The organism is Pseudanabaena sp. PCC 9330 (assembly GCF_055795045.1).
On sequence record NZ_JAYFES010000066.1, the window covers coordinates 1 to 55,897 of the forward strand.

The following is a 55,897-nucleotide window of genomic DNA, read 5'->3' on the forward strand; positions in this document are numbered from 1 at the left end:
CTATTCCTACCACCCCGATAAGCCCTCGTTAGGCATCCCTGACTATGAGCTTAAAGCCCTGCCACAAGCCGCTTTTTAGCTGTCGAACTCAGGTTAATCTAAACAGCCTTCATCCAAGTCGGCTGCGGTTATCGGTAGAAACGGAGCGGGTTGAATAGGGCGGCCCAAAATCATTCGCTGCGGCTGGATATCTGGGGACAATGGCTCTTCACAGACCGCTTCTACCTCAATTTCGACCAGCATATCGGGATTGATCAGGGCTGGAATTTCGACGGTGGTATTGCAGGGCGGATGGTCGGCAAATAGCTCACGGTGGGCGCGGGCTACCTCTTCCCAGCGGCCCATGTCGGTGAGGTAAACGCGGGTTCTCACCACCTCGCTGAGGTTGGATCCTAGATCTTCTAAAGCTTGCTGAATAATCTCAAAGCACCGCTGGGTCTGGGCGTAGGCATCTCCTGGGGCAAAGGTGCCCCCCTGGCCATCGCTGGGGGCGGTGCCCGAGACATATACCTGCTGCCCTACCCGCAGGGCGCGGCAGTAGCCCACCGTTGCTTCCCAATGACTGCCCGAAAACGCCCGCTGCCGTGCCATAGCTTACTCAATGCTAAATCAGCCCCAGCATAGCGTCTTTGCCCAGGCGTAGACACTGGGGCCGGTGGGAGGGGCTGGCGCGATCGCCCGGTTTAGCCCTCCCGCTGGGGAATAGGCAGGGTTAAAATGCTAGAGATCTGCATCCTAGCCTGGAGGCAACAGGTTACTGTTGTTTTGCCTTGGGTTTGGCCCCTTTTTCTGTTTACGCTATGACCGAAACGCCCCGCGATCGCGCCAAAACCCAGTACATCCAGGGCCAAGCTGCCTTTGAACGCGGCAGCTACCGAGAGGCAGTCGGCTATTTCGAGGCTGCCGCTAGTTTGGTACCGGCCACTACCCCCCTGGGCGGTGAAATTCAAACCTGGCTGGTGAATGCCTACAGCGCCGTAGGACGCCAGACTGAAGCCATTGCCCTGTGTCAGGTGTTGTCTCGTCACCCCGACCTAGAAACGCGCAAGCAGGCCAAAAACCTGCTCTACATTCTGCAAGCGCCACAGCTCAATCGCCCTACCAACTGGATGACCGAGATCCCCGATCTAGAGGCCATTTCGGCTGATGGGGCTGAAAGTATTGGCCGGTCTACCTATTCGGTGGCGGCTAAGCCCTCCTACCGCCCCAGAGTAGAACCCACCCCCCTTGACCCGAGCCAAATCAACACCAAAGACAACGGCTTTTTGTGGGTTGCCCTGGCCGGGATGGCCCTGGTTCTCGGCGGGTTGCTTTGGCTGAGTTAAGCATTGATGCCAGACGCGCTATGGCCTTCGAGGTAGTGGGTGTTAAAAGCAGTGAGAGAAGACGGTGCGATCGCCCCAGGAAATCAAGCCCATTCTGGGTAACGGTGCCCACCCTGCCCCAGCCGTGGAAAGCCATACTTAAGATTGGGTCACCCAGACAAAATAGTATTGTTGAATACAAAACTGACTTTGCTTTGCATTTACTATCCCGGGATGTAATGTTTCAGGATCGCAGCTCCGTTTCTGCCTCGTTCTGGAGCTTTGCTAGGCAACAGTTTCGGCCTCACGCCGCCAACCCATAGCTGCCTGTTCTGCACCTGTTACTTGTGGGAGATTTTGAGATTCTGTACCGTCTAGGCTTTTTTAATGTTCAGGGGCCTTAGTTTTGCCGCTTTGTGGTTGGCTTTGCGTCAATAACTTTGACCGATAGGATGCCGCCTCTCCACCAAAATCGCAGCTCGATTCAAGGATGCACTGCCAGTCTTAAACCCTTCAAGGGTTGGTTCAGTTCAAAGTTAAAACTCTGCCAGCCCCTCTTGCGGACGATCAATGGTTGAAAGAAGTGCAATTTTTTTTAACCTAATCCAACTTTTTACCGATTGAGTTGTCACACAGCTGAGCTACTGGTTTCTACTTTAGCCAGCTTTTCTTCACGCCCTTAGTTACTAGGAGATTGCTATGAGTGGAAACGAATTGCGCGCCCAGGCCATTGCCAGCATTGCCTGTCGGCCTAAGGTGCCCGTCAGCACTCCAGGGCGGCTCGAAGACCTGTGGGCCAAAGACGTCTTTAGCCTCAACAAAATGCAGGAATGCCTGCCCAAGTCGGTGTTTAAGTCGCTGCAAAAAACCATCACCACGGGTGCCACCCTCGACATGTCGGTGGCTGATGTAGTGGCCGTGGCGATGAAAGACTGGGCTATCTCTAAGGGGGCGCTCTACTACTCCCACATGTTCTACCCGCTGACCAACGCCACCGCCGAAAAGCACGACGGCTTTATCTCGGTGCAGAGCGACGGGTCGGTAATTTCAGAATTTTCGGGCAAGGTGCTGGTGCAGGGCGAGCCCGATGGCTCCAGCTTCCCCAACGGTGGCATTCGCTCTACCTTTGAGGCGCGCGGCTACACCGCCTGGGATGTGACCAGCCCCGCCTTTGTCATGGAGACCGAGAACGGTGTCACCCTCTGCATTCCCACCGTGTTTGTGTCGTGGACGGGGGAAGCACTGGATAAGAAAACCCCGCTGCTGCGCTCCAACGCTGCCATGAGCAAGGCCGCTACCCGCGTGCTTAAACTGCTGGGCCACAGCGAAGTGGCCCCGGTCAATTCCAGCTGCGGCGCTGAGCAAGAATATTTCTTGGTCGATGCCAACTTCGCCACCGTGCGCCCCGACCTGCTGCTGGCAGGCCGCACCCTGTTTGGCAAGGCTCCGGCCAAGGGTCAGCAGTTTGACGACCACTACTTCGGTGCGATTCCTGAGCGCGTCCAGATCTTCATGCAGGATGTGGAGGAAAAGCTCTACCGTCTCGGTATTCCGGCCAAAACTCGCCACAACGAGGTGGCCCCTGGCCAGTTTGAGATAGCTCCCTTCTTTGAAGCGGCTAACGTGGCCAGCGACCACCAGCAGCTGATTATGACCGTGCTGCGCAACACGGCCAAGAAGCATGGCTTTCTCTGCCTGCTGCACGAGAAGCCCTTTGCGGGCATCAACGGCTCGGGCAAGCACGTCAACTGGTCGGTGGGCAACCCCACCCAGGGCAACCTGCTAGATCCGGGCGACACCCCCCACTCCAATGCGCAGTTTCTGGTGTTTTGCGGCGCGGTGATTCGCGGCGTGCATAAGTACGGGCCGCTGCTGCGGGCGGTGATCGCCAGCGCCAGCAACGACCATAGACTGGGGGCCAACGAAGCGCCGCCCGCGATCATCTCTATTTACCTGGGCAGCCAGCTGCAAGATGTGTTTGACCAGATTGCCTCGGGTGAGGTCACCGGCTCCCAGAGCAAGGGCGATATGGATCTGGGCGTGCCCACCCTGCCGATCTTCCCGAAGGATGCGGGCGATCGCAACCGCACCTCTCCCTTTGCCTTTACCGGCAACCGGTTTGAGTTTCGCGCCGTGGGGTCGGGTCAGTCGGTGGCCGGGCCGCTGGTGGCGATGAACACCATCCTGGCCGACTCCCTCGACTGGATTGCCGATCAGCTTGAAGCCAAGCTCAACGGCGGCCTAGAGCTAAATGTGGCTATCCACGACATTCTGCGCGACATCATTCGCGACCACGGGGCTGTGGTGTTTAACGGCAACGGCTACTCGAGCGAGTGGCACGAAATGGCGGTCAACGAGCGGGGGCTGCTCAATCTGCGCACCACCGCCGACGCCTTGCCTGTGCTGCGCGAGCAGTACATCGAAGACCTGTTTGCCAAAGAAAAGGTGCTCTCCCCAGTGGAACTGGGCAGCCGCTTTGAGGCCTACTCCGAGCAGTACATTCAGCACATTGAGGTTGAAGCTAAGCTGGTGATCAGCATGGCCAAGACCATCATTTACCCCGCTGCCGTGCGCTACCTGGGCGAGCTGGCCAAGACCATCGACAGCCTCGATGAAATCGGCATTGAGTTTGGCAAAGATAGCGTCGTTAAGGTGGCTGAGCTGACCAAGTCGATGATGGCCTCGGTGGACGAACTGAGTGACCTGCTAACCAAGCACTTTATGTCGGTAGAAGAGCACATGCAGTTCTGCGCCCAAACGATTCGCCCGCTGATGGATCAGGTGCGCGAGTACGCCGACGCCCTCGAAGGCGAAGTGGCTGATGACCTCTGGCCCCTACCCACCTACCAGGAGATGCTGTTTATCAAGTAGATAACATTAAGTCTAAGTTCGGGCGGTAGACCGCCTATCTCCAAGGCCAGACCCTAGGCAAAAACTGCCGGGGTCTGGCTTTTTTGTTGATACACTACGGGGGTGTTTTGGATGGGTTCACCCATGGATGCTGGGGAAATTTTAGGGTGCTATGGGCGGGGCGATCGCACTTTCTCTAACCTTAAGCTGGTTGAGATCGAGCTGCTGCAAGCTGACCTCAGCGGTACCGACTTTAGCCACAGCGACCTGCGCCAGGCCCGGCTGGGGCGCACCCACTTTAACCAAAGCAATTTCACCCAGGCCGACCTCAGCGAAGCCCTGCTGTGGGGGGCCGACTTTACCGCAGTCCAGGGCAGTCAGGCGCAGTTTCGAGATGCCGATCTCAGCGGAGCGGTGTTTGTGCGCGCCCAGCTCAGCCAGGCCAACCTGATCAAAGCCATTCTCTGCGGCGTCAACTTTCAAGATGCCAATCTATCTGAGGCGCTGCTGATCGATGCCGATCTGCGCCCCACCTCTGATCAGCAAACCAACTTGATGGCAGCCAACTTAGAGGGGGCCAACCTCAGCTACGCCCACCTCAGCGGCGCGCAGCTGGCCCAGGCAAATTTGAGTGGGGCCAAGCTCTGTCGCGCCCAGCTGGGCCAGGGCTTTCGCCCCGAGTCGCCCAAGACCGACCTGAGTGGTGCCAACCTGCAGGGGGCCGATCTGAGCTACGCCGACCTCACCGGAGTCATTTTGCGCGAGGCAAATCTAGCCGAGGCCGACCTGACCGGGGCAACCTTGGCTCAGGCTGACTTAACCGGGGCCGTTTTGCCAGCTTAAAAGGTGTCTGGTTATCTCACCGTACCGCGTAGCGCTTCGGCGTTTAGGGGCTTAATCAGATAGAGACGCAGTAGGTCACCGACGATGCCGAGCACCTGGGGCAGTTTTCGAGCCTGCTTTAGCCATTGGGGGGTCGGGCTTTCCATAATTTGCTTGATTTTGAGGTTGCGGGCGGCGGCCCGTTCCAGGCGGGGGAAAAATTCGGGGTGATCGACATTGAGGTAGACGGGGAAAGCGCGGGCGGCGGTGTCGTTGGTTTTGCGGACGACTTCTTTGTCAAACTCGGCGGCGTCTAGACCGAGCATTTCGTAGAATTTGGCCCGCTCATGCACCGTCAAGCTGTGGGTGGCAAAGACCGAGAGCAAGAAGAAGCGACTCCAGAGGCGGCCTTGCCAGGTTTGCCACATTGAGGGCTGCGATCGCACCAAAGCCTTAAAAATATCCCCATGGCGGTTTTCATCTTGGCACCAGCTCTCGAAGTAGTTGAACAGCGGGTAAAAGCTGTGCTCAGGGTGCTGCTCTAGGTGGCGATAGATGAGAATGTAGCGCCAGTAGCCAATTTTCTCGGAGAGATACACGGCGTAGACGATCCACTCCACTGGGAAGAAGGTGTATTCGCGGGTTTTGGTCAGCTTGGCTAGGTCAAGGGAAATGTGAAAATCCTGCATGCACTTGTTGAGAAAACCGGCATGGCGGGCCTCGTCACGGGCCATGAGGCTAAAGATTTCGGCCAGCACCGGGCTGCGGTCTTTGATGCGGCGCGACAGTTCCTTAAACAGCAAAAAGCCCGAAAACTCTGAGACGCACGATCGCTCTAGATAATCTACAAATGCCCGGCGCTCGTCACCCTGGATGTGATCCCAGTTTTGGGCAAAAGAGTCGTCGCGGGAGAAGTGGTGGCGGTTGTAGTCGGCCCGCATTTCCTCCAGCATGGTCTGGAGCCCTTCGGCTTCCAGGGATAGATCCATGGTGGCGGCTTTGTCGAAGTCGGTGATGTAGAACCGGGGCGAGAGCAGGTTTTCTTCAATGGCAGCTTTGACCTGGCTATCGCTGGGCTGGGGGAGAGCAGTCACCATAGGAGCAATTTGGGGATAGACGGCAAGGGAGTGCAGCGACAAAACAGCTTCATCGCTTAATAGCTATAGACCATAGCACGATGATTTCAGGCTTTTACCTGGGTTAAGAAATTTAGACCCAGCAGCCATCCGGGCTCAGCCTGGGGACGTTCTTGCCGCAGGCTTGAGAGACTGTTTCGCAGGAAATTCAACAATCTTGCCCTCCGCAGGCCACGGGGCTGACGCCTCATCCCCAGGCCCACCCCAAGACATAAAACTTTATGCCTTAGCCTTGCTTAAGCATTTAATAGCTGTATAGTGATTAAAAGATTTTTGTTCGCGAGGTACACCCATGACCGATTTGGCCCAGCGTCTGCGGGAGGGCACCCAGATCTCCCACACCCTGTCTGAAAATACGGCATTCATGAAGTGCTTTTTGAAGGGCATTGTGGAGCTAGAGCCCTTTAAAAAGCTCACTGCGGATCTCTATTTTCTCTACAGCACCCTAGAGGCCGAAATGGTCGGCCACCAGGCGCACCCCGTGGTGGGGTCGATGGTGTTTGCTGAACTGCTGCGCACCCAGAAGCTAGAGGAAGATTTGGCCTTTTACTACGGCGATCGCTGGCCGCATGAGATCATCGCTACCCCTGCGGGTCTGCGCTACGTGAACCGCATTCTTGAAGTTTCATCGACCAACCCGGCGCTGTTGGTCGCCCATGCCTACGTGCGCTACATGGGCGATCTCTCTGGCGGGCAGGGGCTGCGGCACATCGTGCGATCGGCCCTGAGCCTGCCGCCAGATCAGGGCACCGCGCTCCATGAGTTTGACCAGCTGCCCACAGTCGAGGCCAAGCGCGACTTTAAGCTCAAATACCGCGACGCACTGAATGCGCTGCCGGTGGGTGAAGCGCTGATTCAGCAATTGGTGGATGAGGCGAATTTGGCCTTTGCGCTGAACAGAGATGTGTTCCACGAGCTGGAGCCGGATGTGCGATCGGCGGTGGGCGACCATGTGTTTGACCTGATTACCCGGCAAGATCGCCCCGGCAGCACCGAGCAGCACCCCCACCACGGCATGGTCGCCCTGGTGGCAGCAGAGTAAGCCCACCGTAGGGTGCATTCGCGAAGCAATGCACCATTTCCACGGCATTCGAGCGGTGCATTACGGCTCAAAAGCTCAGACTCGGACAATTGGCTCCGGTTGGCAAGCCGCGAATGCACCCTACGACTCCACATATCCATCTTTATGACTCGCTAAAATACTATGCTCTCTGTTGCCAAGCCCGTTGTGTTTGACCCAGCGCTGCTGCACAAGTACAACCAGCCGCTGCCCCGCTATACCAGTTTTCCTCCGGCGACGGAGATGAAAGAAAGCTTTAAGCCAAGGGATTTTGAGGCCGCGATCGCCGTCGGCAACTATAAGCAGACGCCCCTGTCGCTCTACTGCCACATTCCCTTTTGCGAGTCGGCCTGCTATTTTTGCGGCTGCAACACGGTGATCACTCGTCACAAAAAAGTGGCCGACCCCTATCTGGATTACCTGGAGCGCAACATTGCCCAGGTGGCCGATCGCGTCTCTAACCGCCGGGTCAACCAGCTGCACTGGGGCGGCGGCACCCCCAGCTATCTCACCAAGGCGCAAGTAGAACGGCTGTGGAATGCTCTGCACCAGCACTTTGAGTTTGACCCCAACGCCGAGATCTCCATTGAGGTGAACCCCCGCGATCTCGATCGCGACTACGTGCAATTTCTCAAAGACCTGGGCTTTAAGCGGGTGAGCTTTGGTCTGCAAGACTTTAACCGGGCGGTGCAGACGGCGGTCAACCGCATTCAGCCCGAGGCCATGCTGGTAGATGCCATGGGCTGGCTGCGAGAAGCAGGTTTTGAAAGCGTGAATGTGGACCTGATCTACGGGCTGCCCTACCAAACCCTGGCTACGTTTTCAGACACGATTGAGAAAACCCTGGGCCTCGACCCCGATCGCATCGCCGTCTTCAATTTTGCCTACGTGCCCTGGCTCAAACCCGTGCAGAAAAAGCACATCGACCCCGCCACCCTGCCCGGCCCCGAGGAAAAACTCGAAATTTTTCACCTGACCATCGATCGCCTGACGGCGGCGGGCTACCAGTTCATCGGCATGGATCACTTTGCTAAGGCCACCGATGAGCTGGCGATCGCTCAATCCCAGGGCAAACTCCACCGCAACTTCCAGGGCTACACCACCCTGCCCGAGTCTGATCTGCTGGGCTTTGGCATGACCTCGATCAGCATGCTCCACGATGTCTACGCCCAAAACCACAAGGGCCTGCGCGACTTTTATAGAGCCGTGGATGCCAACGAACTGCCCCTGGAGCGGGGCGTAGTACTGAGCCAAGACGACATCTTGCGCCGGGCGGTGATCATGGAGCTGATGTGCCAGTTTGAGCTGTCGAAATCGGCCATTGAAGAAAAATATCACCTCTGCTTTGACCAAGACTTCGACGACTACTTTGCCCGCGAGCGCCAAGATCTCAAGGTGCTCGAAGCGGATGGGTTAGTGCGGCTGCCCCCTCATCACATCGAGGTGTTGCCCGCTGGACGGCTGCTAATTCGCAACATCGCGGCGGTGTTTGACCCTTACCTGAGGAATCGCACCATCCGACAGTTTTCGCAGTCGGTTTAAGGGCAAACAACCCCGGATGGGCAAACAACCGTTTGCCCCTACATCAATCATTCGGGCAGACACCCAGGTCTCCTCCTACCCATCTACCCCCTCACCCCCTACCCCCTATCCCCATCCACCCATGCAAACTCTTTCATCTCTCACCATCGGTCAACACACTGTCCCCAACCCCATCATCCAGGGCGGCATGGGCATTCGCGTTTCGGGCGCTGGCCTGGCGGCGGCGGTGGCCAATGCTGGCGGCATCGGCATTGTCTCGGCGGTTGGTCTGGGCATGCGATCGCCCCACTTTGACATTGACGAAAAAAATCCCAAACTTCGCCAGACTCGCTTTTTTGAAGCCAACCGCCTGGCCCTGATCGATGAACTGCAAAAGGCCCGTGCCCTCAGCCCCAACGGCGTGATCGGTGTCAATATCATGGTTGCCGCCCGCGACTACGAAGCCCTGGTACAAACCGCCGTCGACCACGGCGCAAACCTGATTTTTTCTGGCGCGGGGCTGCCCTTGACCCTGCCCGCCCTCACCGCCCACCAACCCCAGGTGGCCCTGGTGCCGATTATTTCCAGCCTGCGCGCGGCCCAGGTGATCTGCAAAAAGTGGCAGCGGCAGTACCACCGCCTGCCCGATGCCTTCGTGGTCGAAAATCCCCAGTCGGCGGGCGGGCACCTGGGGGCCAAGGCCGAGGAACTGGGCGACCCGGCGATTAGCGCTGAGGCAGTGATTCCAGCCCTGGTGAGCTACCTGGCGGAGAATTTTGAGCAGCCGATTCCGGTGATTGCAGCGGGGGGCGTGTGCGATCGCACCTCCCTGCTCCACGCCCTATCCCTCGGGGCCAGCGGCGTCCAGATTGGCACCCGCTTTATCCCCACCGACGAGTGCGACGCTGACCGGCGGTACAAAGAATTTCACCTCAACGCTGGCCCCGCCGATATTGTCTTGGTGCCCAGCCCCGTTGGCCTGCCCGGTCGCGCCCTGCGCAACGCCTTTGTGGATCGCGTCAATGCGGGCGAAGCCCCTGGGAAACAAGACAACTGTTTTGCCAATTGCTTGCAGGTGTGCAAATTTCGCGATCGCCGCGAGACCTACTGCATTCTGCGCGCCCTCGATCGCGCCTGCCGAGGCGATGTGGAGAATGGCCTAGTGTTTGCGGGCAGCAGCGTGGGAGGGGTCGGTCACATTCAGCCCGTAGCCGCAGTGATGGCGGAGTTGGTCGCCGTTTAGCCAAACGATCAGGGCAGACACATTGGTCTGCCCCTACCCCCTACCCATCCACCCCCATGACCAACTCCCCTCTTGCCAACCAACTCAACCTGATGGGCTACGTCAACCGTTCAGAGGTCAACGGGCCGGGCAAGCGCGCCGTGGTCTGGCTGCAGGGCTGCCTGCGAGAATGTCCGGGCTGTTTCAACCCGGCTTCCTGGCCCTTTGCACCCAACCAAATCATGTCGGTCGATGAGGTGGTAGAACGCATTTTGGCCGACCCAGAAAATGAAGGGGTGACCTTCTCAGGAGGCGAGCCTTTCTGGCAGGCTCCGGCCCTGGCGGCGGTGGCGCGGCGGGTGCAGGCGGCAGGGCTGAACGCCATGTCGTTTTCAGGGTTTACCCTGGAAGAACTACGAGGGCTAAATGCCCCGCCTGGCGCTCAAGCGTTGCTCGGTCAGCTCGACATTCTGGTAGATGGCCCCTTTGTGGAAACCCTCGCCATCCACGACCCGACCTCGCCAGTATCGTCGCGCAATCAGCGGGTGCGGGTGTTTAACCCAGCCCTACGAGACCACATTAACTGGGCCAGCGACCAGATTGAGGTACACATTTTCAAAGACGGCAGCCGCCTAGTGACAGGCTATCACGGCCAGTTTGGCCTCGGAGCTTAGCTCAGTTTGCCCCATAGAAAGCTGGCACGTTCAACCCTTCAAACGTGCCTACCTTTCACAGCGCGATTCACAAAATTTACTGTTGACCCAAACTGATGCTACTTAGCCAAGACAGCGTTAGCCAAAATTTGGGGCAGACCAATTTCGCTGCACACTTCGTAGAACGAGGTCACAGGCGGCGTCTCAAACAGGTGGGCAATTTTGCCCAGGGTCTGCTGATAAACCTCGCTCTGGTTGTCGTCCATATCTTCAATGCTGTCCCAGAGAATGATGGCGATGCCGCGATCGCTGCCTGGTTCTTGTAGCAGATAGGCTCCCTGAAAGCCTTTGGTGTAAGTAGAAACCGCCTTTTCGTAGAGCTGGCGGGCTTCGCTAAAGCAGCCGGGTTTAAACTCGCCAATGGCCACATAGGCGTACTTGTGGCGCAAAAAATCGTCGAAGTCGGTCATAAACAGGGTCAATCCTTGGTCTTGAAGTAAACCAAATTTCAGCCTAGAGGTGGAGTTTTACCCATAGGACAACCCCAAATCTCGCTCTACACTTGGCATACATCCAGTGTCGATCAGATAGTGGCATTGGATACGATTTCTTACCTAGGCTTTAGATTCTGTTACCGATCTTCTAACAGGCGTTGGCCCCAGGCTTTGAGGGTTTGCCCCAGCCAGACTCTGGTGCGTTGCCAGCCTAGCCTGAGCCGCTGCGCCCAGCCCTGTTCTTTGGGCAGCGTCACGACGATCGCCCCGGCTCTGTAGGCCACCTGCATTTGGCGATCGCACACCCGCGCCGGTAGCGGCACCGTCTGCTGAAAATAGTTGAGACCCAGCCCCTGCATGAGAGGGCTGCGGTAACCCGACTGCCGCTGACCCGAAAAGGTGAGCGATTTGCGAGAGGCCCGCACCTGCACCGCCTGAGGCTCTACCCCCGGCAAAAATGCCGTGATGACTAAAGCCGCAGCCGTGTCTTCGATTTCGATCGAGGGTACCTGCATGCGGCCTGAGGGAGAGATACCCAGGGGCATGAGAGCGGCGGCGATCGCATCCATCTGGGCCTGGGCCGCGCCCAAGTTCCACATCGATTGCTGAAACGGCGATTGCTGAGATGATTGCCACTCGGCCATAGCCCTAACCCCTTGTCTTTCTATACTTAAGATCATCGCCCTAAGTCTTTAGTTTCATAGGTGGGCAAATCCCCCAGACCCGATGGGGTATAACCGCCATGCCTCACTCTGATTCCACTGGTGCCCAATCCAACGGGGGCAAAATCGCGCCCATGAGAAAGATCCTGCATATCGATATGGATGCGTTCTTCGCCTCTGTAGAACAGCGAGACTTTCCGCAGTACCGGGGCAAGCCGTTGGTGGTTGGTGGTCGCCCCGAGCAGCGGGGCGCTGTCGCCGCCGCTAGCTACGAAGCGCGCCAGTACGGCATTCACTCAGCCATGCCTGCCCGCATTGCTCAGCAGCGGTGCCCCGATCTCATCTTTGCCCGGCCCCGGTTTGAGGTTTACAAAGAAGTTTCTGGGCAAATCCGAGCGATCTTTTGCCGCTACACCGACCTGGTGGAGCCGCTTTCGCTGGATGAGGCTTACCTGGATGTCACGGCGAATGCGCTGGAGGAACCCTCTGCTCTGGCGATCGCCCGTCGCATCAAAGCCGACATTCTCGCCACCACTCAGCTCACGGCTTCGGCGGGGGTGTCGGTCAACAAGTTTCTTGCCAAAATGGCCAGTGGGCAAAACAAACCCGACGGTTTGACCTTGATTTTGCCCGACCAGGCACAGGCCTTTGTCGCCGCCCTGCCCATCGAGAAATTTCACGGTATTGGCCAGGTCACGGCCCGCAAAATGCACGCCCTGGGCATCGCCACTGGGGCCGACCTGCAACCCTGGGCCGAGGCTGACCTGGTGCGGCACTTCGGCAAAGCGGGCCGCTTTTACTACGGCGTCGCCAGAGGGCAAGACGATCGCCCCGTCAACCCCAACCGCATTCGCAAATCGATCGGAGCCGAGCGATCGTTCTCGCCCGATCTCACCACCCTGGCGGAGATGACCGCCGCCCTCGATCGCGTCGCGGCCGAGGTGGTGCGTCGCCTGGGCGAACAAAACCGCCGGGGCCACACCCTCACCCTCAAAATTAAATACGCCAACTACCGACAGATTACCCGTAGCCGCACATTTGGGGTCGCCGTTGGGGCTGAGTCGCCGCTACAGGCCTGGGCTGAGGAAATGCTGGTGATGCATTGCGATCGCCAACAGCCTGTGCGCCTGCTCGGTCTCACCTTGTCTAACCTAGAGCCCGCTGGAGAGTCTACCTACGTGCAGCTTTCCCTAGAAATTTAGAGCTACGCCGAGTCCAGTCTAGAGTCGATTGTTGGCTCTCAGTCCAACCTGCACGTCTCTACTTGGATGGGGTTGAATGCTCATGAGGCCTAGGGGAAAGGCTGTCCATCAACCCCGATTCCTTCATCAGACGCGGCCAGAGCAGCAAAAAAAAGCCCATCCAGACCCCGATGGGTAGGGCAACAACGCTAGTTAGCCAGATGCGGTGAAACAGCAACCAACTAGAGCCTACGATCGCACAGCCAGTCAACACAATCGACCAGGGCTGGCACCACCAGGGCTTTAGCTGCCAGGCACTGGTGATGGGCTTTGGCTCAGTCATAGGTTAATGTCATTTTTTGGAATTAGATAACCTTGGCACTCTAGGCCTGAGCTAGAAGCAATTGATCGCCAGTTGACTTACTCAGCCTGACAGCGATCGCACAAGCCCCGCACCGTCACTTCATAGTCTTCAATCTGCCAGCGAGGGCTCAGGGTTTGCAGGTTGAGGCTGGCCAGAGTTTCCCAGGGAATATCTGCGATCGCTCCACAGCTCTGGCAGCGAAAATGGTGGTGCGGCCCCACATTTGCATCATAGCGGCAGACCCCTGCTTCTAACAGCACCTCGCGCACCAGATTCACTTCGCGCAGGGCTTGCAGCGAACTGTAGACGGTCGCTTGAGAAGAGGTCGGCCCATCCTGGTTGAGGTCGTTGAGAATATCGTCGGCGGTGGGGTGGTCGTAGCGGCCCAGCAGATTGCTGTACACGGCAAATCGCTGGGGTGTCACTCGCAACCCCTTTGACTTGAGCATGGCAACGATTTGATCGGCTTGGGGCAGCATTTTCCCTGGCTCCGCGCTTGATTTCAGCTCCATACCGCCGAGCACCCGCTTGAGCAAGGCTGAACTTACACCAAACTGCTCTGAACAGGACACGGGGGAGATGGACGTACTACGATATCCTAATCTCTAAACAATAACATTCTCTCTAGAGAATTGACCTTACCTTGGAATAATTCCAGACTTTGAGTTACTATACTTATTGAAGATTTCTTAACTCAGAACTATTCTGAGTTAAGCAGCAATGGCTGGAAACGCAGTTAATCTGTTCCTAAACTACGAAAGAGGTAATTATGGTTGCTACTGGACGTGTACCTGAAGTCACTTTTAAGACCCGCGTGCGCGATGAGTCTGTAGGTGGGTCTAACCCCTACCGCTGGCAAGACCTGACCACCAGCGATATCTTTGCCGGTAAGAAGGTAGTGGTTTTCTCTCTGCCTGGCGCTTTCACCCCCACCTGCTCGTCTAACCACCTGCCCCGCTACGAAGAACTCTACGAAGAGTTTAAGGCCCAGGGTGTTGACACCATCATCTGTGTCTCTGTAAATGACGCCTTCGTCATGTTCCAGTGGGGCCAAAAGGTTGGCGCTAAGAATGTCTTCCTGCTACCCGACGGCAACGGCGAATTTACCCGCAAGATGGGTATGCTGGTCGACAAGTCTAACTTGGGCTTCGGCATGCGCTCTTGGCGCTACTCCATGCTCGTCAACGACGGTGCGATCGAGAAAATCTTCACCGAGCCCGACTTTGGCGACAACTGCCCCATTGACCCCTTTGAGGTCTCTGATGCCGACACCATGCTGGCCTACCTGAAGGGTACTGCTCCCGCTGGCGTGTCTGAGCCCCGTCTGGCTTTCGTGGGCTAATTGCCCGTTAGCTCACCCTCGGTGAGCAGTCGGCAAAGGGGGTTCTAGCAATCCCCTTTGCTTTTTTCGAGAGTGTATACCAGTCAGGCAAGTTCGCCCCCATCCTCAGGCATAACTCGTCAGTACTTGCTGCCTGACCCTGTACATCCCCCGCGCTAGCCTTGAGCAAATAAGGTGACGAATCACCTCGTTGGGCCAGTCGCGCTTAAATTCTCAGTAAAAATTGTTTAGAACGACCTAGCCTTATTTTTTAGAAAAGCCTTTTAGCTTAGAGGTACGTCTCAGCGCCTCTCTGCGGCTCAGGCTTTATCGCTGTTCTCTCCAACCCCATCACCGTTATGAAACTCTCCCGCAAAAACCTTCACGAGCGCACTGACCAAGTCTACGATGCCATCGTTGTAGGCGGCGGCATGGGTGGATTGTCAGCGGCTATCTATTTGGCTCGCTACGGCCTCAAGTGCCTAGTGGTTGAAAAAGGCAAGGGGCGATCGCTGTGGATGCAGGAAGTGCGCAACGTGGTTGGCTTCGACCCCCATACGCCCGGTCGTGCCATTCTCAACCACGGTATGCAGCAGTCGGTTGACTGGGGGGCTGACTATCTACGGGGCTTCGTCGAAGACGTGGTCGATGAGGGCGATCAACTGGCTGTACAAGTCAAAGTGGGCAAAACCGACAGCGTCTACCCCGTGTTTCGGGCCAAATATTTGATTGCTGCCTCGGGCGTGATCGACGTGCTGCCCCAGCTCGACAACATGCAAAACGTCTACGACTATGCGGGCTACACCCTTCACGTCTGCATGATCTGCGACGGCTTTGACATGTGGAACCAAAAGGCTGTGCTGATTGCGGGCAAAGAGTCTCAAATCAATGCTGCCTTTGTGCTCGACTGGTTTACCCCCTACATTTCGGTGCTCACCCACGGCCTTTGCACCGTCGGCGAAGACATGCGGGCCAAGCTGGCCGATTACGGCTACCCTCTCTACGAAGCGCCGATCGCCAAAATTTTGGGCGAAAACCATAAAATGAGCGGCATCGAGCTGACTGATGGCACCGTAGTCGAAGCCACCACCGGCTTGATCAACATGGGCTCGATCTACCACAACCAATATCTCAAGGGCATCGTCGGTCTCGAATGGGATGGCGAAAACTTGATCACTGACGAAATGTGTAAGACTAGCCACGATCGCATCTTTGCTATTGGCGACCTCAAAAAAGGCATCAACCAGGTGTCGGTCGCAGTAGCCGACGGCACTCTGGCTGCTACCCAGATCTGGCGCACCATTCGCCGCGCCAGCCCGCCCCGCAAGTGGGAAGAAAATCTGAGTAAAGCCAAGGCGATCGCCTCTTAAGAGCGGTAATAGGTTCAAACTCTCTCAGTCGCCGCTGGTTATTTCAGCGGCGACTTTGCCTATGGCGCTCGTGATCTGCCGCAGCTGGGCTGGCTCAACCAGGTATGGCGGCATCGTGTAAATTAACCGGCCAAAGGGGCGCAGCCACACCCCCTGGGCCACAAACTGGGGCTGTACCACCGCCATATCCACCGGCTCGTGCAGTTCAACCACGCCGATCGCCCCTAAAACCCGCACATCTTTCACCGCTGGCAGGTGGCGGCAGGGGGCCAGTTCCTGCTTAAGCTGGGCTTCTAGGGCCACTATTCTGGCGGCCCAGTCGTAGCTCTCTAGCAGGGTCAAATTTTCTAGCGCTACGGCGCAGGCCAATGGATTGCCCATAAACGTGGGGCCGTGCATAAATACCCCCGCTTCCCCCTGGGCAAAAGTTTCGCTAATGTGGGTCGTAGTCAGCGTCGCTGCTAGAGACATAAATCCTCCGGTCAGCGCCTTGCCAACACAGAGAATGTCAGGATCAATGCCCGCATATTCGCAGGCAAAGAGCTTGCCCGTGCGGCCAAAGCCTGTGGCAATCTCATCGAGAATGAGCAGTACGCCGTACTGGTCGCACAGCTCTCGCGCCCGCCGCACGTACTGGGGGCTGTAGATGCGCATGCCCCCCGCCCCCTGCACCACCGGCTCAAAAATAGCGGCGGCAATCTCACCATGGTGGCGTTCTAGAATCGCTTCAAAGCTGGCGATATCCCCCTCGTCCCACAATCCTGCAAAGGAAATCTGAGGCGCATCGGCAAAATACTGCTCCACCAAACTTTTGCGAAACAGATGGTGCATACCATTCACCGGGTCGCACACCGCCATCGCGGCAAAGGTGTCGCCGTGATAACCGTTGCGAACAGTGAGAAAATGCTGCTTCTGCGGCTTGCCCCGGTTGTGCCAGTACTGAATCGCCAGCTTCATCGCCACTTCCACCGATACCGAGCCGGAGTCGCAGAAAAAGACGTGCTGCAAGGGTGCTGGCGTGATCTGCACTAGCTTGGCGGCGAGTTGCACCGCAGGCTGGTGAGTCAGCCCGCCAAACATGACGTGGCTCATGTGTCCCATCTGATCCTGAGCCGCCTGGTTGAGCCGAGGATGGTTGTAGCCGTGAATGCAGGTCCACCACGACGACATGCCGTCGACTAGGCGTTCTCCCGTCTCCAACTCCAGGTAAACGCCCTGGGCTGACTTCACCGGAAAAATTGGCCCTGAGCTGGGCATTGCCGCGTAGGGATGCCAAACATGACGGCGATCGAGCGCCAACAGTTGGTCAATGGGGAGTTTATCCATCGCAAAGAAACCCAGTAAAGCCGTCCCCTCCTGGGAGGGGTGCCCGGAGGGCGGGGTGGGTTTGGGGGCTAGGCTGACCCACCCCTGCCCATCCCAGGAGGGGATAGTTTTTTACTCAAGAAACTGATTTACGTATCCCAAATAGGTCTCAGGATCTTCCAGCATCGGGAAGTGCCCGGTGTTTTTGACCAGAGCGTACTCAATTTTGGGGTTCAATTCTGCTGCTGTGCGGCCTAGCTCTGCTGGGGTAATTTTGTCAAACTCTCCCGACACTAGCAGCGTCGGCACCGCAATTTTCGCGAACTCGATCGGCATCACTTCAGTCGCCTTCTTGCTCACTGAGGTGAAAATAGTGCCCAGGGCTGTGGCGTAGTCAGCGTTTAAGAAATCTTCCAGAAACGCGATCTTCTCAGCGGCGGGGATGGGGCGGCTGAGGAAACGGGCCATAAAAAAGCGCGGGGCTAGGGGAATTTGCCCCAGCCACTTGGGCCGAAAGGCCACCACGTAGCCACCAAACTTATAGAACGCCTCAAAGGCGGCTTTATCGTACTCAAAAATGCCGTTACAGGTGAGGATGGCCTTCTCCACCCGGGCCCCATACTGGTTCAAAAAGTACACTGCCACCGATGCCCCCATGGAGTGGGCATTGATGGAAACCTTGTCTAAACCCAGCGCATCCAGCAGAGCAGCCAGGTCATCGGCGTAGGTATCGAGCTCATAGCCCCGCGCCGCCGCCGCATCCTGCTGATCAGCGGCAATGATTGATCGCCCAAAGCCGCGCATGTCGTAGAGCAGGCAGTCGTAGCGATCGCACAACGCTGCCGCCGTACTCTGCCAATAGCGAGCCGACCCAGCCCAACCGTGAATGAACACCATCACGGGTTTGGTCGATGCCGGATCGTGCGGCGTATCGGTAGTTACCCACTCATAGTAGTGGTCAATATCGTTAACCCGAACGTAGGTCATGACTAGGCAGACTCGGGCTTAGGCATGGACGAGGGATGCACCAGCAGGTCGGCGGTAGAGCGCTGCTCGACCATTTCGCGGGTGATGGTGCAGCGCTTCAGGTCTTTGCGGGAGGGCAGCTCATACATGATGTCGAGCATTAGCTCTTCGATGATGCCGCGCAGAGCCCGAGCCCCAGTCTTGCGGCGATAGGCTTCCCTAGCGATCGCCCGCAGGGCATCGGGCTTAAACTCTAGCTGCACATTGTCCATCAGCATCAGCTTTTGGAACTGCTTCACCAGCGCGTTCTTTGGCTCGGTGAGAATCGCCATCAGCGATTCTTCATCGAGCGGCTCTAGCACCGAGGTCGCTGGGATGCGGCCAATGAATTCTGGAATCAGGCCAAACTTTACCAGGTCGTCAGGTTCTAGATTGCGCAGCACATCGGCGGTGCGCTTTTCGCGGGAGAATTGGCCTTCGCCAGGCTGCACAAAGCCAATGGACTTTTTGCCGATGCGCTGCTCAACAATCTTCTCAAGCCCGACAAAGGCACCGCCGCAGATAAACAGAATATTGCTGGTGTCAATCTGAATGCAGTCTTGGTAAGGATGCTTGCGGCCACCCTGGGGCGGCACGTTGGCCACGGTGCCCTCGAGCATCTTTAGCAGCGCCTGCTGCACGCCTTCTCCAGACACATCGCGGGTGATAGAAGGGTTTTCGCTCTTACGGGCAATCTTGTCGATTTCGTCGATGTAGATGATGCCGCGCTGGGCTTCTTCAACATCTAGGTCAGCCACCTGGAGCAGGCGCAGCAGAATGTTTTCCACATCTTCGCCGACGTAGCCCGCCTCGGTGAGGGTGGTGGCATCGGCCACCGCAAAGGGTACTTCGAGAATGCGGGCCAGGGTTTGGGCCAGCAGCGTCTTGCCGCAGCCCGTCGGGCCAATCAGCAAAATGTTTGATTTTTGCAGTTCAACTAGATCCTCGGCGGCTTCCCCTTCGACACCCTGGAGGTAGCTAAGGCGCTTGTAATGGTTGTAGACCGCCACCGACAGCACTTTTTTGGCCTCGTTCTGGCCAATCACGTGGTCGTCGAGATAGTTCTTGATTTCCCTGGGCTTAGGAATTTGGCCAAGGGAGATTGCTGGAGCTGTTTTGGGACGATCGGCGGCAGGCTCGCGACGGGGCACGGGCTGGGCGATCGCCGTGCCCGAGTCAAACAGCTCTTCGTCTAAAATTTCGTTACACAGGTCAACGCACTCGTCACAGATGTAGACTCCCGGCCCCGCAATTAGCTTGCGCACCTGCTCCTGAGACTTGCCGCAAAATGAGCACTTGAGATGGGAGTCGTACTTAGACATAAAATGGCCCTAGTTTAGTGCAGTCATAGCGACGGCTGTGGAAAGCGATTGCTTCTCGACAACGTCGTCGATGATGCCGTAGTTTTTGGCTTCAGCGGCAGACATGTAGAAGTCGCGCTCGGTATCAGCCTCAATGCGATCGATCGGCTGTCCGGTGTGGTGGGCGATGATCTCATTTAGCCGCCCCTTGTGGTAGAGAATCTCTCGTGCCTGAATCTCAATATCAGTAGCCTGCCCCTGGGCACCACCTAAGGGCTGGTGAATCATAATGCGAGAGCTGGGCAGTGACAGACGCTTGCCCTTGGCCCCAGCACAGAGCAGAAAAGCCCCCATGCTGGCGGCTAGCCCAAAGCAAATAGTCACCACGTCAGGACGAATCTGCTGCATGGTGTCGTAGATCGCCATCCCCGCCGTGACGGAACCCCCAGGGGAGTTGATGTAGAGCTGCACATCTTTCTCCGGCTCTTCGGCATCGAGATAGAGCAACTGGGCCACGATTGAGTCAGCTACTTCGTCAGTGACCGGAGTGCCCAAAAACACGATACGCTCCCGCAGCAGGCGAGAGTAGATGTCAAAGGCGCGCTCTCCCCGCCCTGACTGCTCAACCACAACGGGCAAAATATTGTTGATTTGGCTGGCGTTGAGGGCAGACTGGCTCAGACTCAAGATGGGGCTGCTCAAAGGGTTCGATGCAATCATAATGGGTTTGCGCGAGATTTCAAGGGTTTGAAGATATTGCTTTACCGAAGCCCCGCAGCCAGAGCAGGGCCGATTGCCTGGCAGATAGTTAAATGCGAACCATCGGTTGGCCTACCCGTCATTATGCCCCAAAATTTTAGGTTCACGGGGGCAGCCCAGCCGATGGTTGCCTAAATCAACAGAACAGTGCCGATGCTAGCTTTCTGTCGCCGCCGCCTGCTTAGCTTTGGCCTTGGGCTCGTCGTCGTCGCTATCGGCATCTGCACTGTCAGCATCTGTGGCGACCACCTCAACGGTTGCCTCAGATGCATCAACGGCTTCGGCTTCGGCCTCGGCCGTTTTGAGACTGCCCTCGGGCACTAGCTCAACAGTGTTATTTTCCTCTAGCCAGGCCAGAATTTTTTCCTGAAGCAGTTCTTCAGTCAGTACCTGTTTGAGGCGATCGGGATCAACTTGGCTGGGATCTTCGATCTCGGCCATAGCTTCTTTGATCTTCTCTTGCAGGGCCTCTTCTTCGATTTTGATGCTCTCTTGCTTGGCCACTTCGCCCAGGGCTAGGGTGCGGCGCAGGCGATCGATGGCCTCGGGGCGAGTGCGCTGGCGCATGCCGTCTACCAGCTCACGAGTCAGCATTTTGTTGACGTCAATGCCCTGGCGGCTGAGCTGCATGATGGTCTGTCTGAGCAAAAAGTCTACTTCTTGCTGCACCAGGGTGTTGGGAATTTCGGCTTCTAGATGTTCGACCAATGCTTCGATTAGAGCGGCATCTTTGTTGGCTTTGGTTTTTTCGTCGGCCTCTTCCTGGTAGCGCTCGGTAAGCGAGGCCCTCAGCTCCTCAATGGTTTCAAATTCGCTGATTTCCTGGGCAAAGTCGTCGTCGAGGTCGGGCAGCTCTTTTTCTTTGATTTCCTTCAGGGTGATGGCAAAGACCGCTGGCTTGCCCGCTAGCTCGGCTTGAGAATAGTCGTCGGGGAAGGGCACTTCGACATCCTTAGCTTCTTCGAGGGCCATGCCGATAATGCCTTCTACAAAGCCCGGAATGAACCGGCCCTCTTCTAGCTCTACCTGGAAGTCGGTGCCAGAGCCGCCCTGAAATTCTTCAAACTCGCCTGCCTCGGTCTGTACCTTGCCGACAAAGTCGATCACAGCCACGTCACCCGCCTGGGCAACGCGATCTTCGATGGGCACCAGGGTGGCCATGTTGTTTTGGTACTGGCTGAGGGTCTTGTCAACCCGCTCTGGGTCGGGGAGAATCTCTTCAGCCTGCACAGAAAAACCCTTGTACTGACTCAGGGTGACGCGGGGCGGCACATCTACGGAGGCCTGGATGGTAATGGGCTGACCTGGCTCGTACTGACCGATTAGCTCCTCAAAGGAGCTTTTGAGCTGATAGTTGCCGATCGCATCGATTTCTTCCTGTTTGATCGCCTTATCGACGGCATTTTGCACCAGTTCTTCAATTACTGCCGCCTTAAACTGGGTCAGCCCAACCCGCTGCAAAAAGACTGGTTTGGGTACCTTGCCTTTGCGAAAGCCCGGCACGTTCACCGTCCGCATCATCTTGCTCAGCACCTGATCGTAGGTTTTTTGAGATAGATCGGCGGGAATTTCAATTTCTAGGCCTACCTGGCTGTCGGGCAGTACTTCCTGGGTAACTTTCATGGGGTCTTTTTGCTAACTAGACGGCGACTGCGCGGCCCTAAACCGGGCAGAGTAAGGTTCCTTGAGAAGCTGGCAAAACTAGTACAACGGGCTGAGCTCGCTGGAGATAGAACCCTGCTTGGGAAACTTTTGGCGCAATTATCAAGCATACTCTATCGTTGAAGCCTCGGGGTTATTCCTTGGCTTTAGTCCATATTTTTGTGCGTCCGAGGGCGTGCTCCCTGGATATGTGCGCTCTGGGTGGTAGGGTCAGGCGACCCTGAGTAGGGGCTATTCACTCAGTGGGCGGCTCGCTTGAGGGTTTGTCGGGCAATTCTAATGGGTTGAGACGCTCGTCGAGAGGCTCGACTAACTCTTGGTCAACCTCAACTCCGGCATTCACCATAAATAGGCGAAAGGTTTCGCCCTGGCTGAGGTGATTGGCGTAGCCCGATCGCAGGTAGAGGCCGTAGTCGGGGCGGCGGGCCACGTAGCGACCGACAAAGGCCAGCCCAATGGCGTTCATGTAGCGATCGATGTCTTCGGGCTCAGCTAGGGTCACCCCTGGCAGAGTAGTGAGCAGGTGCGACAGGCCCGCATCCAGGGCTGAAAAATCGACGTGGGCCTGCCCCTCAATCAGCGCTAGGGATCGACTGTCGGTGGTATACCAGGGAAAGGTAAGAAACTGTTCAAACACCGCCGGAGTGGCGGGATCGTAGCTGCCTGCAATCACCATGACGGGCACCGTCACAGCGGCTAGCCCCTCGGGGCCAAAAATGCTGCTGTTGACCGGGTTGATCAGCAGCACCGAGGTCACCCTGGGGTCGCGAAACCGGTAGGTCTGCTGGGGCAGCTCTAGCGCCTGGCACTGCAACAGCAGCGAGATATTGAGGTGAATAAAGCGGCGATCGCAGGCTTTTTGGAGATGGGGAAAGTTGATCTCCGCTCCGGCCACGGCCAGGGCGGTGTACCCCCCCAGGGAGTGGCCCCCCACCCCCACCTGGGTTAGGTTTAGCCGCCCCTCAAACTCGGTGGGGTTGAGGCGCTCTAGCTCGTCGAGCACAAAGGTAATGTCGAGGGGGCGATGGATGAATTCTTGCACCTCAAACACATCTTGGGCTAGCCCCGCTTGAAAGTTGACCACCTGTTGGGCATCGCTGCCGGGGTGTTGGGGCAGCACTACCACAATGCCGTGGGAGGCCAGGTGGGTGGCCCATTGCCGCCAGGCCTCAGGTCTAGAGGACAGCCCGTGAGAAAACACCATGACCGGTGCCTGCCCCCGCCACTGCCGGGGCCGCACCATATCGACATAGAGCTGGCGATGGCCCCCTGGGGCCGGTCCTTGACCATCGCGCTGGGCATCGGTCAGGTCAAACCGCTGGGTTTGCACTCGGTAGGGGCCAGGGGCCGTGAGGTCACCGAGGGTGGTGTAGTCAAGGGGGGTGGTCTGGCTAGTCTGCTGGATGGTGAGCGCTTCTAGCTGAGCAATGGAATCGTTGGTGGCGTTGACAATCTCTTCCACCGCCTTGGCTACTGCTAGGGCATTGTTGACGTCAATCTGCATATCTGTGGGCAGCGATCGCACCACATTTAGGGCCGACAGCCCCTCCGGCGAAGTCGCCGCCTGAATCAGGGCCGCCCGCAGGGCGAGCTTGCCATTGCCGCCGCTGCGAGTCTGTAAGATAGCGCCCACCTGATCGAGCAGGTCTTCGCCCAGGCCGGTGTAGAGAAAGCGCGACAGCAGTACGCCGTCTATGGGTAGGGGGCGATCTAGGTTTTGCCGCAGGACTTCCTGTTGAGCTTCACTCAGCTTCGCTGCATTGAAGTAAAAGGCTAGGTCTTCGCTGACGGTGCCCTCGGTAACCAGGGTCTCTAGGGAACTGGTGCGGATCGATCGCTCCAGCGGCCCGTAGCGCAAAAAGATTTCTTCGGCGGCCTGGCTGGGCAACCCGGCCAGTAGAATGGCTCCCCCCAGGGCCCAAGGCAGGCCTGGAAGGTTTAGCCCGGTGGTGAGGTGTTGCCAGGTCATCTAGCCCTCTACTTTTCCTCCATACTGCCACGGATTTACAGCCCTCCATGCCCTAGACAGCCGCCCTAGACCCTTGGTGCAGAATTAATCGATTGCCGTCGGGGTCGTAGGCGTAGACCTCGCGCCCGTGGGAGGCGGTGAGCACAGGCCCTGGCGGTGGATAGCCCAGGGCGGTCAGGTGAGCGATCGCCTCCTCCAGATCCTCCACCTCCAGACACAGGCTCATGGCCCCACTGCCAGGGGCGCTAAACTGAGCCGCCTGGTCAGTCCTGGGTTTAAAGATCCCCAGCTTTATCCCTGGTAAATGGAACTCAGCGTAGCGATCGCGCTGGTAAACTCTAGCCTGCTGCCCAAATAACTCGCCGTAGAAGGCTACTAGAGCCTCAAATTTTGTACTCGCAAGGGTGATAAAGGCAGTCGTGCAACTTAGGGATGCGATCGCCAAGACTCTCTCCGCAGTTCAGGTGAATTTGCCGACGCCTTGGTTGAAGGTGGGCACTGCCCACCCTCCGCGATCGCATCTAGGCTATGGGGCATGCCGGCTTGGGAGGCATCCACCCAAGCCCCTAATGAAAAACTCAACACTCAGACTTCAAAACTCTCTTTAATTCTCCGCCTACTCCAACTCCCACTCCGCTGCGTACTGCAACATCAGCGGCGGCAGGTTAAGGTCTTTGGGCGTCTTACATCGGGCCTCGAAGATACCCAAAATATCTTTCACCGCGGGCTTGCCCTTGCTGCTGCCGGTGACCCCGCAGGCAATCACCACCGCACAGTTGCCGTGGCATTCGCCCTGCCACTGGTGCCAGCGCTCTAGCACCTGGCGATCGGCGCTCCCGGCGGTTTCGTACTCGGCAAACAGGTGCAGCTCGCCGTCGCCAGTTTGCAGCAGACCCAGCTCAAAGGCGTCGCCGCTAAAGGGGTCGTTGCCAGGGTTAAAGCACACCGCCTGCACCCCCTGAGCCTGCTGGAGCTGCTTGATCAAGGTTTTGGCCTTGGGCCGCGATGTTTGAATCAGCACCACCGGCAGGGTAGGCTCTTCGGCGGTGCCGTTACAGACTGCAACAGGGAGGGCCGCAACAGCTGTCTGGGGCTGAAAAGTCACCAGCGGATCGAGGCCAGCGGTTTGCAGCATCTGCCGCCGCATCTGGGTGAGAATGATGATCGCCCCCTCAGGCACATAATCATCGCGCAGCACCGGAAAGTTCATCCTGCTTGGGGCGTCGTCCTCATCTCCCAGGGCCAGATCAGTTTCGGCCAGCAGCTCTGCGGTGACGTCGGGTAGGGTTTTCACCGTTACGCTCAGGGTGGCAGTCTTGATATTCTTCTCGGGGTTAGGAATTTTGTAGGTGCCCTTTAGCGCTTTGAGGGGGGGCTTTTCGAGCTGAGACCGATATTTGGTGACAAAGCGTTTGATCGCCTCCATCGCCACCAAAAAAGTGGCCCCCTCTTCGTCAACCAGCTGGCTACGCATGCCCTCTAGGGGGTGAATGCTGCCAAAGTCGGGCTCGATGGCCTCGGGAGCCGCCGCCAGCCAGCGCACCGGCTGCGGGGCATCGATCAGGGTTTCATCGTCAAACAGCTCAAAATTGAGGTAGAGGCAGTCTTGCTCTAGAAAGGCCTCCTGCATTTGTTTGGGAGACTGCTGCCTCATCAGCACCCGCTGGCGAAACTGCTTGAGCGAGTCGAGGGATCGGTACATCAGCAGTCCGTACTCCACGCCGCCCATGCCCAGCATCGACACGTAGAGGGTCTCGACATCCCAAGCGTTGAGCTCGACAGCGAGAATCTGCTGCTCATTCAGGCTATTCCAGGGGGCCAATTCCCAGATTTCCATGGCCTGGTCGATCATGGCTTCGGCGTAGCGAGGGGGCAGCTCGGCCTCGGCCATCTCGGCAGACTGCTGTAAGGCGTTAAACAGTTCGTCGATTAGCGGCAGATCGGGGGCGTAGTCGATGGCAATATCGAGGCCTTGAAGCACACCGCGCAGGTAAAACTGAATCTCGCGATCGCTGACCACAATCTTTTGCGGGCGAGCGGGCGGCAGGTTGCCCTGGGGCGACTCAATGGCTTGCAGCAGTGTGCGCACCACGGGCTCGTAGCCGCTGGTGGTGGGCACCATGGTCAGCCCCCGTACCGCTCCGTGGCTGCTGTCGACCCAGAGAATGCAGTCGCTAGTTTCGGTGTGGCGCTGTCTGAGCCCACCGTCGTCATCCATGAACCCGCCTACCGAGCGGCGATCGCCCTCCCAAACGCTAGCTACGCGGGGCAGCCGCTTCAGGCGATCGATGGTAACGCGGTTCAATCGGGTCATGGGCTAAGGGTAACGATGGAACGACAGCCAAGGCCAGCATTTTAGGCTAGCACCAGCGCAGGGCTTTGGTTAGCTTAGAGCATTGCATCTCAAGAAATATCTCGTTGATAAGACGTGTATGTAAGACGCAAAATCGGCCCGTTGAGCCTATTGCAGCCAAACCCTAGAGAGGCCTTCAGGCTAGAGCACCCTAGCCAAGTTTAAGCGCCAAGGGCTAGCTGGAGTCGGGCGTAGTTTGCTGCGGCCTGGGGGCAAAAACCAGCCCATGCAGCCCGTCGCCCCACCGCCAGGCCGATCAAACCTAGGCCGAATGCATAAAACAGCTGCATCAACTATAGAAAGTCTCGGGGGTAACATCTAAGGCAACGCCCCGAAAGTGTTAGATTTCAAAACAATTTCTCTCGGTCTCCCCTAGGTAGGGGTGACTCTGACTATGATTGAAGGTGTTGTACTTACATCGAAAGGTTGCCATGGCTCAAGCCACCGAACAAACCCGAGGCATTTTGATGTCAGAAACGGCCCTTCGGCACGTCAAGGCGCTCCAGCAGTCCCAGGGCGACAAAGAGCTTTGTCTGCGGGTGGGGGTGCGCTCTGGCGGTTGCTCCGGCATGTCCTACACCATGGACTTTGAAGACCCCGCCAACATCAACGAGCACGACGAGGTCTACGACTACGACGGCTTCCGCGTGATCTGCGACAAAAAGAGCCTGCTCTATCTCTATGGCCTCATGCTCGACTACAGCGACGCGCTGATCGGCGGCGGCTTCCAGTTCACCAATCCCAATGCGGTGCAAACCTGCGGCTGCGGCAAGTCTTTTGGGGCTTAAGCTTTAACCCACAGCGCTGAGGATGGGGCAAGTCCTTTGCTCTGGAATGAGGGGCAAAGGGAGTTTGCCTAACTGAGCAGAGCCTACGTGCCCAGTTTATAGGGCTACATTTTGTGCTTTGCTGGATATCGCTTTAGATAGTTCTTAGACCATGACTCAAACCGTAGAAACGCTGTTCGATGAAGGCATCGAGCGCTATAAAAAGGGCGAAGACCCTACTGAGCTGATTCCGGTATTTAAAGAAGTGTGCGATCGCGCCCCTAAGAGCGCTGCTGCCTGGGCCTGCCTGGCCTGGCTCTACCTGCTCACCGACAAGCCCACTGCGGGCCTCAAAGCCGCCCAAAAAGCCGTCAAGCTCAACCCCCAAGACCCCCAGGGCCGGGTGAATCTAGCGGTGGCTATGCTCGATGCGGGCAAGCCCGGCGTACGCGATCATATCGAAATTGCCAGCCAGGTCATGACCGTGGCTGACGATCTCAAAAAAGAAGTGATGGACAGCATTGACGACGGCCTCGCCCGCAAACCCGACTGGAAGAGCCTGGCGCGGGTGAAGCAGTGGCTTGAGTAGTAGACCGGCCCCCATGGTTTTAGCGGTGTCCTCCGCACCATGGTTTTGCTAACAGAGCCATGCTTATCATTTGACCATGGTGTGGCAATGCTAAAGCGTTGCCACAATGAAGCTGTGGCTAAAGGTGTAGCGTCTACCACCCCAGAGTGGTGAGAAAACTCACCCGATTATTCACGGCCCTAACTATGTCTCAGCCCTGTGCAAGCCGTTCTTGGACGGCTCTTCACCAGAGCGTATCTGCCCTCGCATTGTCAATGGTGCTGTCAAGCTGCTCAGCTTTGCCTAACGTTGGGGCTGGTAGAGCCAGCTTCAATCAGGCAGAGTCGGCTGCTGAGGCATTAGGTCATGGGTCTAGCGGGCAAAGCCCCTCGCCTGGCGGGGTTTCTGCCGAAGCCCAATGGCAGCAGCGCTACGGCCAGGCTCTGGAGCAGGGGATGGTGGCGGCGGTGGCCACCCAAACCGCCCAGTCAGCCAGCGATTGGCAACAGGTAAAAAAACAGTGGGAAGGAGCGATCGCCTCCCTGTCCGCGATCCCCACGACTAGCGACCTATTTGCCACCGCCCAGCAAAAACGCCAGGAGTATGAGAAAAACTTGGCCTATGCCGCTGAGGTGGCCGAGGCAAAAACCTTGCCCACTGCCACAGTAGTCTCCGTGGGGGATGGCGACACCCTACGAGTTCAAGTCCAGGGTGATTCTGTCACCATTCGCGTCGCCTGCATTGACGCACCTGAAACCAATCAAGCCTTTGGCCCCGAGGCCTCGCTGCGGCTGCGGCAGTTGCTCTCAACTGGGCAACCGGTACAGGTGCGGGCGATTGAGCGCGATCGCTACGATCGCACCGTGGCTGAAATCTACAGCGGTGGTCAATCTGTAGGGCTACAGCTGGTGCGCGAGGGCTACGCCGTCGTCTATGAGCAGTACATCTCGGGCTGCGCCGCCACCGCTGACGACTACCGCCAGGCTGAGTCTGCCGCCCGCAACGCCCGCCGCAACTTCTGGAGCCAGGCCACCCCCACCATGCCCTGGGATTTTCGTCGGGGTGGGGCATCCTCAACCCCCATTGCTCCTCCACCGGCTGTTACGCCAGCTCCCGTTAACCCATCTCCAGCGGCGGCCCCAGCCAGCCTACCCGCCTGTGTCTCTAGCGACTGTGACTGTGGCGACTTCACCACCTGGGAGCAGGCCCAGACGGTGCTCAACGCCGCCCCCGGCGACCCCCATCGCCTCGATGGCGACAGCGACGGCATCGCCTGCGAAAGCTTGCGATAGATTGTACTGAATTCTGTTGTGTATTAAGAGACACTCTATTTCTTGCTGCGCTTTAGGTACTGTGCCTTACGCTAGATTAGGTAAGACGCACAACTCTACTGTGTACTGACCGATGAGCAATCATCCTCTCCTGAAGCTTGACATCTCAGAACTCAGTATTGCTGAGCGGATCCAATTGGCTGAAGACCTTTGGGATAGTATTCTGGACAACTCAGAGGAATTGGTGTTGAGCGAAGCTCAAGAGCAAGAGCTGAATCGACGGTTAGAGCAGTATCAACGAGATCCATCCGCTGGTTCAACCTGGGAAGAGGTGAAGCAACGCTTAGGATTGTCTCAATGAGCTACCGTCTCATTATTCGTCCCGAGGCAGAATTGGATATTCGAGCTGCGTTTGAGGGGTACGAAGCCCAAACTCCAGGTTTAGGGTCTGAGTTTATTCGAGCTGTCGATACTTGTTTGTCGGGCATAGGGCGTAACCCGTCTGCCTATCCTAGGGTCTACAAACAAGCGCGGCGATCGCTCCTCCGGCGGTTTGTTGTTGAGCAGGAGTTGATCGCGGTGGTGGCCTGTTTTCATGGCAAACGCAACCCAAAATCTTGGCAAGACCGACTTTAGTTTTGCTGTACGGGAGCGGTGCGATCGCACCTGAACTGACCAACCCATTTTTCTGCTCTGTGTCACTTGCCTTTTACCCCTATGCTGCATCGATTTTGGCAATGGCTTCGGCGTCTGTGGCAGCGGTGGTTTGCCCCGCCGCTGCCCGCCCCGTTGCCTCTGCCCCTGCTGGATGATACGGGCTACGAGTTTTTGTTTATGCAGGCGATGGATGGCCTGGCGATGGGGTGGTCTGAGCGCCAGGTGCTAGCGCATTTTGGGGAACGGGTGGATGACCGCTGCTTTGCCGACTGGCTGCGGCGGTTTGGTTATGCGCGCCCAGGCGGGAGGTGCTGCGGGAAACGAAAACCCCATCTGTTAGAGTAGAGCAGCTGTCGCAGGACGTGGTGAGTACCCATGCTCCCCAGAGGAACGTAAGGCAATAGAGAATGCACCTCACAGATGCTGAGCAAACCTCTGAAAAGTTTATTCAAAAATCTGTTGAAGCTTTTCAATGTGGCGATATAGCTCGGGCATTGGCTACTGTAGAAAACGCTATCCAAGTCGCCCCAAACTACTATCTAGCTTGGGGAACTAAGGGTGTTTTAATGGCTACGGCAGGAGACATTGAGGGAGCGATCGCCTGCTATGATACCGCCCTAGCTCTCAAACCCAACGATCATGAAATGCTTAACTGCAAAGGGGCAGCACTGTTTGCTTTAGGCCAGCATGAGGCAGCGATCGCTTACTTCGATGCCGCCTTAGCCCTCAAACCCAACGATCACAACGTGCTCACTAACAAAGGGAATACGCTGTGTGACTTGGGACTTGAGGATGGGGCCTCAGCAAGGCTAGCCGAAGGAATTGCCTGCTACGATGCCGCCTTAGCCCTCAAACCCGACGACTACAACGCACTCTCCAATAAAGGGCTAGCGCTGTATGCCTTGGGCCAGTATGAGGCAGCAATTGCCTACTACGACTCTGCCTTAGTTTTTAGGCCCGGCGATCACACCACACTTCATAACAAAGGGAATGCGCTATATGCTTTAGGGCGAGAAGAAGGAGCATTAGCGAAGGTGTCCGAAGGGATTGCCTGCTACGATGCCGCTTTAGCCCTCAAGCCTGACAAGTACACAGCGCTCTCCGGTAAAGGACTTGCGCTGTATGCCTTGGGCTACAAGGAACAGGCACTCGCCTGCTGGGATGCTGCCCTAGCCCTCAAACCCGACTACGACGATGCACTCTACAACAAGGGAGTTGCGCTGGCTGACTTGGGCCAGTGCGAGGCGGCGATCGGCTGCTACGATGCCGCATTAGCTATTAAACCCGGCTTCCACGACGCGCTTAATGGCAAAGGGGCTGCGCTGGCTGACTTGGGCCGATATGAAACGGCGATCGTTTGCTACGATTCTGCCTTAGCCCTTAAACCCGACTTCCAAGACGCGTTCAACGGCAAAGGGAATGCGCTGTGTGACTGGGGACGAAAAGAGGGAGACTTGGGGAAGCTATCCGAAGGAATCGCCTGTTACGATTTTGCCTTAGCCCTCAAACCCAACTTCTCCGACGCACTCTATAACAAAGGGAATGCGCTGTGTGACTGGGGACGAAAAGAGGGAGACTCGGGGAAGCTATCCGAAGGAATCGCCTGCTACGATGCCGCCTTAGTTCTTAAACCCAACTTCCACGAAGCCTGGATCAACCGAGGCGCTGCAGCCGGAGACTCACGGCAATGCCAGACTTCCATGCGCTTCACCTTGCCAGCGGCATTACAAGATCCAGCCCTCGACCAGCGGGGCTACCCAGGGGAAATCTCGGCTTATCAAGCGGGGTTGCGGCAAGTTTCTCAGTTGACAGACCCGCTAGGTTGGGGGCGCTTGCATTGGGCAATGGGGCGTGCCCACTACTTTCACGGGCGCTTTACCGATCAGGCCAGCCAATTCTTTCGGCAAGCCATTGCCGAGTACAGCCAAGCGCTTACCACCCTGACGGCTGAGGCGTTTCCGCAAGATTATTTAAAGGTGCTGCAAGATGCCATTCGTGCCCACCTGGGGTTGGGCGATGTCGACCAAGCGGCTAGGCTGCGAGAGCAGGGGTTAGAGACCTTTCGCAATTTGCTCAATAGTCAAAACTCTCCTCGTCAGCGAGAGCAGCTAGAGCTACAGTTTTCTGGCTTTAGCCAGCTGGCCGTAGACCTGCTGGTGCAGCAAGGCTCTATCACCGCTGCCCTAGAGGCCGCCGATCGCTACAAAAATCGCACCCTCACCTGGATGCTCGACACCTGGCGAGACACTATCCCCAGCCCCAGCGTGGCCGAAATGGCGACTCTGGCCAGTGGCTCCACCGCCCTGGTGCAGTGGCACCTCAGCCCCGATACCCTCACCCGCTTCGTAGTGCTGCCTGGCCACCCAGAGCCCCACATCACCGCCTCGGTGCAGCCCTCCCAAAAGCTAGATACCTGGCTCAAAGCCTGGGATGCCGACTACAACGACTACCGTGCCAAGGGCAAAACCGTAGAGGCCTGGCAGCGACAGCAGCACCCCTGGCGGCAAAACTTGCAAGCACGGCTAGCCGCCCTGCGGGAGATTCTAGACATTCCTGCTCTAGAGCAGAGCTTGACCGAGGCAGGCATTACCCACTTGCGGCTGGTGCCCCATCGCGATCTGCATCGGCTGCCCATTCAGAGCTTGTTTACTGCGCCCTTCACCATTTCCCATTTGCCCAGTGCTCAAGTAGGGCTAACCCTGCGGCAGCAGGCCCCCTTTTGGCCCATCACTCCCCAAACGCCCCTGCTCAGCATTGAAGAACCTGCCAATGCCGAGCTTGCCCCCCTGGTGTTTGCTGAGATCGAGTCGGCGCTGATCGCCCAGAGCTTTGCCCAGCCCACCCGCCTGGCCGCAGACGAAGCCACCGAGGCCAGGGTGACAGCGGCGCTGGCGGCGGAGTCTACCCTGGTGCACTTTACCGGGCATGGGTTTTTTAATGACCGCCAACCCCGCCAGTCGGCCCTGGCCCTGGCGGGCACCGACCAGCTCACGGTTGAGACCATCCGCAATCTGGCCCTGGGGGGCTGCGGCCTGGTTAGTCTAGCCGCCTGTGAAACAGCGGTGACGGGTACCGAAACCATTCAGACCGAGTATGTTGGGCTGGCCAGCGCCTTTCTCAAAGCCGGGGCCAGCGCCGTGCTCAGCACCCTGTGGACGGTAGAGTCGGTTTCCAACGCTTGGCTGATGGTGTACTTCTACGAGCAGCTTCAGGCTGGGGCATCTCCAGCGGTGGCGTTACAACGGGCGCAAGCCTGGCTGCGGGCCGTGACCTATGCAGAGCTAGTCACTTGGCTAGAGACTCACCTCACCCCAGCCCTCAAAGCAGCCGATGGCAGCGTTTACGATTTCCTAGCCATCGAAATTCGAGAAATCCAGGCCAGTGCCGATAGAATGGAAATAGCCCCATCTCCTTACAGCGATCCTTACTTTTGGGCGGCCTTTATTCTCACCGGGTTTTGCGATGAAAGCCACTGATGCCCTCACCCTAGAAGCCTGCCTGATCGCCCTAGCCAAGCTCGAAACTGAGCTGCCGATCGAGCTGCACCAGCAGGTGCAAGACCTAGGCCAGGCGCTAGAAGCCCAAGATCCCCAGGCGGTAAACCAACTGCGGGAAGTGGTCATGGGCCACAATGACCTGCGCCGTCACTACGACGTAGCGCGGATGACCCTGCAAGAGCAGTACCGCAGCCAAGAGCGAGCCAAGAGCGGGCAGCTTGTCAGCGATGACGCCGATACCCTAGCGCTAGCATCTATTGCTGCGCCCATTTTGCGGGCCGATGACTTTCGCAGTGCGGCCCAGCGGCTGCTCAAGGGCAGTGGGACGGGCCGCACTAGGTCGCTCTGTCAGCCTGACCTACAGCCATTTTTGCAGGCGCTGCAACGCACCGTTGCCACCCTCGACCCCCTCTCCGTGCGGCTCATGAAAGAGCTAGAGCGCAAGCCTGCCACCCTAGAGAGCCTCTCCCACGGGTTGAATTTGGGCCTCGATCAGGTACGAGGCATTACCCACCGTCTGCGCAATAACGGCTACGTTAGCCCCCTTACCAGCGGCTTTTTAAACATGGTGCTGCCCCTGTTTGGCGTGTATCCCCACAAATCGGCTCAGCTCGATGACCACACCTTTCTCACCCTCACTGCCAAGGGCTATTTCAAACTCAACCCGGTGATAGTGTTTCACCGAGAGCAGGCTTGATGGGGTGTTGGGTGTGATGCAGTGGGTGTCGATGTGGTGGGGCTGGCTGGCGGTGGCGGCCATTCCCGGTGGGCTCAATACTTGGGTAGCTATTGACGAGCTGTTTGAGAAATGCCGTCTTCTGCCTTTCTTTAAACCCCACCATAGCCCTGGATTTTGGCTGTGGGCTTGCTTACAGTTTGCGTTTCCATCGGTGTTGTTTGCGCTAGCGGTGGAGCTACAAAACCGTCCGGCCATCGACTCGGCGCTGCTAGGACAGGCGCTGGCCTTTGGCATGGGGTTTTTGGTGGTGTTTAACAGCCGCACCGACATCGCCAAGCTACCCACGGTCGATCTTAAGAACCTTTACAACTCGCTGATTCAATACGCCTATAAGCAAATTGCCAACCAGCAGACAGGGAAGACCGCTGCCTTTGCTGCTGATGTGGAAAGTGACTTAAGGCAAAGCAATGCAGATATTGAAGCAGGCTTTCAATATCTGACGGCCTATTTTGCCCGAGATGTTTCCCTAACATCAGAGGCTAAGCAGGCATACCAAGAACGAGTGCAAACGGCACGGACCAAGCCCACCCGAGATGAGGTGGTGGTGGCTATTTTAAGTCTGCTGGAGGAAGTGCGCCGGGCAGATCTGCCGGAGGCGCTGCGGCGGTTTGGGGTGGCAGAGAGGCTCATTCAGAAGTATTTCCCTCGGTCTTTTAAGACCAAGGGCCAGAGGGATTTTAGATCATAACCTGGGTCTGCCTGGCTCTAACTGCTGCGAAAAAGATTAGGTGGTTAGAGCAGAGGTTGAGATTGGCGGTAGGTAGTAATGTCAATCGCTTGCAGCCGCTCGTAGGCGCGATCGATGGTGCGCTGGCCGCGCAAAAAGCCGGTGCTGGCACCGGGGCAGAGGTGGGTTAGGGTGTCGGCGGCAAAGCGGGTTTTGAGCGCTTCTACCTGGTGGAGCTGCCGGGGCCAGTGAAAGGTTTTTGCTAGGCGCAGGGGTTCTGGGTCGCCCGCCTGATTTGGCAGCAGGTGCCGCCCGGTAAATAGCACCCCGCCGTGGTTGCTGTAGTAGAGGCAGGCGGAGCCGGGAGAATGCCCCGGCGTCCAGAAGGCCTCTAGATGAGGATGAGGCGCAAACTTAAAGGAGTGGTGAAAGGGAGTCGTGGGGGTATCGGGCAATAGGTAGGCTTCTTGCTCCTGGATCACCACTTCGCAGTTTAGGGCTTTTTGCACAGCCGCCGATCGCCCCAACCCGCCCCTGTGGGTGATAAACAGCCAGCGCACCCCGCCCTGGGCCACTAGCCACTCGCGGCAGCCCTCATCCCAAAGGGGGGCGTCGATCAGCAGGTTGGCCGATCGCCCCTCGGCACTGTTGTTTACAATAAAATAAGCGGTGCCTCCCTGGGTGTCTCGGTTGGGTGCAAAGGCGTACACGGTGTCAAACACGAGCCGTGGCGGTTTAAAGGTAGCGGGCTGAGGAGACGGAACCAAGGCTGAGTCTGCCATAGAGTTGAGACAGGGAGGTCACTGTGTAGGGGACAAGGTCAGTAGGTGAGAAACACCAGTGAAACGCCTATACTAACTGAACCGTGCTCCCCCCGACTGAGTCAACTGCCCTACCCAGTGGCTCTGGTTTTCATCGTTGCACTCCAATGGCTACTTGATGGTGTTTTTCTGGCTCTTAGTTTTAGGTCTGGTGACCTACGTGATGCTCCAGCGCAGCGTCAGCCGCATCACTCGTACCCCCGTGTGGCTGCTCTGGCTGGTGATGATGCTGCCTGCACTGATTCTTACCGGCTGGGTGGTGGTCAACGGCAGCGAAGAGCCTGCTCCTACGGCGCTGCTACTGGGTTTGTTTATTGTCTGCCCGCTGCTCTACTGGGCGCTAATTCAAAAAGGGCGCATCCCAGTACCTGAGGCTGCCAAGGCCGACTCCGCTGAGGCGAGTCCGGTCTTACCTGTCGCTGCTAAGCCCGCTCTGCGGCCCATCGACAAAGACGAAGAAGCCATGCTCCAGGGGTGTTTTCCTTGGTCGGTTTACTATCTACAAAATATTGAGTACCGCCCCCAGGCGATGATCTGCCGAGGTCAACTGCGGTCTTCGCCGACCCAGGCTTACGACACTGTACGCCAAAATATTCGGCAGCATTTCGGCGATCGCTTTCTCGTTCTCTTTCAGGAGGGGTTGCAGGGTAAGCCAGTGTTTGCCCTGGTGCCTAACCCCCAGGCTGAAGGCGGCGATCGCTCCAAGCCTCTGGCGCGGCCTGGCCTGGCCCTGGGGCTGCTGCTAGTGACTCTGTTTACCACCACTGCCGTGGGCACCTATCTGGCCGGTGTCACTGAGACTCAGCTGCAAGAGACCCCCGCTCTGATTTTGCAAGGGCTGCCCTACGCCGTCAGCCTGCTGATAATTTTGGGCTGCCACGAGATGGGGCACTACCTGATGGCCCGCCGCTACGCCATGCGAGTCACCCTGCCCTACTTTATTCCGGTGCCGTTTTTTCTGGGTACCTTTGGCGCTTTTATTCAGATGAAATCGCCCGTGCCTAACCGGCGCGCCCTGTTCGACGTGGGCATTGCCGGCCCGTTGGCGGGGCTGGTGGTGGCGGTGCCGCTGCTGCTCTGGGGGCTGGGTCAGTCTACGGTGGTGCCCATTCCCGAAACTGGCTCTAGTCTGCTCAACTTTGAGGCTCTCGACCCCAAGGCGTCGTTGATGTTGACGTTGTTTTCTAAGCTCATGCTGGGGTCGGCGGTAGCGGCCGATCAGGCGATTCACCTGCACCCGGTGGCGATCGCCGGCTGTCTGGGCCTAGTCGTTACCGCCCTCAACCTGATGCCCGTGGGCCAACTCGACGGGGGGCACATTGTCCACGCTATGTATGGCCAGCGGGTGGGTAGCATTGTCGGACAGGTATCTAGGCTGCTGGTGTTTGGCCTCGCCCTGGTGCACCCAGAGCTGATGATCTGGGCCATTCTGCTGTTTTTTATTCCTGCTGCTGACCAGCCCGCCCTCAACGATGTCAGCGAACTCGACGATCGCCGCGATTTTTTGGGGCTGCTGGCCCTGACGCTGTTGGTTATGATTGTGCTGCCAGCCCCAGGTATTCTCACTCGGCTGCTGTATTAGCCAGGGCTAGCTGAGCCCGTCATTTCTGGTAATCACCATGGCCCAAGACGACCTCACCCAGTGGATTGCTGAGGTACGCACCCTCCAGCGACAGCTCACTGACACCCAAAAAGACCGCGACCAGGCCTACAACAGCGCTGCCAACTGGCGTCGCCTCTACGAAACCGAGGCCCGGCAGCGCCGTGAAGAGTCCGCAGAGTTTCAGGCTCAGATCCAAGACCTGCGTCAGAGCCTCTTGGCGTCACCGGCTGCGGCTCTGGGTCAAGACTTGGCCGCTGCTGACTCGCTTCAGGGTCTAAAGCAGCGGTTAGAAGGCCTGGTCCAGCGTTGCCAAGAGCTTACCCAGCTGCTAGAAGCTGAAAAACAGGCCCACAGCCAAACCCGCCAAACCCTCACCGCCGCCCTAGGCGACACTTTTGATGCCCTGAAGTAGATCAGCTGTTGGCCCTGGGCACCTGCTGGAAAATATTTCCTGAATGGTTGGCAAGGGTGAGCAGTGCCCACCCTACGGCGACTACAGTTGCTGGGCTAAAGCGAGAACCCTACTGGTCAAGAAATCGCTGTGGGTCTCATTCCAAGTCCGAGCCACACAATCTCGATTCAACACCGAGACTTAGTAGGGAGCATTGCACTGAAATGCCCCTACAAGTCAGAGGTATACGGCTAGGGTGTGGGATTTGCCCTTATCGCCGAAAGTCTGTCGGGCCGCTGTAGCCCGAGAGTTCGGCTAGGCGCTGGAGGCTCTGAGTGCCAGAGTAGAACTCGCCATTGATCTCCCAACTGGGGAAGCCCGTGATCTGCGGCTTAGATCGGCAGAGGGCGGTCTGGGGATTTTGCCCGTCTTCAGCGCACTCTACGATATTGAGTGCTTCGACGGCTTCGGCACCAAATAGCTGCTTTTGGTCGTGGCAGTGGGGGCACCACCAGGCCGCATACATGACCGCGCCAATATCGTTGAGGTGCTTGGCCAGGGCCACTTCGGCGGGTCCAGAGGCCGTGGTAATCGCTGGGCCTGCCTGCCCGGCTACCTCGCTGCCAGAGCTGTTGCTGGCATTGATCGGCGCATAGACAGCCAGGGTTGCCGTCACGGTCAAGACGCCGATGATAATGCCCATAAATGCTAGCTGCCCAAAGTCATCCCAGCCTTTGCCAAATAGGATGATCAAAAACATCGACAGAGCAAACAGAGCCGAGCCGACGCAATAGGGACAAAATTCTCTCAGCTCAAAGGCCAGTACCGTCATCAGGTAGCCACTAAACACCACCATGGCGGTGGCCAGCATAAACATCAGGGGCCAGGTCCATGCTTCTAGCTTTTGGCGCAGGGGCTTGTTTTTGTCAGTGCTGATCAGTAAGGGAGCCACAGCGAGGGTCACCATGGCGGCGTAGGCTAGAAAGCCAAACAGGGTCAGCGGCAGGCCAAACACGGTGCCCCAGGGGCTAGAGAGCACGCGATCGCATCCCTCCGTGGGACAGGTGCCACCACCCAAAAGCTTGCCGACGGTGAGATAGCCGGTGCCCAATGCCCCAACTAAGGCGATACCGGCTACCAGCCAGCGTGACCAGCGATAAATCCAACGGCTTTCCTGACGACGACGTCTCATGATCCGCCTCTCTTCCAAAACAATTGACCCATACTCTACAGACCCACCGAGGGCTAAGATCGGCTTGCCCAATCGGTGCCTACTTCAGTGTCTATATTAGTGCCTCAGTCTGGCGATCGCAGCAATCAGCTAGGGCGCCACCATCGAGGGCAGAGTGAGGCTGTCTTCAGCGGCTGTCAAACTCTCATGCATAGCCTCGACAAACTGGCCCACGCGAATGGGGTCGATGGGCTGATTGATATCGCCCTGGCGCTTGAGCGAACTGGCCACAATCACCCCATCGGCGGCTTTCATTAGGGTGCCAATGTTTTCCCAGTCGGCCCCACTGCCGATAAAGACGGGGTGGCTGCCCGCCGCCGCCTTAGCGAGTTCTAGATCTTCGAGGCTGGGGGGGCTACCCGTAGCCCAGCCTGAGAGAATAATGCCGTCGGCCATACCCCGGTGAATGGTTTCTTGCACCGCAGTGGTGAGATTGGGCGACCCCAGGGGACGGGCATGCTTGACCAGCACATCGGCCAAAATTTTTACCGAGCTGCCTAGCTCTCGGCGGTAGCGCAGCAGATCATGGGCACAGCCCTCGATCAGCCCCTGGTCAGTGGCCATCACCCCAGTCAGCACATTGACGCGAATAAAGGCTGCGCCGGTACAGGTGGCGATCGCCAGGGCGCTGCGAGCATCGTTGCGCAGCACATTGAGCCCAATGGGCACCGTGACTAGGGTTTGCAGCCGCTGCACTACCAGGCCCATGGCACTGACTACCGCCGGGTCAACCGGCCCCTTAGTAAAGGGCGCATCAAAGAAGTTTTCTACGATGATGCCGTGTACACCGCCTGAGGCCAAAGCCGTGGCCTCTTGCTCAGCGCGAGCGATCACCGCCTGGAGGTCGCCCTGCCAGCGGGGAGAGGTGGGTAGAGGCAGCAGGTGCAATACCCCTATCACCGGGTTACGGGTGTTAAAGACTTCGATTAAGTCCACGTTGTTTTGCCTGGACTCGCCTAACGTACAGAACTACAGAAGATTGGGCCTAGCCTGCCACAGCGCATTCAGGCCCAATCCACCCTATCAGCATATCAATCCCTGGGACGCCAATTGGGACACCCTAGGCTTTTGTGATGTATTATTTATGAGTGTTAATTTGTATTGCCCCCTGGTGCCATTGCACAAAGATTTTGCTGGGCAATTCGTCAACACAGGATTGATGGATGCCTAAGCACTGAGAGATAAGGACACCATGGGGCTAAAGCCAACGGTCGCGTTCAATCATTTGGGCTGCGAAAAAAATCGAGTTGATACTGAGCATATGCTGGGCCTGCTGGTGCAGGCGGGCTATCAGGTCGACGCCAACGAAGAGCTAGCCGACTACGTGGTGGTTAACACCTGTAGCTTTATCGAAGAAGCGCGAGAGGAGTCAGTGCGCACTCTCGTTGAGCTGGCTGCCGCCCAAAAGAAAGTGGTGATCACCGGCTGTCTAGCCCAGCACTTTCAAAACGAGCTGCTCGAAGAAATCCCTGAGGCTGTAGCTCTGGTAGGTACTGGCGACTACAACCGCATCGTCGAAGTGATCGAGCGGGCCGAAGCGGGCGAACGGGTAAAGATTGTCTCACCCGAGCCCACCTACATTGCCGATGAAACCGTACCCCGGTACCGCACTACGGCTTCCAGCGTGGCCTACCTGCGGGTAGCTGAGGGCTGCGACTACCGCTGCGCTTTTTGCATTATTCCCCACCTGCGGGGTAACCAGCGATCGCGCCCCATTGAGTCGATCGTGGCCGAAGCCCACCAGTTGGCCAGCGAAGGGGTGCAAGAGTTGGTGCTGATCTCCCAGATCACCACCAACTACGGCATGGACATCTACGGCAAGCCCCGCCTCGCCGAGCTGTTGCGGGCTTTGGGCGAGGTCGATGTTCCCTGGGTGCGGATGCACTATGCCTACCCCACCGGGCTTACCTCTGCGGTGATCGACGCCATTCGCGAAACCCCCAACGTTTTGCCCTACCTAGATTTACCCCTCCAGCACTCTCATCCCGAGGTACTGCGGGCGATGAACCGCCCTTGGCAGGGGCAGGTCAACGACGATGTGATTTATCGGATAAAAGACGCTCTGCCCGAGGCCGTGCTGCGAACCACGTTTATTGTGGGTTTCCCTGGCGAGACCGAGGCTCAATTTGAGCACCTGCTGGCCTTTGTTGAGCGCCATCAGTTTGACCATGTCGGCGTGTTTGGCTTCTCCCCTGAGGAGGGCACTCCTGCCTACAGTCTGCCCAACCCGGTGCCGGTCGCAGAGCGCGATCGCCGCCGTGAAGCCCTCATGCTGGCCCAACAGCCCATCGCCTGGGAGCACAACCGTGCCCACATTGGCCGCACCGTCGATGTGCTGATCGAACAAGAAAACCCCTCCCAGGGCATGGCGATCGGGCGATCGGCCCGCTTTGCCCCCGAGGTAGATGGTCTCGTCTACGTCACTGGCACCGCCCCCCTAAATCAAATCGTGCCTGTGACCATTACCGCTGCTGACACCTATGACTTGTTTGGCGAATTGGCTGTCGTGCCCTCGACCGAGTCTGCTCTGAGTCTGGCCCACTGATCTTTAAGTAACTCGCCGATTGTCTCCCCCTAAGTTTTTAGCCTGCTGAGTTTTTGCCCCTTCGCATTTCAGCCTGCTGAGGTTTACGCCGTCCCATTGTCCACCGTCCCGAGGAATCACCATGACCTTATCGTTTGCCAGTCTGGGGTTGTCTGAAGCCCGCGTCAAGCACCTAGAAGATATGGGCTACGCAGAACCCACAGCCATTCAGGCGGAGGCTATTCCTCACCTGCTTTCAGGGCGCGATCTGATTGGCCAGGCCCAAACCGGCACCGGCAAAACCGCCGCCTTTGCTCTGCCTCTGATGGAGCAACTCGATGCCAGCAACCCCGCTGTGCAGGTGCTGGTACTCACCCCCACCCGTGAGCTGGCTATTCAGGTGTGCCAGGCCATGCGTGGTTTTCGGATCGACGGTCGCCCCAAAGTACTGGCCATCTACGGTGGTCAGTCGATCGATCGCCAGCAAGAGCAGCTGCGGCGCGGTACTCAGATTGTGGTGGGCACCCCTGGGCGCGTGCTCGACATGCTCAATCGGGGCAGCCTTAACCTCCAAAGCCTGGGCTGGCTGGTGCTTGATGAAGCTGATGAGATGCTCAACATGGGCTTCATCCAAGACGTCGAAAAGATTCTTAGCAAGGCTCCCGGTAATCGTCAGACCGCCTTTTTCTCTGCTACCATGGCTCCCGCCATTCGCGAGCTGGCCACCAAGTTTCTCCAGTCTCCGGTCACTGTGACCGTGCAATCGCCCAAGGCGTCGCCCAAGCAGATTCAGCAGGTGAGCTATATCGTGCCCCGAGGCTGGACTAAAGTGCGCGCCCTCCAGCCAATTTTGGAACTTGAAGACCCCGAAACCGCGATTATCTTTGTGCGCACTCGCCGTACAGCGGGCGACCTCACCCGCCAGCTCCAGGCGGCGGGCTATAGCGTCGATGAGTACCACGGCGACCTCAGCCAGTCCCAGCGGGAGCGGCTGATGCTGCGCTTCCGCCAGCAGCAGGTGAAGCTGGTGGTGGCTACCGACATCGCCGCTCGGGGCTTGCATGTCGATGACCTCACCCACGTGATCAACTTCGATATGCCCGACGCCATGGAAAGCTATGTGCATCGCATTGGCCGCACTGGGCGAGCGGGCAAGAAAGGGGTGGCAATTTCTCTGGTCACGCCCCTAGAAAAATACAAGCTGCGCCAGATTGAGCGCCACACCAAGCAGCCCATGACCCTGGTGAAAATTCCTACCCGAGCAGAGATCGCGGCCCGCAACCTAGAACGCCTGCGCAGTCAGGTGCGTGAAGCCATCACTAGCGAGCGACTGGCGTCGTTTTTGCCCATCGTTTCGCAGCTTAGCGAAGAATATGACCTGCGCACCGTAGCGGCGGCAGCCCTGCAAATGGCCTACGACAAGACGGTGCCCGCCTGGCAGCGGGAGCACCACAGCAGCGAGCCTGAGGGGGGTGGTACTCCTATGCCTAAAAAGCGCAAGGGCAGTGGTGCGGCCAAAGCCGAGTCTCGGGAGGTCAGCAAGGCTAAGGAATAGATATAGCTTGCGTTTGATTGCGTATGCCAGCACACAGCATCTTCCCTAGGGCATCCTAAGATTAAGAGATTAAGGATGGTCAGGTCAGGTAATCCTGACCCAGGGAGGTGGCCAGTATGTTGGTAATAATGACCGATAACCAACTCATCTCACCCCAGGCGGTGTGCTGTAGTTGCTTGATGGCCGATCGACATGGTCAGCCCCGGTGGCAGCAGGGCACTCTACGCTGCGGTCACCAGGTGGCTAGCCTAGACCAGGCTCAGCCGGCTCAGTTTGAGTGTCAGATGGGCTTTCGAGTAGCTGATATAAGCTAGATTTTGAGCTTCGTACTAAATCCTGTTGGTCTACCCCCGGCTTGTAGAGGCATTGTGCTGCAATGCTCCTTAAGGGGTGTCGGTTTTAAGCCTGGGTTGTGTGACTCGGATTTGGCATGACTCGGTCGGTAGGCTAAGGCTGGAGATTTTGTAGGCTAGTGCTGATGCTGGTGGGGCTGGCGGTACGGGCGCTGGGGGGATGAAAACTGGCAAATTCAAAAATTGCGATATGGTAAGGCTGTAGCCCTTGGCCGATCGCCCGGAGAAACTTATGACCTGGAGCAGCTCTCCTAACCCCACTATTTTGGATCGCATTTTTGCGGCTCTGCCCTACGTCTTGCCCATTACCGCTGGTCTGCCCTATGGCTTTCAGCTGATTAGCCAGTTTCCGGTGTTTGGGTTTTTACTGCTGCCCCTATCCCCCCTGATCACCCTTTACGCTGGTCTAGAGCGCACTATTCCGTTTTTTGGGTTAATCGTGTTTTTTGCGCTGATTTTGCTGGTGGTGCGCAACGAAAATATCAGCCGATTTATCCGCTTCAACACCATGCAGGCGATTTTGCTGAGCATTATTCTGGCGGTGTGCGGCCTCATTCTCAGTCTGCTTGACCCCAGCGTGTTTGGGGCGCTGCTGTCGAGCACGCTGGCCAATGTGCTGTTCTTGGGGATGCTGCTCTCCGTGGGCTTCTCTCTAGTGCAGACCTTTCGGGGCCTCTACGCTGAAATTCCGACGATTTCTGAAGCGGTGCATATGCAGGTTCGCTAGATCCCGAAGCTATGCTGGCAATGTAGGTCGTAGATCTACCGAGTTTTCTAAGACGCCGATGCCCTCGATCTCTACCCTGATGCGATCGCCCACTACAATCGGCCCCACCCCTCTGGGGGTACCCGTCAAGATGACGTCGCCGGGCAGCAGGGTCATAATCTTGCTGATATAGGCCACTAAGTAGTCAGGGCTGTAGGTCATATCTTCAACGACGACAGACTGCACTGGGGCGGCCTGGTCGTTAAGAAAGGTCTGAAGTCTAGCACCAGGGCCTAGCTCCCTCACGATCCACGGGCCGAGGGGGCAAAAAGTGTCGAAGCCTTTCGCCCTAGTCCACTGGCCATCTTTTTTTTGCAGGTCGCGGGCGGTGACATCGTTGGCAATCGTGTAGCCCCAGATTTTTGTTCGAGCCTCTGCTAAGGGCACATGGGCACAGCGATCGCCTATTACCACCGCCAGTTCGCCTTCATAGTCAACTTGGGCGGCCTGGGGAGGGTAGTAGATGGGTGCCCCTGCCGCTGTGACCGCCGTAGAGGGTTTGATAAACAGCAGCGGCTCAGGCGGTGTACTGGTATCCATCTCGGCGGCGTGGTCAGGGTAATTTTTGCCTACGGCCACCACCTTTGACGGAGCACAGGGGGCTAGCAGCACGTAGCTGGTGGAGGCCAACTCTAGGTTCGTGGGCTGTCCCTGGAGCCAGGGAGGGGCATCTAGCACTTGGACGCTGCGATCGGGCAGTAGCAGTCCGTAGTGTAGCTGTCCGGTTTGAGCCTGAACCCTAACGTAGCGTTGCGCCATAATTTTCTAACTCTTAATTTTCTAACTCTGGGCCTGCCAATTCTTGGTATGATTGTAGATCCTTGTCTTTGCGCCAGTACCTAGGGTGTAGGTGAGTGAGTGGCAGCGACTGCCATCAATGCTTAACTGATGCCCATTTTTGGCTGCCAAAGGCCACTATGTCCACAAGGAGTTTTTATGAAAGCCTACATGTACGAAACCATGTACATTTTGCGGCCCGATCTCAACGATGAGACTATTGATGCCACCATTGGCAAATATCAGACTATGCTCAAGGATCAGGGGGCCTCGATTTTAGAGACCCAGCACCGGGGCAAGCGCCGCCTGGCTTACGAGATCGATCGCCACCGAGAAGGCATCTATATTCAGATGAACTACACCAGTCCGGGCTCTGCGATCGCCCCCCTAGAGCGCGCCATGCGCCTCAGCGATGAAGTCATTCGGTTCTTGACCGTCAAGCAGGAGTCCGACGAACCCCTGCCCGCCGAGGTCGAGGAAGCCGCTGAGCCCGTCGCCGTCGCGGCGACAGCTAGCGAAGAAGAATAGAACTTTTTTCTTTGACAACCGCTGGCCTGTCTGACCTTTGGGTTGGGCAGGCCAGCGGTTTATCGCATCATCAATTTTAGATGTGCCACTTTTCTCAGCAGGTGCTATAACTTAGCTGCACTTAAGCTTTTAGGGCTAACATTTACGTTGTTCTGCCTGGTTAGGTGCCTAGGTATAAAGTATTTGGGGCATCGGGGCAGTAAATTGAATTTTGGTGTGGGAGTAGTCTTGTGACACAGTCTTCATATACAGACATGAACGAGCACCAGGCTGAGATCGTCCGGCTAGAGGCAGAGCTGGCCATCCGTGATCAGCTGGTGCAGCAGCTTTCCCAGGAGCTATTTCGGCTGGTTAAAGGCAACGCCGGTTTTGTGCCCAGCCCTGAGGTTTCTGAGCAGCACCAGGCAGAAATGACTGCCCTGCGCGACCAGCTTCACGCTGTAGAAAAGCAGATCGACTTTTATCAGGGGCAGCTCGAAGATCGTGATGGAGAAGTGCTTCAGCTCCGGCAAACGGTGCAGGAATTAACCGATCGCACCCGCATGTTAGAGCAGGTGGTGCAAGAATTGCCCACGGTCTACCGCCAGAAGTTTGCCGAGCGCATGGATGCCGTAAAGCAGCGGGTGGCCGAAATTCAGCGCGAAAATCGTCAGCTCCAGGCCGAGCTTCAGAGCGTCAGCTATCGCCTGGCTATGCGCACCCGCCGCAGTCAGCGGCTAGAGCTACCAACCCTCGAGCAAGACGGTCTAGACGGTATCTCGCTGCCGTCGTTTTAGGCTTGGCCTAGCGCGAGACATTCCCCCTACCCTTCCTCTGCTAGAGTATTGGATGCTCTTACAGTTGGAGTCAGCTGAAAGCCTGTGGTCGCCGTTAACGACATCTACCTGCTGCGCAATATTTGGTATCATGCCCTGCCCAGCCACGAGCTGAAGGTAGGTAAGATGGTTGCCAAAACCCTGCTCAACGAGCCCATTCTCTTTGGCCGTACCGACGAGGGTAAAGCCTTTGCCATTCGAGATATCTGCCCCCACCGGGCGGTGCCCCTCAGCTGCGGGCGCTTTGATGGAGCCGAGATAGAGTGTTGTTACCACGGCTGGCGATTTAATGAAAATGGCAAATGCACTCAGATTCCGTCGCTAATGCCCGAGCAGCGAATGGATCTGAGTCGGTTTGACGTGCGGTCTTACGACGTCAAAGAGGTGCAGGGTAATATCTGGGTCTACATGGCCGACCCGGCACGACCTCAACCCCCCAGGTTTGACGTGCCTCGGGTACCGGGCTTTAGCGACGATGCGCGGCCCGCTCTGACCTATACGATGCGCTTTCCCTGCTACCTTGACCATGCTGTAGTGGGGCTAATGGATCCGGCTCATTCGCCCTTTGTCCATCGGTCTTGGTGGTGGCGGGGGGCTACCCTCAACGACGAGATCAAGTGGTTTGACCCATCGACCTACGGTTTCACCATGCGCAAGCATCGCATGGGTGAAACCATGGGCTATGGCTACTGGTTAATTGGGGGGGTGCCCGACAACGAGATTGTCTTCTACCTTCCCGGCGTTCGCACTGAAGAGACCACCACGGCCAAACACCGAGTAGTCAACCTCACCACCGTCACGCCCCTTACCGACGACCAAACCGACGTCACCTTTGAGCTGTACTGGGATCTTCCCTGGGGTGGTCTGCTGAAGCCTATTTTGCCGCCGCTGATTCGATCGTTTCTCGGCCAAGATCGAGATGTTGTGATTAAGCAGCAAGAAGGGCTCAAGCACGAGTCGGTGCTGCGCTTAATTAAAGATTCTGACACCCTGGCCCGCTGGTACTACCAACTCAAGAAAGAGTATCAACGCTCCCAGGAAGAAGATCGAGAGTTTGTTACGCCTGTGAAGACCCAGCTTTTAAAGTGGCGGGCCTAGGGAGACGTCTTGGAACAGTTCTGACCAAGAAAACACCCAGGGATTCTAAGCCCTCCCGAGGGCTCAGAGCCTGAGCCCTCGGGAGGGCTATCTTCTTTTACGGAGTTCTCCTTGGCTCAAGATCTGGGCTGCGACGAGCAGGCTTGAGCCGCACGTTGGTGTGGGGCTAGAGGCAGCCCTCGGCCCAGGTCACCGACGGAAACTGCCCAGCTCGGAATTGGGTAACTCGGCCCTGGTCGTCGGTTTCAAACACCAGGCGAAACATGTCTTCGCCCGGGTCTCTGGGAGTGAACACCACGGTTTTACCCAGGGTGACGGGGTTTGAGGTGGCTTCGAGCTGCTGGCCGTAGGCTTGCACCAGGTCGCGTTCTGTAGAGCCGATGCGAATACCGCTGCGGGTATTGGTGAAGCTGCCTGGCCACACGTCTATGCGGAGCACTGTGCCGTTGATGGCCATCAGGCCGATGGGTTCACCGTGGTCTTTGATGCGATAAAACTGGCACTCGCCAGTGCCAGCATTGTCGATGGGAATGGGGATTAGCCCTTTGGCTTCGAGGTCGTCTAGCTCCATACCGATGCGGATGGGGCCAAGGCCAGTAGTTTTGAGAGGAGAGGCCAATAGGGCGAGGGTAGGAACCGCCTCGACATCGGCCCCTGGCGCCTGAGCAATGGCCCGCTGCATTACCCGCAGGGAGCTGAGGGGGGCGAGTACGCCGTTAAGCAGCACCCTGGCCTGAGGAGTGTAGTAGGCTGTTTTTTGGCTGAGGGCGGGGGTGGCCCCACTGCCATGGGTAGCCTGAGCCATGCTGCTGGAGCGTTGGCCATAGCCGATGGCAACTAACCCAGTAAAGGCGGCGGCGATCGCAGCGATGGTGCCTAGCTGTTGTTGTCTCCCCTTAACCATTGCTCCAAACCAGTGAGTGAAATTCTATAGCCTCAGCCCAAGCAAGACTTATCATAGTAGGCAAGCTCAGTCAATATGACATTCCTACTCATGTTAGTGTAGCAGTCGCTGCCCACCTGTCCTCAATGTCGTTGCCCCTTCGCCGCTTGGCTTGGTTGCGAGCCAGCGCTAAATCCTTCTCCAGATCGCGCCCATTGTACCTAGCTTCCCTCGCTCTGCTGGCGATCGCGGCGGGTAGCACGCTAGCCGCATGGACGGGGCATCGCGATCGGGTGGCTGACACCACCGCACGGCTGCTGTCGACCCCGCCCACCTCCAGCCCTGGATGGAGAGGGCTAGCTCACCTCTGGAAACCAGCGGCAGAACCACAAACTCTTTTGACAGTGCCGCTGCCGACGCTGCCCCAACCCCTGCCCCCTGGCGAAGCTTGGCCTGAGCTGCCCCTCGTTGAGGGGCAAGAGTTTACAGATATAGATCTCAACCACTGGGCCTGGCCCATACTGGCAGACCTAGCCCAACGTGGCCTGGTGTTGGGCTTTCCCGATGGGGCATTTCGCCCGACTGCGCCCATGACCCGAGCCGAGTTTGCCGCCCAGCTAGCGCAGCTGTTTGACTTTCCCCTCAATCGAGAGCCGCCGTCGGCAACCGCTTACCCAGACTTAGGTGCTGACCACTGGGCCTATGCCAGTGTGGCCAAGTCAGTGCGGATGGGGTTTCTCACGGTTGACGCCAAGGGCGAGTTTTTACCCGATCAGGCTGTGACGCGCATTCAGGTGATTGTGGCCCTGGCCAATGGGCTTATGCTCAAGTCGAGCCGCGGTACTGCCCCGGTACTGGCTATCTACAGTGACCAAGATCAGGTGCCCCCCTGGGCGATTCGTCAACTGGTAGCCGCCACGGAGGCTGGCCTAGTGGTCAACTATCCTGACCGCGGCCTGCTTGCCCCCAATCAGACGGCCACCCGAGCTGAGGTGGCGGCCATGCTGCATCGAGCGCTGGTCTACACCGGCCACCTGCGAGAGGTGCCCTTCGCCTACGCAGTCGAGGCCCCACGCTAGCTGATCGATGCTGGGGGCCTTGACCACGTAGGCATTATTACTGAAGGTATGTCCTGGTGATCTAGATGACCCGATCGGGGTCTTGCACCTGCTTAAGCTGGTTTCGCAGGGGTTCACCTTCGATCACCTCGGTTTCCATCAGCTGCTGGGCCAAGGTTTCGAGCAATTCTCGGTTTTGTTTGAGAATGCTGAGGGCGCGCTGGTGGCCCGCTTCAACCAGAGATTTGACCTCTTCATCAATGGCCCGGGCGGTCTCTTCGCTGATGGGGCGGCGGGCGCTGGGCATGCCGTTGTCGAGAAAGGCGTTGCGTTGGCCGCGATCGTAGGCCAACGGCCCCAGCACCTGGCTCATGCCGTAGGTGGTGACCATTTGCTCGGCCAGGTCAGTGGCCCGCTGGAGGTCGTTGGAGGCTCCGGTGGTGATGCTGCCAAAGACAACTTCTTCTGCCGATCGCCCGCCCAGCAGCGTGGCAATTTGTCCCTTTAGCTCTGCCTCATCCCGCAGAAAGCGATCTTCGGTCGGCAGTTGCAGGGTGTAACCCAACGCCGCCATGCCGCGCGGCACGATAGAAATTTTTTCGACCTCGTCGGTGCCGGGCATCATCGCTCCCACCAGGGCATGGCCGACTTCGTGGTAGGCGACAATTTTCTTCTCTTTGTCGTTGAGCACGCGGCTTTTTTTCTCTAGACCCGCCACCACCCGCTCGATCGCCTCGCTAAAGTCTTCTTGCTCTACAACACTGCTGTTGCGCCGGGCGGCCAGCAGGGCGGCTTCGTTGACCAAGTTGGCCAAATCGGCCCCGGCAAAGCCTGGGGTGCGGGTGGCGGTGGTCTTGAGGTCGACGGTGTCGGCCAGCTTCACATCCTTGGCGTGAATGTTGAGAATAGCTTCGCGGCCCTTGAGATCGGGGCGATCGACTAGCACCTGGCGGTCAAAGCGACCGGGGCGCAGCAGTGCCGGGTCGAGGGTTTCAGGTCGGTTAGTGGCGGCGAGCACGATCACGGTGGTGTCGCCTGCCTCGAAGCCATCCATCTCGGTGAGCAGCTGGTTGAGAGTCTGCTCGCGCTCGTCGTTGCCGCCGTAGAAGCTGCTGCTAGAGCGCGACTTGCCGATTGCATCCAGCTCGTCAATAAAGACGATGCAGGGCGACTGTTTCTTCGCCTGATCAAACAGGTCGCGCACGCGGGAGGAACCAACGCCCACGAACAGTTCGACAAATTCAGAACCGGAGATACTAAAGAAGGGAACGCCCGCTTCGCCCGCAACGGCCTTGGCCATCAGGGTTTTGCCGGTGCCGGGAGGGCCGATCAGCAGCACACCCTTGGGAATTTTGGCCCCTAGGTCGGTGAAGCGCTTAGGCGTCTTGAGAAAATCGACTACCTCTACCAGTTCGGCTTTGGCCTCTTCGACCCCGGCCACATCGTCGAAGGTGATTTTGCCTGCGTCGCCTTCAACGTAGACCTTGGCCTTGCTCTTGCCGATAGAGAGCGCCCCCTGGGGGCCACCGCCGTTGCGGGCTAAAAAGAATCGCCACACAGCAATGAAAATCAGCGGTGGAATCACCCAGCTCAACAGACTGCCAAACCACTGACCCTTGGGCGGCGGCACGGCGGCAAACTCGACGCCGTTATCTTCTAGCCGCTGGGGTAGTTGTAGGTCAAAAATCGGAGTGGTGGTATAGACATCGCCAGGCTCGCCCGTGGCGGGGTCTTTGATTTGGTAGCGGATCTCGTTTTGCCCTACAGAGGCCCGCACCACCTCTTGCTCATCGATGCGGTGAATGAACATGCTGTAGGGCTCACGGGCGGTCTGGCTGCCAAACAGGCTAGAAAAGAGAATGTTGAGCAGCAATAGGCCAGTAGCGGCCCAGAGGACGATGTTGGCAATCTGGCGCGATCGCGGCTGTTGAGGGTCTTTGTTTACAGGCATGCTTCAAACTTTAGAGGTTGGCTTTTGAATATCCCTCTTGGGATCGGCAGGGGTAGGTGTGAGAGGATGTTGGATTGGAGATTAATCATTCAACAGAACTATCAATCTGCCGAAGAGTCGCTTAGGATTTTTCTGTCTCAGTAATCGGCTGTATCCCCAGGCTGTAAGCCACTGCTAGGGCACCGCTAGTTAAAATCCACATCGACGGTGGTGTTGGCGGCATCGGGCGCATCAGATCGCAGCCCCGAGCGCTTGTTGGTCAGCCCCGACAGCACGATCTGCGACATGGCACCGATAAACATAGAGGCCACCACGGCATCGTCAATCCAGCCGATGATGGGGATGAAGTCGGGGGCAATGTCGATCGGGCTGAGCAGGTACAGCAGCGTGGCACCAGCCATTAGCCAGCGGTATTTAGGATTTTCAAGGGTGCGCTTATACCAGTCGTAGAAAGCCTGGGGAGAAGGGTTCATGGGCCAAGGTGGAATGCAATGCCTTTATGGTGCCACGGAACCCCGAGGTTGCTCCTTGGTGGATAGCCGCCCGCCCAGGGGGGCGAGGCCGAACTTTTCGGTGGCTTTGAGGGGCAGTTATGGGCAGGGGTGGATAGCAGCGGATACCATAGCGCTTTAGTAGGTCTTCTATCCTCACCCGATCATGCCTTCTCCCCTAACTGCGCCGTCGGAGCCTGTGGTGTCCCCCACCCCGGCTGAGCCCCATCATGGGCATGAACACATCCCCGAGCACGGGCACACTCACGAGCACGGGCACACTCACGAGCACGGGCACGGGCATGGGCATACCCACGGGGCGATCGATCCCGAAATTGCCAGCAGCGATCGCGGGCTGTGGGCGGTCAAGTGGTCGTTTGTGGGGCTGGCGGCAACGGCGATCGCCCAGGCGGTGGTCTTTGCCCTCTCGGGCAGCGTGGCCCTGATGGCCGACCTGATTCACAACGTGGGCGACGCCATGACCTCGCTGCCCTTGGGGGTGGCCTTTTTGCTGGCTCGCGCCAAGCCTAGCCCCCGGTTTGCCTACGGCTATGGTCGAGCTGAAGATCTGGCCGGGGTGGCGATCGTGGCGGTCATTTTCTTCAGCGCCCTGATCACCGGTTATGAGTCTGTGGAACGACTCCAGCATCCTCAACCGTTGGATCATTTGGGGACGCTAGGGTTGGCGGCGATCGTCGGGTTTGTTGGCAATGAACTGGTGGCGCTGTTTCGTCTGCGGGTAGGGCGCGAGATCAACAGCGCCGCCCTGGTGGCTGATGGGCTCCACGCTCGGGCCGACGGTTTGGTAAGCCTGGCGGTGCTGGTTAGCGCGATCGGTGTGGGGCTGGGCTATCCCTGGGCCGACCCGGTGATGGGTCTAATCATTACCCTGGTGCTGCTGCAAGTGGTGTGGCAGTCGGCCCAGACGGTGTTTACTCGTCTGCTAGATGGGGTAGATCCGGCGATTCTCCATCGTCTGCGCCACGAGGTCGAGCATGGGGTAGGGAATGCGGCAGCGGTGAGCGCCGTGAAAGCACGGTGGTCAGGGCATCGGCTCTACAGCCAGGTGAGTCTGGGGGTAGAGCCAGCGCTGTCGGTGGCCGAGGCCGATCAGATTGCCGCCCAGGTCAAAGCCCACTTGCAGGCCGAGATTCCCTACCTGGGGGAGGTTACGGTTCACCTGCACCCGCAAGCTCAGGAGATTTCTGAGCAAGACAATATCCCTGTGTAGAGGCGCAGAGCGCTCTGGGAAGGCGACAAAAATACCGAAGATTGTTGTCGCCAGCATCGGCCTAATACGAAATCCTCCTTGGCTACCCCCGATGCAGCTGGGCAAACAACCGTTTTCCCCTACGGTTTGGCCTTTTGGGAACCGGGGTTATGGGACTCGGATTTGGTATGAGCACCCACCCTGATGAGTTATCTCCATCTCAATAATGGGCCACAATCAAACAGTGAGTTTGTAGGGGCAGCGCCATGGCGATCGGGGTTTGGGTACTGGGCAATCAGCTGTGGCGCGATCAGGCGGCTTTGGCCAGTTGCGAGAGCCAAGATGCCCAGGTGCTCTTTGTTGAATCCACTCAATTCGCGGCAGAACGCCCTTACCACAAGCAAAAGCTGGTGCTCGTGTGGTCGGCCATGCGCCATTTTGCCGATGAGCTGAAGAATGCCGGGTGGTCTGTGACCTACCGCATGACCGACGACACCGAAACTGCCCTGCGCGATTGGATTGATGCTCAAGACATCACCGAGCTACGGCTTATGGACCCGGTGGATCATCCCTTCACCGCCTGGCTCCAGGAGCTTGATCTGCCCTGTGAGCTAACCACGCTCGACAACAACCTCTTTCTCTGGAGCACCGCCGACTTCAACACCTGGGCCGACCAGCGCAAGGGCCTGCTGATGGAGAGCTTTTATCGCGAAGGCCGCAAGCGCTTTGATGTGCTGATGGAGGGCAAAGACCCCATCGGCGGCCAGTGGAACTTCGACAAGGACAACCGCAAATCGCCCAAGGGCAAGCTCAATACCCCTGCTCCCCAATGGTTTGAGCCTGATGCCACCACCGAGGCGGTGATGGACAAGGTGGAGGATCTGGAAATTCCTACCTTTGGAGGCGTTGCTCCATTTTACTGGGCGGTCACGCGGGAGCAGGCGCTGCAAGTATTAGATGTGTTCATTGCAGAGCGTCTGGAAACCTTTGGCCCTTACCAAGACGCCATGGTCACGGGCGAAGACACCATGTGGCACGCCCTGCTGTCGCCTTACTTAAACCTGGGCTTACTGCATCCCTTAGAGGTGATCGAGCGGGCGGAGGAGGCCTTCGCCGATCGCGACCTGCCGCTCAACAGCGTAGAGGGCTTTATTCGCCAGGTGATGGGCTGGCGCGAGTATATGCGCGGTTTATACAGCCACTTTGATGCCAACTATGCCCAGCGCAACTGGTTTGACCACCAGCAGCCGCTGCCCGAGTTTTTTTGGACTGGCGAGGTCGAGATGAACTGCCTGCACCAGGTAATCGACCAGATCCACCGCACCGGCTACGCCCACCACATTCAGCGGCTGATGATTCTCAGCAATTTTTCGCTGATTGCCGGGTTTACTCCCCAGGCAGTTGAAAACTGGTTTCACGCGGTGTTTATCGATGCCTACGACTGGGTGATGCAGACCAATGTGATTGGCATGGGGCTGTTTGCCGACGGCGGGCTGCTGGCCTCTAAGCCCTATGCCTCGTCGGCCAACTACGTGAACAAAATGAGCGACTACTGCAAGGGCTGCCGTTATAGCCTCAAAGCGCGCACTGGGGAAGACGCCTGCCCGTTTAACTTCTTTTACTGGGATTTTCTCCATCGCCACCGCGACAAGCTGCAAGCCCAGGGCCGCATGAGCTTCATTTTGAAGAACTTGGACAGGATGGATCAGGACGAACTGGATGCCATTCAGCAGCAGGCGCAGGATTGGCACACGGCCCATCCGTAACCAGAGGTTGTGTTTTGTGACGGTTTGGGGGCGCGATCGCAGCCCCCCCAGCCCAGAAAGTTAGAATTCAAAGGCGAATTCCCCTTAGGATCCCCTCTGCCCTCTTGTGAAAGGGGGACTTGATTAGATTTCTATGGCGAGAGCTGGGGGACATCAACGCTGACCAAGGCTCGTTTCAACACAGCGAGCAACGCCCTAATCTTGACTCAATAACTATGGTTCAAACCGCACCTCAGACCCCAGCCAGCACCCTGCCCGCCGACAGCTATGTGGTAGTGGGGCTGGCCACCTGCTACCTGCGCCATGAGGGCGAAACCCTCGAAATTCAGGTACTTGAGCCGGTTCCCTCCGCCTACCTCCAGTCAGTGCTCCAGGGCATTCCTACCTCCTACACCGCCATCTGCGGGGCCACCCTGGCCCAGGCCCAGGCTCTCAACCTGGCCGAGATCGCCGCTGCCCCGGCCCAGGCCTGTGCCGACTATGAAGAGCGTTTGCAGGCCGCTGCCCGCACGTACCAATCGCGGCCCGAGGCGGTTAATCTGGTGCCCGTGGGCACCGTCAAGCGCGATCTCAACCACTCCACCGAGCGCAAGCGGGTGCTCAACAGCCAGCGCAAAATCTCGAAAAACGACAACGTCAAGCAGCACAAATATACCCACGAAGTGCTGTAGGGGCAAACGGTTGTTTGCCCTGCGGAGTCACACCAGACAAAATCTCTATACCCAGGATGCGGAATGGGGGCGATCGCCGTTCGCCCCTACGCCAGACACCCAGAATGCCCTAGATCGGCACGATCGATCGCTGGCAGGTCGGGCAGATGCCGTGAATTAACAGCTGGCAGTCGAGAATGTGGTAGCCCGAGCGATCGGCGGTTTTAGCCCCTACCTTGAGCACCGAGTCGTTTTTAAACTCAATGGTTTTGTTGCACCGCACGCAGATCAGGTGGTGGTGGTGGTGGGGTGCGGGCTGGTTAATCTCGTAGCGCTTTTGGCCCTCGGCTAGCTCTAGCTCGCGCAAGATGCCCATGCGGGCCATCAGCTTGAGGTTGCGATAGATGGTAGACAGGCTAATCGGTTCTCCCTCTTTCTCCAGCAGTTCGCAGAGGTCTTCAGCGCTCAGGTGGGTGCTCTCAGGCAGATTTTGGAAGGTTTTGAGCATGGTCTCTCGCTGGGGAGTCATGCGCCAACCGCGCTCGTTGAGTTCGGCTTTTAGGGCTGATGGAGTGTAAGCCGCCACAGCGTGGTTCCTCTCCGCTAGATTTCCAATAACTCGTCGTTAATGAGAATAGTAGCGAATCTAGTCACGCATTTGCAATAAATTCTACCTATTGAGAATGACTCCGAAGACGACTTTAGAAGTCTTTAGATTTTTTGAGCCTGGGCGGCAGTGACGAGGGTAATAGCCGCCAGAGGCGCTGTCACAGCCCTGAGAATATGGGCCCCTAGGGAAACGGGCCGAAACCCGGCGGCGATCGCCCCTGCTACCTCAGCCTCAGTCCACCCCCCCTCAGGCCCAGTGGCCACCGTGGTGGGCAGCGATGGATCGCTGGCCTGGGCTGCCGCCAGCAGGTGGGGTGCATCTCCCCGTGCCACACAG

55 protein-coding genes (1 of these 55 cut by a window edge) are annotated in these 55,897 nt (G+C 57.6%); 32 read left to right on the forward strand and 23 right to left on the reverse strand.

The genetic code is table 11. The annotated features are described in order from the left end of the window. Positions 1-93: 93 nt before the first annotated feature. Complete coding sequence (locus AC0QKW_RS04265; protein WP_473149815.1) at positions 94-591, reverse strand: RidA family protein; 498 nt, start codon at positions 589-591, stop codon at positions 94-96. A 209-nt stretch (positions 592-800) separates the two neighbouring features. On the opposite strand from AC0QKW_RS04265, the gene AC0QKW_RS04270 reads away from it, so the two are divergent. The 3 genes from AC0QKW_RS04270 to hetL all read left to right on the forward strand — a co-directional run bounded on the left by AC0QKW_RS04270 (position 801) and on the right by hetL (position 4,997). Next, a complete protein-coding gene (locus AC0QKW_RS04270; RefSeq protein WP_473149816.1) occupies positions 801-1,325 on the forward strand; it encodes a hypothetical protein in 525 nt (174 codons plus the stop codon). Between the two features lie 678 nt (positions 1,326-2,003). After that, complete coding sequence (locus AC0QKW_RS04275; RefSeq protein ID WP_473149817.1) at positions 2,004-4,175, forward strand: glutamine synthetase III family protein; 2,172 nt, start codon at positions 2,004-2,006, stop codon at positions 4,173-4,175. A 123-nt stretch (positions 4,176-4,298) separates the two neighbouring features. Then, positions 4,299-4,997, forward strand: coding sequence for a heterocyst differentiation pentapeptide repeat protein HetL (gene hetL / locus AC0QKW_RS04280; RefSeq protein WP_473149818.1), 699 nt, complete (start codon positions 4,299-4,301; stop codon positions 4,995-4,997). An 11-nt stretch (positions 4,998-5,008) separates the two neighbouring features. On the opposite strand, the gene acsF is transcribed toward hetL, so the two are convergent. Then, a complete protein-coding gene (acsF, locus tag AC0QKW_RS04285; protein WP_473149819.1) occupies positions 5,009-6,073 on the reverse strand; it encodes a magnesium-protoporphyrin IX monomethyl ester (oxidative) cyclase in 1,065 nt (354 codons plus the stop codon). A gap of 331 nt (positions 6,074-6,404) precedes the next feature. On the opposite strand from acsF, the gene AC0QKW_RS04290 reads away from it, so the two are divergent. From AC0QKW_RS04290 to AC0QKW_RS04305, 4 genes are all read left to right on the forward strand, one after another. Then, positions 6,405-7,154 carry a biliverdin-producing heme oxygenase gene (locus AC0QKW_RS04290; RefSeq protein WP_473149820.1) on the forward strand — a complete coding sequence of 250 codons (750 nt, stop codon included), beginning with the start codon at positions 6,405-6,407 and terminating at the stop codon, positions 7,152-7,154. Between the two features lie 162 nt (positions 7,155-7,316). Continuing rightward, a complete protein-coding gene (gene hemN / locus AC0QKW_RS04295; protein ID WP_473149821.1) occupies positions 7,317-8,714 on the forward strand; it encodes an oxygen-independent coproporphyrinogen III oxidase in 1,398 nt (465 codons plus the stop codon). Between the two features lie 121 nt (positions 8,715-8,835). Beyond that, the gene (locus AC0QKW_RS04300; protein WP_473149822.1) at positions 8,836-9,936 is read left to right on the forward strand and encodes an NAD(P)H-dependent flavin oxidoreductase; all 1,101 of its coding nucleotides are present in this window, start codon (positions 8,836-8,838) and stop codon (positions 9,934-9,936) included. 56 nt (positions 9,937-9,992) lie between these two features. Beyond that, positions 9,993-10,589, forward strand: a complete 597-nt coding sequence (locus AC0QKW_RS04305) for a 4Fe-4S single cluster domain-containing protein (RefSeq protein ID WP_473149823.1) — start codon at positions 9,993-9,995, stop codon at positions 10,587-10,589. A gap of 98 nt (positions 10,590-10,687) precedes the next feature. Here AC0QKW_RS04305 and AC0QKW_RS04310 read toward each other — a convergent pair whose 3' ends face one another. Together AC0QKW_RS04310 and AC0QKW_RS04315 are read right to left on the reverse strand one after the other, a co-directional pair. Beyond that, complete coding sequence (locus AC0QKW_RS04310) at positions 10,688-11,038, reverse strand: antibiotic biosynthesis monooxygenase (protein ID WP_473149824.1); 351 nt, start codon at positions 11,036-11,038, stop codon at positions 10,688-10,690. Between the two features lie 161 nt (positions 11,039-11,199). Beyond that, positions 11,200-11,706 (reverse strand): Hsp20/alpha crystallin family protein, encoded by a 507-nt coding sequence (locus tag AC0QKW_RS04315; RefSeq protein ID WP_473149825.1) that lies wholly within the window; start codon positions 11,704-11,706, stop codon positions 11,200-11,202. A gap of 152 nt (positions 11,707-11,858) precedes the next feature. On the opposite strand from AC0QKW_RS04315, the gene dinB reads away from it, so the two are divergent. Beyond that, positions 11,859-12,926 (forward strand): DNA polymerase IV, encoded by a 1,068-nt coding sequence (gene dinB / locus AC0QKW_RS04320; RefSeq protein WP_473149900.1) that lies wholly within the window; start codon positions 11,859-11,861, stop codon positions 12,924-12,926. 58 nt (positions 12,927-12,984) lie between these two features. On the opposite strand, the gene AC0QKW_RS04325 is transcribed toward dinB, so the two are convergent. Next, a complete protein-coding gene (locus AC0QKW_RS04325) occupies positions 12,985-13,248 on the reverse strand; it encodes a DUF6737 family protein (RefSeq protein WP_473149826.1) in 264 nt (87 codons plus the stop codon). A gap of 77 nt (positions 13,249-13,325) precedes the next feature. Continuing rightward, positions 13,326-13,748, reverse strand: coding sequence for a Fur family transcriptional regulator (locus tag AC0QKW_RS04330; protein WP_473149901.1), 423 nt, complete (start codon positions 13,746-13,748; stop codon positions 13,326-13,328). Positions 13,749-14,038: 290 nt separating this feature from the next. Between AC0QKW_RS04330 and AC0QKW_RS04335 the strand changes: the two genes are divergently transcribed. Both AC0QKW_RS04335 and AC0QKW_RS04340 read left to right on the forward strand, forming a co-directional pair. Continuing rightward, positions 14,039-14,611, forward strand: a complete 573-nt coding sequence (locus AC0QKW_RS04335; RefSeq protein ID WP_473149827.1) for a redoxin family protein — start codon at positions 14,039-14,041, stop codon at positions 14,609-14,611. 338 nt (positions 14,612-14,949) lie between these two features. Then, positions 14,950-15,960 (forward strand): NAD(P)/FAD-dependent oxidoreductase, encoded by a 1,011-nt coding sequence (locus AC0QKW_RS04340; RefSeq protein ID WP_473149828.1) that lies wholly within the window; start codon positions 14,950-14,952, stop codon positions 15,958-15,960. Between the two features lie 24 nt (positions 15,961-15,984). Here AC0QKW_RS04340 and bioA read toward each other — a convergent pair whose 3' ends face one another. From bioA to AC0QKW_RS04380, 8 genes are all read right to left on the reverse strand, one after another. Next, a complete protein-coding gene (bioA, locus tag AC0QKW_RS04345) occupies positions 15,985-17,286 on the reverse strand; it encodes an adenosylmethionine--8-amino-7-oxononanoate transaminase (protein WP_473149829.1) in 1,302 nt (433 codons plus the stop codon). Between the two features lie 111 nt (positions 17,287-17,397). Beyond that, on the reverse strand, positions 17,398-18,252 hold the full coding sequence (locus AC0QKW_RS04350) for an alpha/beta fold hydrolase (protein ID WP_473149830.1): 855 nt from the start codon (positions 18,250-18,252) through the stop codon (positions 17,398-17,400). 2 nt (positions 18,253-18,254) lie between these two features. Then, positions 18,255-19,592, reverse strand: coding sequence for an ATP-dependent protease ATP-binding subunit ClpX (clpX, locus tag AC0QKW_RS04355; RefSeq protein WP_473149831.1), 1,338 nt, complete (start codon positions 19,590-19,592; stop codon positions 18,255-18,257). 9 nt (positions 19,593-19,601) lie between these two features. Then, positions 19,602-20,291, reverse strand: coding sequence for an ATP-dependent Clp endopeptidase proteolytic subunit ClpP (gene clpP / locus AC0QKW_RS04360; RefSeq protein ID WP_473149832.1), 690 nt, complete (start codon positions 20,289-20,291; stop codon positions 19,602-19,604). Positions 20,292-20,486: 195 nt separating this feature from the next. Then, a complete protein-coding gene (gene tig / locus AC0QKW_RS04365; protein ID WP_473149833.1) occupies positions 20,487-21,953 on the reverse strand; it encodes a trigger factor in 1,467 nt (488 codons plus the stop codon). A gap of 274 nt (positions 21,954-22,227) precedes the next feature. Next, on the reverse strand, positions 22,228-23,961 hold the full coding sequence (locus tag AC0QKW_RS04370; protein WP_473149834.1) for an alpha/beta hydrolase: 1,734 nt from the start codon (positions 23,959-23,961) through the stop codon (positions 22,228-22,230). A 52-nt stretch (positions 23,962-24,013) separates the two neighbouring features. Next, positions 24,014-24,406, reverse strand: coding sequence for a VOC family protein (locus AC0QKW_RS04375; RefSeq protein WP_473149835.1), 393 nt, complete (start codon positions 24,404-24,406; stop codon positions 24,014-24,016). A 171-nt stretch (positions 24,407-24,577) separates the two neighbouring features. Continuing rightward, positions 24,578-26,275 (reverse strand): DUF6930 domain-containing protein, encoded by a 1,698-nt coding sequence (locus AC0QKW_RS04380; RefSeq protein ID WP_473149836.1) that lies wholly within the window; start codon positions 26,273-26,275, stop codon positions 24,578-24,580. Between the two features lie 470 nt (positions 26,276-26,745). On the opposite strand from AC0QKW_RS04380, the gene AC0QKW_RS04385 reads away from it, so the two are divergent. The 9 genes from AC0QKW_RS04385 (at position 26,746) to AC0QKW_RS04425 (ending at position 34,501) form a co-directional block, all read left to right on the forward strand. Continuing rightward, positions 26,746-27,102, forward strand: coding sequence for a HesB/IscA family protein (locus AC0QKW_RS04385; RefSeq protein WP_473149837.1), 357 nt, complete (start codon positions 26,746-26,748; stop codon positions 27,100-27,102). A gap of 151 nt (positions 27,103-27,253) precedes the next feature. Continuing rightward, positions 27,254-27,670 carry a tetratricopeptide repeat protein gene (locus AC0QKW_RS04390; protein ID WP_473149838.1) on the forward strand — a complete coding sequence of 139 codons (417 nt, stop codon included), beginning with the start codon at positions 27,254-27,256 and terminating at the stop codon, positions 27,668-27,670. A 278-nt stretch (positions 27,671-27,948) separates the two neighbouring features. Beyond that, positions 27,949-28,941 carry a thermonuclease family protein gene (locus tag AC0QKW_RS04395; protein WP_473149839.1) on the forward strand — a complete coding sequence of 331 codons (993 nt, stop codon included), beginning with the start codon at positions 27,949-27,951 and terminating at the stop codon, positions 28,939-28,941. Positions 28,942-29,053: 112 nt separating this feature from the next. Beyond that, positions 29,054-29,281: an addiction module protein gene (locus AC0QKW_RS04400; RefSeq protein WP_473149840.1), complete on the forward strand. Its 228-nt coding sequence runs from the start codon at positions 29,054-29,056 to the stop codon at positions 29,279-29,281. Continuing rightward, positions 29,278-29,556, forward strand: a complete 279-nt coding sequence (locus tag AC0QKW_RS04405; protein ID WP_473149841.1) for a type II toxin-antitoxin system RelE/ParE family toxin — start codon at positions 29,278-29,280, stop codon at positions 29,554-29,556. The genes AC0QKW_RS04400 and AC0QKW_RS04405 overlap by 4 nt, the downstream gene beginning before the upstream one ends. Positions 29,557-29,637: 81 nt before the next feature. Beyond that, positions 29,638-29,922, forward strand: a complete 285-nt coding sequence (locus tag AC0QKW_RS04410) for a hypothetical protein (RefSeq protein WP_473149842.1) — start codon at positions 29,638-29,640, stop codon at positions 29,920-29,922. Positions 29,923-29,984: 62 nt separating this feature from the next. Next, positions 29,985-33,053, forward strand: coding sequence for a CHAT domain-containing tetratricopeptide repeat protein (locus AC0QKW_RS04415; RefSeq protein WP_473149843.1), 3,069 nt, complete (start codon positions 29,985-29,987; stop codon positions 33,051-33,053). After that, the gene (locus AC0QKW_RS04420; RefSeq protein ID WP_473149844.1) at positions 33,040-33,771 is read left to right on the forward strand and encodes a hypothetical protein; all 732 of its coding nucleotides are present in this window, start codon (positions 33,040-33,042) and stop codon (positions 33,769-33,771) included. The genes AC0QKW_RS04415 and AC0QKW_RS04420 overlap by 14 nt, the downstream gene beginning before the upstream one ends. A 13-nt stretch (positions 33,772-33,784) precedes the next feature. After that, a complete protein-coding gene (locus AC0QKW_RS04425; protein ID WP_473149845.1) occupies positions 33,785-34,501 on the forward strand; it encodes a hypothetical protein in 717 nt (238 codons plus the stop codon). Positions 34,502-34,545: 44 nt separating this feature from the next. Here AC0QKW_RS04425 and AC0QKW_RS04430 read toward each other — a convergent pair whose 3' ends face one another. Beyond that, on the reverse strand, positions 34,546-35,247 hold the full coding sequence (locus AC0QKW_RS04430; RefSeq protein ID WP_473149846.1) for an MBL fold metallo-hydrolase: 702 nt from the start codon (positions 35,245-35,247) through the stop codon (positions 34,546-34,548). Between the two features lie 172 nt (positions 35,248-35,419). On the opposite strand from AC0QKW_RS04430, the gene AC0QKW_RS04435 reads away from it, so the two are divergent. Both AC0QKW_RS04435 and AC0QKW_RS04440 read left to right on the forward strand, forming a co-directional pair. Then, positions 35,420-36,883, forward strand: a complete 1,464-nt coding sequence (locus tag AC0QKW_RS04435) for a site-2 protease family protein (protein ID WP_473149847.1) — start codon at positions 35,420-35,422, stop codon at positions 36,881-36,883. 37 nt (positions 36,884-36,920) lie between these two features. Continuing rightward, positions 36,921-37,316 carry a hypothetical protein gene (locus AC0QKW_RS04440; protein ID WP_473149848.1) on the forward strand — a complete coding sequence of 132 codons (396 nt, stop codon included), beginning with the start codon at positions 36,921-36,923 and terminating at the stop codon, positions 37,314-37,316. A gap of 250 nt (positions 37,317-37,566) precedes the next feature. On the opposite strand, the gene AC0QKW_RS04445 is transcribed toward AC0QKW_RS04440, so the two are convergent. After that, positions 37,567-38,487, reverse strand: coding sequence for a vitamin K epoxide reductase family protein (locus AC0QKW_RS04445; RefSeq protein ID WP_473149849.1), 921 nt, complete (start codon positions 38,485-38,487; stop codon positions 37,567-37,569). A 129-nt stretch (positions 38,488-38,616) separates the two neighbouring features. After that, complete coding sequence (btpA, locus tag AC0QKW_RS04450) at positions 38,617-39,462, reverse strand: photosystem I biogenesis protein BtpA (protein ID WP_473149850.1); 846 nt, start codon at positions 39,460-39,462, stop codon at positions 38,617-38,619. 256 nt (positions 39,463-39,718) lie between these two features. Between btpA and rimO the strand changes: the two genes are divergently transcribed. The 4 genes from rimO (at position 39,719) to AC0QKW_RS04470 (ending at position 43,685) form a co-directional block, all read left to right on the forward strand. Next, entirely contained in the window at positions 39,719-41,071 is a 1,353-nt protein-coding gene (gene rimO / locus AC0QKW_RS04455; protein WP_473149851.1) for a 30S ribosomal protein S12 methylthiotransferase RimO, read from the forward strand. A gap of 121 nt (positions 41,072-41,192) precedes the next feature. Beyond that, positions 41,193-42,605 carry a DEAD/DEAH box helicase gene (locus AC0QKW_RS04460; RefSeq protein WP_473149852.1) on the forward strand — a complete coding sequence of 471 codons (1,413 nt, stop codon included), beginning with the start codon at positions 41,193-41,195 and terminating at the stop codon, positions 42,603-42,605. 116 nt (positions 42,606-42,721) lie between these two features. Then, complete coding sequence (locus AC0QKW_RS04465) at positions 42,722-42,919, forward strand: hypothetical protein (RefSeq protein WP_473149853.1); 198 nt, start codon at positions 42,722-42,724, stop codon at positions 42,917-42,919. 271 nt (positions 42,920-43,190) lie between these two features. Next, entirely contained in the window at positions 43,191-43,685 is a 495-nt protein-coding gene (locus AC0QKW_RS04470; RefSeq protein ID WP_473149854.1) for a Tic20 family protein, read from the forward strand. 9 nt (positions 43,686-43,694) lie between these two features. Here AC0QKW_RS04470 and AC0QKW_RS04475 read toward each other — a convergent pair whose 3' ends face one another. Then, positions 43,695-44,483, reverse strand: a complete 789-nt coding sequence (locus tag AC0QKW_RS04475; RefSeq protein ID WP_473149855.1) for a fumarylacetoacetate hydrolase family protein — start codon at positions 44,481-44,483, stop codon at positions 43,695-43,697. A 177-nt stretch (positions 44,484-44,660) separates the two neighbouring features. Between AC0QKW_RS04475 and rpsF the strand changes: the two genes are divergently transcribed. The 3 genes from rpsF (at position 44,661) to AC0QKW_RS04490 (ending at position 46,942) form a co-directional block, all read left to right on the forward strand. Further along, positions 44,661-45,029: a 30S ribosomal protein S6 gene (gene rpsF / locus AC0QKW_RS04480; protein ID WP_473149856.1), complete on the forward strand. Its 369-nt coding sequence runs from the start codon at positions 44,661-44,663 to the stop codon at positions 45,027-45,029. 230 nt (positions 45,030-45,259) lie between these two features. Continuing rightward, a complete protein-coding gene (locus AC0QKW_RS04485) occupies positions 45,260-45,805 on the forward strand; it encodes an Npun_F5560 family protein (protein ID WP_473149857.1) in 546 nt (181 codons plus the stop codon). Between the two features lie 84 nt (positions 45,806-45,889). Then, entirely contained in the window at positions 45,890-46,942 is a 1,053-nt protein-coding gene (locus AC0QKW_RS04490; RefSeq protein ID WP_473149858.1) for a Rieske 2Fe-2S domain-containing protein, read from the forward strand. 166 nt (positions 46,943-47,108) lie between these two features. Here the strand turns inward: AC0QKW_RS04490 and AC0QKW_RS04495 are convergent, their stop codons facing one another. Further along, positions 47,109-47,846, reverse strand: coding sequence for a hypothetical protein (locus tag AC0QKW_RS04495; RefSeq protein WP_473149859.1), 738 nt, complete (start codon positions 47,844-47,846; stop codon positions 47,109-47,111). A 194-nt stretch (positions 47,847-48,040) separates the two neighbouring features. Here AC0QKW_RS04495 and AC0QKW_RS04500 point away from each other — a divergent pair, with 194 nt between their 5' ends. Continuing rightward, a complete protein-coding gene (locus tag AC0QKW_RS04500) occupies positions 48,041-48,904 on the forward strand; it encodes an S-layer homology domain-containing protein (RefSeq protein ID WP_473149860.1) in 864 nt (287 codons plus the stop codon). Positions 48,905-48,965: 61 nt separating this feature from the next. On the opposite strand, the gene ftsH is transcribed toward AC0QKW_RS04500, so the two are convergent. Continuing rightward, complete coding sequence (gene ftsH, locus AC0QKW_RS04505; RefSeq protein ID WP_473149861.1) at positions 48,966-50,834, reverse strand: ATP-dependent zinc metalloprotease FtsH; 1,869 nt, start codon at positions 50,832-50,834, stop codon at positions 48,966-48,968. 185 nt (positions 50,835-51,019) lie between these two features. Then, positions 51,020-51,307 (reverse strand): YkvA family protein, encoded by a 288-nt coding sequence (locus AC0QKW_RS04510; RefSeq protein WP_473149862.1) that lies wholly within the window; start codon positions 51,305-51,307, stop codon positions 51,020-51,022. A 184-nt stretch (positions 51,308-51,491) separates the two neighbouring features. Here AC0QKW_RS04510 and AC0QKW_RS04515 point away from each other — a divergent pair, with 184 nt between their 5' ends. The 3 genes from AC0QKW_RS04515 to AC0QKW_RS04525 all read left to right on the forward strand — a co-directional run bounded on the left by AC0QKW_RS04515 (position 51,492) and on the right by AC0QKW_RS04525 (position 54,972). Continuing rightward, on the forward strand, positions 51,492-52,556 hold the full coding sequence (locus AC0QKW_RS04515) for a cation diffusion facilitator family transporter (RefSeq protein WP_473149863.1): 1,065 nt from the start codon (positions 51,492-51,494) through the stop codon (positions 52,554-52,556). Positions 52,557-52,801: 245 nt separating this feature from the next. Beyond that, the gene (locus tag AC0QKW_RS04520; protein WP_473149864.1) at positions 52,802-54,301 is read left to right on the forward strand and encodes a cryptochrome/photolyase family protein; all 1,500 of its coding nucleotides are present in this window, start codon (positions 52,802-52,804) and stop codon (positions 54,299-54,301) included. Between the two features lie 215 nt (positions 54,302-54,516). Then, a complete protein-coding gene (locus AC0QKW_RS04525; RefSeq protein ID WP_473149865.1) occupies positions 54,517-54,972 on the forward strand; it encodes a hypothetical protein in 456 nt (151 codons plus the stop codon). A 109-nt stretch (positions 54,973-55,081) separates the two neighbouring features. Here the strand turns inward: AC0QKW_RS04525 and AC0QKW_RS04530 are convergent, their stop codons facing one another. Next, positions 55,082-55,537 carry a Fur family transcriptional regulator gene (locus tag AC0QKW_RS04530; protein ID WP_035985320.1) on the reverse strand — a complete coding sequence of 152 codons (456 nt, stop codon included), beginning with the start codon at positions 55,535-55,537 and terminating at the stop codon, positions 55,082-55,084. Positions 55,538-55,662: 125 nt separating this feature from the next. Then, positions 55,663-55,897 carry the 3' end of a 16S rRNA (uracil(1498)-N(3))-methyltransferase gene (locus tag AC0QKW_RS04535; RefSeq protein WP_473149866.1) on the reverse strand. It continues 482 nt past the right edge of the window, so 235 of the gene's 717 nt are visible here — the last part of the coding sequence; its start codon lies beyond the right edge, outside the window; it ends in the stop codon at positions 55,663-55,665.

Excerpts from the sequence above, each read along its gene's own strand:
- AC0QKW_RS04315 (WP_473149825.1), bottom strand. The coding sequence starts at position 11,706 with ATGGCCGAGTGGCAATCATCTCAGCAATCGCCGTTTCAGCAATCGATG.
- AC0QKW_RS04335 (WP_473149827.1), top strand. The coding sequence starts at position 14,039 with ATGGTTGCTACTGGACGTGTACCTGAAGTCACTTTTAAGACCCGCGTG.
- AC0QKW_RS04275 (WP_473149817.1), top strand. The coding sequence starts at position 2,004 with ATGAGTGGAAACGAATTGCGCGCCCAGGCCATTGCCAGCATTGCCTGT.
- AC0QKW_RS04420 (WP_473149844.1), top strand. The coding sequence starts at position 33,040 with ATGAAAGCCACTGATGCCCTCACCCTAGAAGCCTGCCTGATCGCCCTA.
- AC0QKW_RS04330 (WP_473149901.1), bottom strand. The coding sequence starts at position 13,748 with ATGCTGCCCCAAGCCGATCAAATCGTTGCCATGCTCAAGTCAAAGGGG.
- AC0QKW_RS04340 (WP_473149828.1), top strand. The coding sequence starts at position 14,950 with ATGAAACTCTCCCGCAAAAACCTTCACGAGCGCACTGACCAAGTCTAC.
- AC0QKW_RS04270 (WP_473149816.1), top strand. The coding sequence starts at position 801 with ATGACCGAAACGCCCCGCGATCGCGCCAAAACCCAGTACATCCAGGGC.
- ftsH (WP_473149861.1), bottom strand. The coding sequence starts at position 50,834 with ATGCCTGTAAACAAAGACCCTCAACAGCCGCGATCGCGCCAGATTGCC.
- rimO (WP_473149851.1), top strand. The coding sequence starts at position 39,719 with ATGGGGCTAAAGCCAACGGTCGCGTTCAATCATTTGGGCTGCGAAAAA.
- AC0QKW_RS04495 (WP_473149859.1), bottom strand. The coding sequence starts at position 47,846 with ATGGTTAAGGGGAGACAACAACAGCTAGGCACCATCGCTGCGATCGCC.
- AC0QKW_RS04380 (WP_473149836.1), bottom strand. The coding sequence starts at position 26,275 with ATGACCCGATTGAACCGCGTTACCATCGATCGCCTGAAGCGGCTGCCC.
- AC0QKW_RS04305 (WP_473149823.1), top strand. The coding sequence starts at position 9,993 with ATGACCAACTCCCCTCTTGCCAACCAACTCAACCTGATGGGCTACGTC.
- AC0QKW_RS04440 (WP_473149848.1), top strand. The coding sequence starts at position 36,921 with ATGGCCCAAGACGACCTCACCCAGTGGATTGCTGAGGTACGCACCCTC.
- AC0QKW_RS04390 (WP_473149838.1), top strand. The coding sequence starts at position 27,254 with ATGACTCAAACCGTAGAAACGCTGTTCGATGAAGGCATCGAGCGCTAT.
- AC0QKW_RS04475 (WP_473149855.1), bottom strand. The coding sequence starts at position 44,483 with ATGGCGCAACGCTACGTTAGGGTTCAGGCTCAAACCGGACAGCTACAC.
- AC0QKW_RS04290 (WP_473149820.1), top strand. The coding sequence starts at position 6,405 with ATGACCGATTTGGCCCAGCGTCTGCGGGAGGGCACCCAGATCTCCCAC.
- AC0QKW_RS04460 (WP_473149852.1), top strand. The coding sequence starts at position 41,193 with ATGACCTTATCGTTTGCCAGTCTGGGGTTGTCTGAAGCCCGCGTCAAG.
- AC0QKW_RS04300 (WP_473149822.1), top strand. The coding sequence starts at position 8,836 with ATGCAAACTCTTTCATCTCTCACCATCGGTCAACACACTGTCCCCAAC.
- hemN (WP_473149821.1), top strand. The coding sequence starts at position 7,317 with ATGCTCTCTGTTGCCAAGCCCGTTGTGTTTGACCCAGCGCTGCTGCAC.
- AC0QKW_RS04470 (WP_473149854.1), top strand. The coding sequence starts at position 43,191 with ATGACCTGGAGCAGCTCTCCTAACCCCACTATTTTGGATCGCATTTTT.
- AC0QKW_RS04445 (WP_473149849.1), bottom strand. The coding sequence starts at position 38,487 with ATGAGACGTCGTCGTCAGGAAAGCCGTTGGATTTATCGCTGGTCACGC.
- acsF (WP_473149819.1), bottom strand. The coding sequence starts at position 6,073 with ATGGTGACTGCTCTCCCCCAGCCCAGCGATAGCCAGGTCAAAGCTGCC.
- AC0QKW_RS04510 (WP_473149862.1), bottom strand. The coding sequence starts at position 51,307 with ATGAACCCTTCTCCCCAGGCTTTCTACGACTGGTATAAGCGCACCCTT.
- rpsF (WP_473149856.1), top strand. The coding sequence starts at position 44,661 with ATGAAAGCCTACATGTACGAAACCATGTACATTTTGCGGCCCGATCTC.
- AC0QKW_RS04410 (WP_473149842.1), top strand. The coding sequence starts at position 29,638 with ATGCTGCATCGATTTTGGCAATGGCTTCGGCGTCTGTGGCAGCGGTGG.
- AC0QKW_RS04370 (WP_473149834.1), bottom strand. The coding sequence starts at position 23,961 with ATGACCTGGCAACACCTCACCACCGGGCTAAACCTTCCAGGCCTGCCT.
- clpX (WP_473149831.1), bottom strand. The coding sequence starts at position 19,592 with ATGTCTAAGTACGACTCCCATCTCAAGTGCTCATTTTGCGGCAAGTCT.
- AC0QKW_RS04265 (WP_473149815.1), bottom strand. The coding sequence starts at position 591 with ATGGCACGGCAGCGGGCGTTTTCGGGCAGTCATTGGGAAGCAACGGTG.
- AC0QKW_RS04385 (WP_473149837.1), top strand. The coding sequence starts at position 26,746 with ATGGCTCAAGCCACCGAACAAACCCGAGGCATTTTGATGTCAGAAACG.
- bioA (WP_473149829.1), bottom strand. The coding sequence starts at position 17,286 with ATGGATAAACTCCCCATTGACCAACTGTTGGCGCTCGATCGCCGTCAT.
- AC0QKW_RS04435 (WP_473149847.1), top strand. The coding sequence starts at position 35,420 with ATGGTGTTTTTCTGGCTCTTAGTTTTAGGTCTGGTGACCTACGTGATG.
- AC0QKW_RS04310 (WP_473149824.1), bottom strand. The coding sequence starts at position 11,038 with ATGACCGACTTCGACGATTTTTTGCGCCACAAGTACGCCTATGTGGCC.
- AC0QKW_RS04520 (WP_473149864.1), top strand. The coding sequence starts at position 52,802 with ATGGCGATCGGGGTTTGGGTACTGGGCAATCAGCTGTGGCGCGATCAG.
- AC0QKW_RS04465 (WP_473149853.1), top strand. The coding sequence starts at position 42,722 with ATGTTGGTAATAATGACCGATAACCAACTCATCTCACCCCAGGCGGTG.
- AC0QKW_RS04400 (WP_473149840.1), top strand. The coding sequence starts at position 29,054 with ATGAGCAATCATCCTCTCCTGAAGCTTGACATCTCAGAACTCAGTATT.
- dinB (WP_473149900.1), top strand. The coding sequence starts at position 11,859 with ATGAGAAAGATCCTGCATATCGATATGGATGCGTTCTTCGCCTCTGTA.
- AC0QKW_RS04525 (WP_473149865.1), top strand. The coding sequence starts at position 54,517 with ATGGTTCAAACCGCACCTCAGACCCCAGCCAGCACCCTGCCCGCCGAC.
- AC0QKW_RS04515 (WP_473149863.1), top strand. The coding sequence starts at position 51,492 with ATGCCTTCTCCCCTAACTGCGCCGTCGGAGCCTGTGGTGTCCCCCACC.
- AC0QKW_RS04325 (WP_473149826.1), bottom strand. The coding sequence starts at position 13,248 with ATGACTGAGCCAAAGCCCATCACCAGTGCCTGGCAGCTAAAGCCCTGG.
- AC0QKW_RS04415 (WP_473149843.1), top strand. The coding sequence starts at position 29,985 with ATGCACCTCACAGATGCTGAGCAAACCTCTGAAAAGTTTATTCAAAAA.
- hetL (WP_473149818.1), top strand. The coding sequence starts at position 4,299 with ATGGATGCTGGGGAAATTTTAGGGTGCTATGGGCGGGGCGATCGCACT.
- AC0QKW_RS04405 (WP_473149841.1), top strand. The coding sequence starts at position 29,278 with ATGAGCTACCGTCTCATTATTCGTCCCGAGGCAGAATTGGATATTCGA.
- AC0QKW_RS04350 (WP_473149830.1), bottom strand. The coding sequence starts at position 18,252 with ATGACCTACGTTCGGGTTAACGATATTGACCACTACTATGAGTGGGTA.
- tig (WP_473149833.1), bottom strand. The coding sequence starts at position 21,953 with ATGAAAGTTACCCAGGAAGTACTGCCCGACAGCCAGGTAGGCCTAGAA.
- clpP (WP_473149832.1), bottom strand. The coding sequence starts at position 20,291 with ATGATTGCATCGAACCCTTTGAGCAGCCCCATCTTGAGTCTGAGCCAG.